Here is a 57671-nt window from a genome sequence, read left to right on the forward strand (position 1 = left end):
GTTTCTGGCTTTGTCTCTGGTTTTGTTTCTGGCTTTTCTACTGGTTTTGTTTCTGGGTTTGTCTCTGGCTTCGTCTCTGGCTTTGTTTCTGGCTTTGTATCTGGTGTTGTTTATGGCATTTCTACTGGGTTTGTTTCTGGTTTTGTCTCCGGCTTCGTCTCTGGCTTTGTTTCTGGTTTATTTCCACCTGTTCCAATGGTTCCATTATCTTTGATATAACTAGATCCATTATTACCAATTTTATCAACTGGGATTGATGGTGTGTTCTTATCTCCTTTATTACCCAAATCCACTAACTTATTAACATTAGCACTATTTCCTTCTACTTTATGGCTTACTGGTTTAGATAGTTTTACAGGCTTCCATTCCCCAAATTGACCTATTTCACTGTTATTTCTTGTAAGGCTAATAACACTTTCTTTCTTAGATGGTGACACGGTAGATACTGTTTTTACTTTAGTATCTTTATTATAATTTGGATTAAATTTGTATTGTCTTCCTTCATTTAAATTTTCACGTTTATATGAAGAACCTACAAGATTAGAATCAATTGAAGCTGTAAATTTAGAGTTATCAACTATAATGTGCTTTTTTGTATTGTGTTTTAAAATTGAATTATTTTCTTTTGGTTCAGCAACAGTTAATGAATCTGTATTTTCGATTACTTGAGATTCTGGTTTTTGTTCTTCATTAACTACTATTGGATCTGTATTTTTATTTTCTTCTTTTTTAACATCATCTTTTTTGGCTTGTTTGTTATCTTTTTTCTGTGTATGACTGGATTTTGCTGAATCCTTAACTTTTTCGTCATTTCCTCCAAACCAACTGCACCCTACTAAACTACCTGCTACTGCGACACTTGCTCCTACTAATGCTACTTTTTTCATGTTTTTCATAATATGTTTCTCCTCTCATTATAAACCGATTAATTTATTCTTCTTCATGTAGTGATTTATTGATGATATATGTATATTTTTTATAATCTAATTTATTAATCTGATTAAAGTATTGTTTTAACGCTTTAATATATTAATTTAATATTAGAACATAAAAATTATATAATATCTTTTATAATTCTATTTGCTTTTAAACTTACCTTGCTATGGAATAATCATAACCTACTTTTTTATTCCTTGCTTTTTTAAATTCCTTCTTTCCTGTTTACACTTTATTTCTGAAATATATCTAACTTTCTTTGCTATGAAATAATCATAACTTACTTTTTTATTCCCTGCTTTTTTAAATTCTTTCTTATCTGTATACACTTTTTACTTGAACATATTTTAACTTTCTTTGATTCCGAATCTATATAAGGATATAACGCAATATATAACATAAGCTATGTATGCATAAATAATATAAACTTCATATTATTTAGAAGTTACATTTTTAGGGGGCAATATGAATATTAAAAAACTTATAGAGGCTTTTGATGCTGTAGTAGATGAAACTTGTAATAACTTAAAAGATAAAATTTTAGCTGATTTTCAAATTCCAAACAATCAAATTGAATTTAAATTATCTGATGATCTTCAATCTAAAAAAAAATTATTGAATAAAATCGGAAATGGAGTAGGGATATATTACTTCGAAATTAATCTTAAAGATTTTTATAAAAATATAATCGTTACTAAAGATTTAAATAGTACACGTAGGGAAACAAGAGAAATATTATTAGGGGAACTAAATAAAATTTGGACCGACAAAACAGTAAGAAAAGAAACGAAATACCCTAAAATAATAATTAAGCGCTTTAATAAACACTATCGATTGAAGCCATATGTAAATAAATTTGAGAGTGATGAGTGGATTCCATTATACATAGGTATTTCTAAAAATGTTAATGCCCGTTTGAATGAGCATTTGCATTGTGAATCAGATAGTACATTTAGTATGAAACTTTCTCATTTAAACAAATATGATTTTCCGATTAGAATCTCCACGTCATTTCTACCAGAAATGGATTTATCCAGAAGGTACATGCTTGTGAAGGAAGTTGAAGGAATAATTCGTAATGAATGTTTACCTATCATAGGAAAACAGTAATAAAACTATTTAATAGTTTTATTACTGTTCTTTCTAATATATTATACTTATTAAAAGATATTCATTTGTTCTTATATAAACTTCAATACTTCCCCAGCCGGTGTTAAAACCTTTATTGATACCGTCCTTTTGGTTCTTGTAGTATGTTTAGTCGTTTTGCTCCCCTTTTCATGATAAAAGACCTCTTCATCAGTAACTTGTTCTACATTCTCCTGTCCTTGCAAAAGATGTAAACTTTCACCTTCACCCAAAATACCATTGACTCCACCAGTAGTAATCATCATTGCTAACATTCCTTCACTTATTGGTAAAATAGGATCTTCTTTAAATGCAGATTCTTGTTTTTTTAGGCCATTTAGTAATTGCTGAAATCCAGTAGACTTATGAAATGCTTCGTAATAGTCTTGTTTATCATCGATTTTTGAATAAAATATTCGTGGTTCATTGTTACTTACTGTAGGAATTGACCACCTTTTATTATTACTTACATATTCCTTAATTGTTGGGACTTTATTTTCTATAAAGCTTTCATCACTCATTTGCTGCAATGAATTATATAAATGTTCGTCTAATGTCTTAGAAGCTGAAGCTCTTTTTCTACCAATAAATACGCATTGTTTAAACCTCTGATAATTTTCGGCACTGAATTTTAAAACCTTTGCATCTCTAAAATTCATACTTAAATATTTGGAAATCTTCCTGTCCGAAAATCTATAACCTGGAATAACAAAAATTAATAGTCCGTTTGGCCTTACATATCTTGTACTTCTTCTTAATTCTATTAACTCTTTTCTTTCTGATTTTCTATCCTCAATACCTTTAATAGTATTATCATATGGAGGATTAGAAAAAACTAGCGAAAAGTAGTTGTTTTCTATTACACAATTTTCAATTGAACTATAGAGGACACGATCCAGTAAAGTTTTCGCTTTGTTACTACGTTCTAGATCTATCTCGCATCCAAATAGTTTAATTGCACTTTTTGATGCTCCTATTATTTCTTTCTTGAGCTGCATTAATATTTCGCCTTCTCCACAAGTTGGATCTAAATATGCTGCTTTTCCTTTTTCCTGCACCAGCAATTTACTTAAATATTCTCCTTCCTTTTCATCAAATGAATAAAAACCACTCATTAATTTATTACCCAAATTAGACATTGTATTCCTCCTAAAGAATATTACCTCAATAAAAAAAGAGAAGTAGGCATAGTCCATACTTCTCTTAAATCTTTATATTAATAATCATAATTTAATCTATTTTTTAGCACGTCTGCTTTTTTGCATAGCTTCAGCAGCTGCAAGATCATAATGAAAATTAAACTTAATTTGCGCTTCGGTGACTTCTATATAATGACTATCCTCAATAAATTGTAACTGATACTTACCTTTACTTGTTCTAGGCACACTGACAATCACAACAGGTATTATCTTTTCATCTAAAACTATATATCCTGTATGTCCAAAAAGGTAATATTTTTCTTTATCTTTTTTTGCCTTATAAGCCTGCTCCCAGATACTCACATCATAGCAATCACTATTGACTTTCTTCAAATCTGTAAATTTATATCTAACATAACACGGAAAACGAACTACATTCACAGTAGCAGTAGTTTTATTTATTTTTAAAACAACTCCAATTCCTACATCCGTTTTTACTACTTTTCCAATCGCTAGTTCTTCTCTTGTCAGAGCATCTCCATCAGAAACACTATATTTAAAGGATCTTGGACCACCTTGATTTGTCATATCCTGAACAAATTTCTCTTTAGCTTTTTGTAGTAATTCCTCATTAGAGATTTTACCCTTTACATTTAAGCGTACAGAAATTGGTTCTAAATAAAATGTTACTAATTTTTCCATATTAAACACTCCCTATAATTTTCTATAAAAAAAGCATGATATAACCATTGTTATCACGCTTTAGCTAATTCTCTTAATTTTATTTTTAAAAGGCATCTCTGAGATAATAACTCTATTTGAGATTTCTTTTTTATACTTACTAACTAACTTTGTATATAGTTCATAGTCTTCAAAATCAATCGCTTCATACAAACTATATATTTTTTCTATAATTTCTTTTTCCGAAAATGTAGAAAATGCTACCAGTCGCTCTGTCTGATTACTCATTAAATGAACCAACCAGGTATACAGTACTCTTCTATATAGTTTATCTACATAAGCGTTAACTCCATATTTTTCTATTAAATCTGAAGGAACCCTTAATGGGTGAATACCAAATCCTTCTTTAATATCTCTCATGGATAAATTTATATGCTCATGTACTTTTACACTTCCGTTAAAGTGAACTCCCCACCATATAGTATTTTTTGTTTTACTTGTGTTTTCAAAAATACTTTTTATATCTTTTTTAGAGGGAATTACAGGTTTATCAATTCTTTTCAATAGCTCAATCCTAACCCGATGTAATGTCCCACTAACAAGTTGACCATTTGGTTGTATTATTTTAATTAATTCTCCATTATCAAAGTGTTTATTTTGTATCAACCAATGCTTCGCTTGTAAATAAGTATTAAACTCCCTTGCAGAAACAGAAATGCCATTATTATTTTCACTCGTATTGATTTGTATCCATAAATAATCATTCTTCAAAATACATTTTTCTCCATTTTTCAAATACCCCACTATACCAAATTTCATAAAAATGATTCCCTCCTTAATTATTTGAACGCAAAAAAGCCAGTCCCTCAAATTATTAGAAATTTCTCTAATGATCCAAAAGACCGGCATTGATATTCTCAAAACATAATATACAAAAATTAATTATGCATATATAATAACAAAATTCTTTAACAATATAAACAGTTTTTTATTTATTACATACTATTCACGCAAACTATATCTAGATTTTTAAAAGTACGTTTTTTAGTTATACGATATAATAATTTCATAATTTATATACGAAAGGAGTAATACAATTGCTCAATTTTAAATTAGTAATTGCAATGTTACTTTTACTTGCAGGTTTTTACATATTATTTAGAGGTATCATGTATAAAATTAAAACGAAGTTAATTAAAGATGATGCTATAAGTAGAAGAAACGATTATGAAGAAAGCGAAGAAGAAGATGAAGAAGAAATCAAAGATGAATTATCCTTTATCAAGAATTTAAGAGAGCCTAACAAAAATAATGAAAGAATTATGATTCATTCAAAACAGAAGAGCAGCACTACGATAACACCTAGCAATAGCGATTTTCTTTTTGATGCTAATTACGAAGTAATTAGCATCGTTAATGATACCAATAATGATTCAGGCTCCCATAAACATGCTCATCACCAAACTAATCATCATGGAAATCATGGAAGTCATCATGGAGATCACGATTCTAATGGTAGTGGAGATAGTGGTGGTGATGGCGGCGGTGAATAAATGTTTGATCAAAAATATGTTACCAATATAAAACGTTCTATTATCTTTGGATGGTTTATTTATAGTTTCTTTATCATATTTTTAGGTTATTTACTTGGTGGGTATTACATCTTTTTAGGTCTTCTTATTCTAACCATAAGATACCTTGCATTACCAATATATATCCCACATGATTTTAAACTAGATCCTTCATTCATAATTTCTTATTTTCATTCGTTAATACATCGCCATAGTTTTTTTGGATTAGTTAAGTATGGGGTAAATATACTTATTATATTGGCAGGAATTGTTTCATTAATTATCTCAAGTTTTACAGCAACTACAATTCTATTAGTATATGAAACTTTTTATTTATTTCATGTTTTAAAAACTAATAGAAAAAATATATAAGATGCTAAATTTCATGGTACTAAAAAATGCGAACAAACTTGTTCGCATTTTTTTATTAATCGTTACGTTACTTTTAAGTTTAACCCATCCGCGTGCTTATTTATTATTACAAAGAATATCTTCTCTCAGAGAGCATAAACACTACAATTAAATCAATATTTAGTTATCTACTACATCTTTTCTAATATTCCTTGTCTCTCATACCACTTAGACATTTTTTCAACCGCATTTGCAGATAGCCGTTTGGTTTGTCTGTTACAAAATCGGGATAATGTAGGTGCCGATATTTTTATTTCTTTTGCTAGTTCCCGTATAGTAATTTTATCAACATTATGTCGCTTAAGTATTTTCTCTCGAACGGCCTCTTCATCAAATACATTAAGCTCTTCATTATTTTTTATCTGAGGCATATCAATAACATTATTAGCCTTTTCAAAATACTCTTCAGCTGCTTCAGTATTATTTTCTAACCCTAATGTTTTTTTCTTAGGTAAATTATACATAGACTTAATTAATTCTTCCGGCGGAAGTATAGTAATATTTAAATTCATCCAATAATCTTTAAACCAATTCTTCTTATTGAAACGTTCTTCATCTAAGGAGACAGTATACTCCCACTTAGAAATTACGTTCTCTTTTTCTAAGTCAGTCAGAACATTCTCTAGGTGTTCTCTAATCCGACTCGGTTTCCAAGTGAGCGGGATTGCCATTACAGCTAATAAGCCTTTATCTCCCCCAATGGAGTATGGTCGCTTCAAAGTTGAATATATTTGTCGTATTCTCCATTGCCATGTTAGATAACGAATTAAGCGTTTATGATATTTATGACGATAACTATTATACTCGAGTGCCTTTTTAGATAATAATGCTGTAGTATTATTTGAACCATATAAATAGCTTGTTAAAAAGCTCCCTGGTTTAATACGACAGGATTCAATCCCCATATATTCATTGGTTGTATTGTGTCTCCATAATACAACTGAATCCAACACAAATAATCGTTTGACAACTTCTCTCTTCACTTTATATTCTTCATCATTTTCATTTTCTTCATTCAAGACCACTACTTCATTATCATCATTTAAATAAATGAAGATACTTGCTAACGCCGCAATACGCTTAGCAACCTTAATTTTATCTTCAGGTCTGTAGTACTCTCCTTTACTTACTTTCTTTTTTGGTACATTGCACATATCCAATACTTGCTCATATGAAAATTCTATAAATTCATCTGGGGATTTTGCTTGTGCTAGCCACTGTATGGTAATGGAGTCCAATACATCAGCTGTCAGATCATCCATATTGCTCATTACATCGTTCACCAAAGTATTCCAACGAGATGCTTCATCATCTTTAATAAGCTTTAAATCTTCATCTCTGTGAGAAGATAGCTGAGCTATTGCATTACTTTCCTTTGTTTCAATGGGATAAGATTTCACACCCATACCTGAGTCTTCTTCAAAGTGATTTTTAGAGATTCCATCACGTAATTTAAAATAAACCGCGGAATTATTAACTTCAAAATATTCTTTATCAATTGGTTCATCCGTTTCATCCTCATTTACGTCTCCATGAATAATTGTTCCATCGTTAAATTTATTAATATTCTTAAACTCGTCTTCTAATACTTTTTCAATAGCTGCATGAATTTCATCTTTATATTCTTTTAACTTAATACCAATTTGTAATGAGGTAATTCCTTCTTCATTCTTTTTACTTAACCATGATACTAATGCCGAAAAAGATGGTGAAACATATTGAGAAGTTACAACTTTTGTATTATCTTTTTCTACATCTGAACTAAAGGCAGTCCATTTTTCCCAAACTACTTTATTGTTTCCGTATAAAGGCTCAGATATTAATAATGCATCCGTAAACAGTTGTGTTAATCTCTCCACATTATCACTCCTTCCGTTATTTCATTTCAAACAAACATTTAATCTATTGCATATATGTAAATACTTATTGTTTTTCAGTTTTGGTTATATTCAAACAATAATGAAACAAATTTCCTTATTTACAACGTAAAATAACATTAATTATACATTAGTCCTCAATAGGTCTTCAATCACTCTAATAAATTAAGATATGAAACACTTTTTACCATATAGTGAACCTTCCCTATATATATGAAACATTTTTATTTAATCGTTCTCATATTCTCATAAGATGTTCATATGAATAGAATTAATACCGCATATACAATAGTTACTTTAATGTTTATTTGAAATAAATTTGCCACATCCTTAACCTAAAACCAAAAACATGAAACACCAATTAATATTTTTAAATTTAAATCATCAACACAAATTTTTTACTAACCTCTTAGAAACCCATAGGGATCAACGTTTTACCTTTATTTTAATACATACAAATTTTGAATTACAACGAACTGTTTTTGCCATATCCTTGACCTTAACATGTATACGCAACAGTCATAACCCCTCATGTACCAACGGTTCACCTTATTTTTTTAAAAAATTTCATTATATATTAAACATGAAACACTTTTGCCATATCCTTGACCTTCTGGAATTCAAAACATGAAACGTTCTTTACCATATCCTCGACCTTAAAGTTATCACATTTTCTCCTATAACCCTTTATATAAATAGATTTATCATACCTTCCCCTAATGAACGACCTATGATTGAAACATGAAACACTTTTGCCATATCCTTGACCTAAAATTATGAATAATTCCCCTTAAACCTTTATATATCAACAATTTTCCCGTGTTTCATTATTGTATTTATACAATTAGAACATGAAACGTTTTTTACCGTATCCTTAACACAAATTTTTTCCCAAAGATTCTCCGATCCCTTGTAATCATTGGGTTTATAACGTGTTTCATATTTTGAAAATTTCCCTTAAAGGGGCACCTTTCAACATATTTCATTTTGCTATAATCAAAATTGGTATATTTTATAGTATTTTGGCATATATTTCTGAATTTGTAGAACGGAGGTGAAAAAGATGGGGAAATCATTTGTATTACGAAATCAACGTAGCTTAAATGGGGAAACAACCAATGCTGTACTAGTAACACTAAAGTCCTGGCAAAAGCTTGTGGAAGCATTTGAAGAAAAGTACTACAGCTATAAAGATACATATTTAGAAGATATTCTGCAGCACATGACATACGAAGAACGTATTGCTGACGTAGAAGGCTTTGTCGAAAAAGCCAAACCATCTTTTTCACGTCGTACAATGTCTGCACTTGCAGAAAAAGCGGGAAGGAAGCATAAATTATACGGAATTACAAATGCTGATCTCGAAGTGTTCTTATATCTACATAAGAAATGCTTTACTAATGGTGTTATTCCAAATGTAACAATACATATGATGTGGGAAGATTACAAGCAATACAAAGAAGAATTTGCTTATATCCAACACTCTCAATTCTATATTGCATTAAAAAAATTAAACTTACATAACATTATCTCCATTGAAAACGGAGTAGATGGCCGATATACAATCAAGCTGACTCATTTTATGAATGAGGAAACAGAAAAAGCAAATCCATACGTATATATTAGTCCTGTTGTATTTACAAAGGCTTTCTTTAGGCTATCTGTAGCGTCTAAGAAATTATTCTTAGACATCGCCATGCAACAACATACAGAAACAACATTAAAGCGTTCATTGGACAAGCAGGACGAAAGAGGCAACAAAACTCACTTCGGTGGGATGTATCGTTTCTTACATAAAAAATATCCGCATCAAATCCGTGCCGTTATCGACGAATTAACAACGGCATTACCATGTACGGGGAATCCCCTGTTCAAAATTTGCAAAATGCAAAAAGGTGTAAAGCATACAAAACGATATACGACATTATATCTGTCTATCCATTCAGACTTCTTATGTTCGAAAGAAGCTGGAGAAGAACAACATAGGGATCCATTTACACCAAAAACTACCTATGCTCGTAAAGCGAAATTTATCGAAGCAGTTCTACAAGAAATGAATATCGGTGAACTGTCTGCAGACATGAATAAATTCATTCATGTATTAAAACATACTTGTCATCGTCAAATCCGCAGTGTAATTCGCGGACTTCGTGACATGATTGATCGAAAAGAAGGATATCCAACGAAAATTGTATATACATTGAAAAAACTATTGCATCAAACATCTCAATATCAAATTCTTGATACAGCGGCGAAAGAAGGCATTTATCCTCTTATTGCGCAGCACATACCAAAAGAGAGAAATAGTGACCGTGAGCAAGCTATCTTTAATTTTGGTTTACATTATTCTATGTACTCTCTTCACAACATTAAGAAGATGTTTAAGAATGTGCATGCACTACTGAAGCAGAAGTTTGCGGTACCAGTGACGGAAGAGTCTTATCACCGTAATTATCTAAAATACCAGGAAGAAACGTTATTTAGGAAATATGCATATGATCAGGGTGTTAATCTCCATGCATATATCGCTTTAGAAATTGAAATGCGTGAAAAACTAAAAGTTCGTGGTCATAAAGAACGCACGATTCCAAGTGATGTACGTGAATGGTTGATCGAGGCAATTGATAAGCTGCCACAAGAAAAACTTCGTGTTATTGAACTACCAAAGCAGTTTAATTTACTAGAGTTTATGCGTACCTTCGAACGTTTAGTACGTGCTGGAGTAACAATAACAGCTCCAGATCAGGTGCTAAACGAAATGGAAATAAAATAATAGTAATGAGCTCTCTATTTTTGAAAAAATCGAAAGTGGAGGGCTATTCGTGTTTGTTTCATTAACACCCCTTTTCTACTACTCTACTTATAAATACCAAATCGACAGGACTTCATATAAAATGGAGTCTTTTTTTATGCAATTCTATACAAATTCAATTCTAGCAATATATAACTCTCCACATAACACCAGGGATTATTCTTCTAATCTATTAAAACCTATCTTATAATACCTACAAAAAATCAAAAGGAAAATTATAAAAATAGTGGATATGCGGACAAATATGGTTCAATGTGAATATAATCTTTCTATAATCATTGTAATTACTAATGTTGTTGTATTTATCTAATAAAAATCATCAATAATAATGTGAGTTATGTGCAAATACTGTGTAATGTTAACAAATAACTACATTTTCTGAACAAAATGTGGATAATTGAATGCTAGATACTGCTGTATTTTACAAAATAAAGAAAATATAGCCTATTTCTATAGTTGGATAAATATAAAGTGATTTGTATCAATTTCTTTCCGATTTCATGTAGAAACATGTGATTCCCTTTATGCTTTTTTGTAGAATTGATAGTCTAATAAACATTGAATTTCCGGATACATTTTCTACTATTTATGATTTTTTCCGTTCCGACATCAAATTTTTCCTTGTGGGAGTAGATCTTTCCCCTATTTTTGATAACCTATAATAGTTTTATCTTTATTTCTTTTTAATATATAAGATATATATTTATAAAAGATTTTTAATACTGCTAGTATGCTTGTTAATAAAATGTTATACGTGGTTGAAAATATTTATAAATTAAGTTATAATAATAACCACTAAACACTTTATTACCCTACATTAAAAAGACAAACCTTGTCCTTATATGGATAAATAGGTTTGTCTTTTTTTAGCATAAATTTTATTTTTATCTATGATTAATCATAATTCATTTTGAAAATTCAAAGGGTTGTTTTTCCGTTTGAGTTTTCAAAATGCCACCAACCGAGCATAGCAAGGGCGGTAGTATCTTTTACATTGGTTTTAATAAAGTGGGTATAAGGAAAACAGGATATATTTTAGCCTTTAATTAACTTATATAACGATTTTATTTTGAAATAAGTAATTTCCCTCCCGCTTTTTTTTAAAACGCTTATAGGGGCAAATATGATCCGTATACTGTTTTTTAAAATGGTAGTTCATCATCTTTAAAGTCTACTTCCGTACCAATTGATAATATAACTTTGTCGATTATTTTATTATCATCTTTTTTAGAATTGGTATTGGATGTTGCGGCAATAATAAGTTCTATTTTTTCGCACTCTACATAATAGCTTCCGTATTTTATATCTTTATTATTAATTTTATAAGCTCCATCATTTATTGTGCCTACTACCTCAACGAAATCGCCCTTTTTTAATGAATTACTTACATAGTCAGCTCTAGGTCCCAAAACCGTAACAGGAATAAAGTCTACATCTTTGGCGTCATTCTTTTTTACCTTTTCTTTTTTTACAGCCAATTTTATTTTAGCAACCTGATTTTTATACCAAATATCTTTTATAATGCGGCCTGAAATCATTACCTTATTCACTTTGCATTCTCACCCTTCTAAATTTCCTTTTATAACTAAAATAAGTACTTAAATAGTAAAAAGCCCAGTTGTGGTTTAAGAAACAATTAATTGTCCTTAAACCCAAAGGGCTTTTTTTATTACAAATGTATTTAATAGATTACACATACTAATATTAGTATATATTTTACCTTTATTTTTATCTAGCATTATCTAAGTTTCTTTCTAAATAGCTACAAATAAATTGTAATAGCGGTTATCCCGTAAATCGACTTCTAACTTCTCCTTTAAAACCCCTTTTCTTTCAAGAGATAATTCCAAGAATTGATCATCTAATCCAGCTGTATATACCTGGTCTATTACTTCTTGTTCCCCATATTTGAATTCTCTTATGTCACCGTTTTTTCCATATAAAATCCATTTTGACTCATTTAAAAATTTATATACAAATTCCCTAACACCTAGTAAATTAATCAATTCATCTTGAACATCTAAAATACAATCCAGAATTGAAACTCCTGAATCCAGATGACGTCTATCCTGAATATGAATAGTGAATTGGCCAGCTGCAAACCTAGTTTTTACAAACACATAAGCATACTTTTTATTTTCTTGATTAACATTTAATCGTAAGCCTACTATTTTATTAGTTGCCTTTAATTTATCCTCTACAGCACTTACCTTTGTTTTATTATTATTCATAATTAAACCTCCCCTTAATTACTACTTATATTCCCTCTTAATTTATAAAGTTGCTATTATTATTTGTTCTTAAGTATATCAAAGCTTAATTTTGCCTGCTTTTAAAAAAAGAGAGTCTCCATGTAAAGTAGAAACCCTCTTAGTTTAATCAATCTGTTTGTTATATACCTTTATTTTTAGCTTCCCTAGTATCTATACCCACTTCTTCTAATAGATGATAAATTTCTTTTCTATATCTGGGTATAATTTTAAAAATTTCATCATCTCGTAATTCAAACAATGTATTATTGTTGCAATCTTGGGCTACTATATATATATTTTTATGTTGTTCGATAAACTGTTTAAAATATTTTACTGGTACCTCAGAGGGGATTAAAGCAATATTCCCTTCTGAATCGACGAAATATATATATAAATTCTTATCATCGTTAAATACCTTTCTCTTTACACCTTTTGTTACATTCGGATCTTTATCATTTTTGTTTTTTTCTCTATTTTTTTTGTTTTTTTCTCTATTTTTTTTGTTTTGTACTCTCTCTTTTATCATTGTTTCGTCCACCTCCTCAATTTGTGCATAACAAAAAGAGCCTCCCGGAATATTCGTAAAAGAAAACGAAAACCCGAAAGGCTCTGTGTTATTGGTTCATAATAAAAATTAAAATAATGTTTTGTTAATTCCATTATAAAATACTTCTAATTGTTGATTCAATACTAAATTAATAAAAAAAGCACTAATAAGGTATCCTTCAGTGCTTTTTTTAATAAATACTAACGGTAATTTTCATCAATCATACCTTAGTATTTCTTATTACTTAATACTTTTTACTTTTTACTGATTCAATTCTAAAGATTCATTATTAAGTATAATATTAGAATCAAACAAGGATAGATTATTTGACTGAATATAATTATATTCATTTTGAGACATTTCAAATGAGGTATAGTTATTATTCTTAAATCTATCTAATTCTACTGTATATACTTTTTTCTCTGCATCCGAAACTATTTGTTCAACAGTTTCTTCATCGTTATTGTGTTGCTTTTTAATTCTTTTTTCTAGAGAACGAAGTTCCCAAATTTCTTTTTTTCCAATCTGGAGAAAGGAAACGTGTACAAAGTACTGTTCTTTCATTTATGTTTTCCCTCCGACATAAATACAAAGTGTTTATGACGCTCTATAACAACCATCTCCTCTCAACGCTGTTTAAGCCCCTTTTTTATTTCATCCTTTTCACATACATTGTACTAAAAATTATCTAAAATAACACTTGAATATTGTAAGGTAAACCTTAAAGTTAAATAAAAACAATTAAATTACATACAAAACACACATAAAACACATATTTGATTCGTAAAATTAAAAGGACTGAATATCAGATATTTTATAATCGCAATATTCAGTCCTTAGTATTTAATGTAATTTATATAAAAGTTTTTCAAATTCTCTTTTCATTAGTTTTGATTGTAATGTATAAAGAGGTTTCCCTTTTAAAGATGCCTCAGCTTGTGATTCGAAGTATGGTAAAGCTATTTCTGGACTAAGTACATCATCAAATTTTTTGTTCCACTTGTTCCCAATTGTTATGATTTTTTCATCTTTAGCTAATTGTTCAAACCCTTTTAATATTTTATGTTGATGACCAGCAGCAGCTAAACTTTGATAATTAGGCTCCATAATCAACCAAATTTGATTACATAATGCTAAGGTCTCTGTAGCTAATTTATTACTCCAATTATGTGAGAGGTCTACAAAGGAAATTCCAGAAGACCTAGAGTGAAAAATTAATTCCTTTGCTTCTAAGGGAGTGAAGTCCCTATTCTTATTTGGATCTTTAGAGTTTAAATCCAGTGTGCTACTTTGACAAGGAAAAACGTTAATATTGTCTATCGACCATCTTGGGATATATCCAAACGTTTCGGGCCTTGTTTTAATAGCTTGATGTACTTCTTCCCAATATTCATGATGTTCTTGTTCTGCATTAAGTAAGTGATACCAAATTGGGAATTCTGATGGGGTATCTAACACGGATGAACTAATTCCATGTTCTAAAGATAAAAATCTAGTGAAATTATGAAGGAAGAATGTTGAACCTGCCCCCGGTGTTAAACTAACTACAGCGATTAAGTTTTGCTTTACACTACCTACATTTCGATGGTCGGAATACCCATAATCCTTTGTATCCACGGATGTATCTTTTTTAAAAATATTAAAAAATACATTTCTTCCTTTTCCTTTATATTTATCTGCTCTTAATGCAGAACTATCAGTCCCCTTATTTACATCCTCTTGACTGACCTCTTCCCCTATATCTATGTCTTTTTTTAATTCCTCTTTATTATTATCGGATACTTGTTCTTCAACCTCTTCAATTAAATCTTTAGGGGGAATATTAATATTTTGAGGAATATCTTGATTTAATGGCTCTTCTTCCTTTACTAATTCAATTTCAGACAAATTTCCCTCGCAGTTATTTTCTTCAAGTTTAGGATCTTCATCTGAATTATTTATTACAACAGTATTATCTTCAGAGTCATTTTTATCTTTACCGAATAGTTTTGAGAATAGACCAGGTTTCCTCTTATCGTTATGTACTAAAGAATTAGTTTCTTCGGTTTCTTCTTCAATTGCGGTTTTCAAGACATCTTCAGTTTCTACTAATTCTGTTAACTGCTCGTCTTCTTTAAATTCAAATAACGAATTCTTTCCAAATAAGTGTGATTTATATTTCGTATTTGAATTATCAACTTTCAAATGAGCTACATTATTATATTGAGGTGGATTTACTAGTTGTTTCACTAAAGCATCCAGAGCAAATTGATTCGTATAAAAAATATCTAATACATTATTATTTACTAATTCGCTTAAAAATGGATCGCCTTGAGGACGCTCACATACAAAAACAACTCTTATACTATCATTATAAGTCTGACGAATATATTCAATAATCTCTAAAAATTTTATTTCCTTATACAAATTCTCTTCTACTTGATTTTCTTGTTCAGGATCGTAAGGAATTTCTAAATGTTTATCGTGAAAAATTATTATGTCAGGGTGGTCTTCTTCAATAACGTCAAATAAATAATTAGAACTAAATACATCATTCATACAAACAATAAATTTACTTTTTAAAAACTTGCGAAATATACCATGTAAATCTTCATGCCCCATTGAAAGAACTATTCTTTTCATACTTTCACCTGCTTTCAAATAATATAAACTTTTATTCTAATTAATTGGTTCTGTAGTACCATAAAATACAACATTATCTTTATTTGCACGTTTTTTAATTGTTGCTTAATCCGATTCATATCAATTTCAGGTGTGTAGAATATATCTGTAATCCCTACATCCTTTAATTGATCAAAAAATGGGTCATCTATATTTCTAATGCACATATAACAAACCCTTACGTTTTTTGAGATACTATTTATAAGTTCGAATATTTTCTCATCCTTATTATCTTCATCTTCAAATTCTAAGAATTGTTCAGCAAAAATTAAGACCTCCGGGTTATATTGAGCTACATAAATACTTACATCCTCGAATTTATTAATGTTTGTTTCACAAATATCAAAGTCTCCCTGAAAATGGTCTTGGAAAAACTTATAAAAAGGCTCATATTTCATACCTAGTACGACTTTTTGCATGTTGTTTTCCACCTTTGTAGATTCTATATTTATTTAAAAACTGCATTTGATAAAAAGAAGAACACCTTTATATGCATAATGCACATATATATTTTGGTGTTCTTCAAGTGCCATATTATTTAAAGAAAGGCATATCAACTTGTAATAATTCTGCTTTATTTTTTGAGGCATCCGGTTTTTTTACGTAGAATGATTTAGTAAAACTATCAGACTCTACCTTTTCTTCAATGCAGAAAATGCAAGGTAGTTTATATAATTCTAAGTTTAATTTTGTAATTATCTCTTCTGCTAATGAGAAGCAGGATACGCTTATAATTAAAGAGGTTTTATGTTGACTCATCCCTTGAATTGGAAGCAGGTTATATTGTTGGTAGACTTGGTCCCATTTCATTAATCTTTCAGACAAATATGCAATATAATCCTTAGATTGCTGAACTCTTTCTAATACAAAATTCAAGTTCCCTACTTCGGTTAGCGCTTCTATAGCTGCAAAGCTATTAATCAGTTGTGGATTGTTAAGAATACATCCCTGCCATTTAAATCCACGTAACCCCTGTGTTTCATAAATTTGGCATTTTATTTCATTAATAGCTACATAACGTTGAATAGCACTTAATCCTAGTGTCTGCCAACGAGTTGGTTCCATAAAGAACTCTTTATTATAAAAGTGTTTTAAGAATATATAACCGGCTAATCCTAAAGTAAATGGAGATGGCGGCTTTAAATCCGGATCATCTAATGAATTAAGGTCCCATCTTTCAACAAACCCATATCTTCTAAACTTCTTTAAGCGTAATGATACTTGCGAACGACTCATGACTGTACTCATTAATCTCTTAAGCTGATCTTCATTTGCAGCTATACATTCGCCAACCATTTTTAGTAAAGTAACATCCTTTTGTTCCATGTAATTGTAACTGTTCGCTTTACCTAATACTGATCCAAGATTTGTTAGAGGTTGATAATTATCGATTAGGGCAATCCCTCCTTTAATACTCGGATCGTCCCAAATTGAGATGCTACCATCCCTCTTCCGAAAATACGGATATTCGAAATTTAAAGGCACAACTTGTGGTTTCATATGCTATACCAATTCCAATTAGTTATATAAGAAACTAGTTAAATTTTTTGGTTGTTTTTTCCCTTGAGGGTATGAAAAAATCACACCTCTAGCAGAACGTTTTTCAATATTAATATCAACAATGCGAACAGCTACGATATCACCAATAACAGGTTCCTGAACTTCACGTGGCTTAGATGCCTTGATAGTAAAGCCTTTTCCTAACTTAACAAATATACCATCACGCTCTGATACATTTGTAACTAGACCTGTTGCAGTATAATTATGTGGTTCTTTATCACGCAATTCTTCAAATGGATCTTCTACAGCATCTTTACGACTTACTTGAATCTGTTTTGTATCTTCTTTAAAACGTTTTACTTTCACTGGAATTGTTGCATTTCTAGGAGCAATAGAATCAATATCAAATACTCGTTCATGATCTAAATCTGCAAGTTTCATAAAACAAGGCGTACCCTCAACTTTTAAGAAAATTGTACGTGTATTTTCATTTCTTCCAGTAACAATTCCTTCAAAAACCTTTTCATTAAGAGTATTTTCTTCTTCTAATTTATAGATTTCTTTTAAGAATTTCTCTTTTTTAATATCGTCTGCTTGTTTAACACTTACAGCTGCTAGATTATTTTCTTTATCAATACCTAATACGATAAATTCTTGAATAGTACCAGTGAAACTGTTCAATGATTTATGTTCATATTCTGAGAACTCATTAGCTGGACACATACCTAAAGCTCCACCTTCTAGAGCAAAGTATACGCATTCTACATCTCTTAGTTCTAATTTACCGTCTGTTCCTGGCATATTCATTTTTTGTACATTTACGTTACGAACCATGGCAGTAAAAAATTCTTTATTTCTTTTTGCTGCCGCTAAACTATCATATACCTCTTGTTTCATTTCTTTCATAAATGGTCACTCCTTATTTGTATCTATTTTTATATATTTTTCTTTTTTGTTGTAAACAACAGTTTCCTGTTCTATTTGCGTATTATATTCATAATGACTCTATATTCTAAGAGTAAAATTAAAAAAAATTAAATTTTTCTTTTTTAAAATTTTAAAATGCAAAGAAAGTCATAGTAGGTTACAATAGATATACTTAATAAATTAATAAATGAATTTAATCATTCTAATTATTTTTATATATGGTTATATTGAAGGAGGAAATTTTTATGAAAAGTAAACTAATTAAAACTTGTGCTGCATTATCTATTGGTACTCTATCTTTACTTGGAGCAGGTAATTCTTTAACTCAAGCTGAAGAAAGATTTGTAGATGTACCTCAAAATCACTGGTCATTCACTGCTATTCAAGATTTAAAAGAACAGAAAATTGTAATTGGTTATGGGAATGGGATTTTTGGATTTGGAGATAATGTGACTCGCGAACAAGTAGCTATTCTGATGTACAATTACCTTCAACCAGAAGATAGAGGGACGCTTAAGAATCCTTATCCAGATGTTAATTCTCAAACTACTAATTACTCAAAACAAATTTTATCTTTAACAGCTTTAGGGATTGTTAAAGGGGACGAAAATGGAAATTACCGACCTAAGGATACTTTAACTCGTGCTGAAATGGCCGCTATACTTACAAGAGCATTTAATTTAAAAATAGCTGGTGAACTTACATTTAAGGATGTTCCTAAAGATCATTGGGCAAAAGATGCAATTACTGCAGTACAAACTAATAACGTTGCTGATGGAACAGGTTATAATGAATATAGCCCTAGTTTGAATGTAACTAGAGAGCAATATGCTCAGTTCGTTTATAAAGCTATGAATAGAAATAATAAACCAGGTGGTAATGATGGTTCAACATCTCTACCTGTTGAAGACATCAGTGGTAATGGAACTGGAGAGTCTCACGTTACTGACGGTGGGACACTTATTAAATAGCATCCAATCTCATACTAAAGTATTATAATTAACTAAAAAAACGAGATTCCACTAAAGGAATTTCGTTTTTTTAGTTTTTTGCATATAATTAATTCGTTTACTCCACACTAGGGTCTGAGTCCCTATCCACAAAATCAGGATATTGTTTACCGACTATGCTATATAGGTTTTTTATTGCGTCTCTATAGGTATCAATAGCTTTATTGGCTTCTTCTATATCAGGCCATAGCTTTTCTTGAGCGTCATTACTATGAGTATAATAATTTCTATTTCTTCGTTCATCTAGAACATCTTTCCATAATCCACTATTCCAATTTATAGGGTTACATCCTTTTTTCTGAATTTCGGTATCGATGCTATTTTGATAACTTCTTCCACTTAATTTTTTTACACCCAGAGCATCACAACTATATGATTCTAACGCCATACATGCAGTCACAATTGACCATCTAACATACGTACCTTTCATCCATTCATCCGTCGTTTTTCTTGCTAAATCTCTTGCATGTAAAGCATCATTCCATAGGTGATTATAAGGTTTTGTAATTAATGTTATTTCGAAATATGCACTCATTTTACCCCTCCTATTTTGAATACTATTAATAATATTCAAAACATAGACCGTAATACCCTTTTATAAATATATAACTTAATTTTTATATTTATAAAATATAGAGCAGTCCTCCAATAAAAAAAGTCCAAATAGGCAACACCAACAAAAATCCGTTTATGAGTCCTCTGAAAAAAACTAGTCCATCATCTTTAGTAAACTCATTCGCTGCTTCTCCACTCATAATGATATTCATCCCTAACTCCCCTTTTTAATTCGGTTATTTAGATAACAGTATGTAAATACTTTCTATAGTTTTTGATTGCAATAAATCCTTAAATGACTTGTTCGAAATTATATCCGAGTCCATTATTAAATTTTTATCATTAAACGCAATACCTATACAATTTACTAGACGCTTAGTTGGTCGGAGCGTTTGTTCTGCAGCTAGATCCACTCTCATGTAATCTTGAAGTTGGTACAACTCATTAATAGCAAGAGTAAGGGCGCTAACTCCATTTAAGTATGCCTTTCCAACTTCTAATACTTTCATTAATTCTTTTTTGTTAACTTTTAAACAAACATTATCACTATCTTCATATGGATATATGAGCGAAGGTAAATCTACCAAATAACTTGTTGCAACAAAAACATCTTCTGTATCAATTTCATGTATTAGATCTACAATTGGCTCTTGTTTTAGCATAGCACTCACCTTAACGTTTTTTTCCAGTTGTACATCATTATACTCATTGTTCAAATGAATTTTAACAATAAAATAAACAATTTATTTTACACCTTTTAAAAATAATAAAGGCGACCACATATTATTAAATGTGTTCGCCTTTATGTTTAATATAATTAATAGAATAACATCTATTATTTTTTTTCGAAGTATTCAAACGTTCTATATTTGATATCGTATTTTATTCTAAATTCTTGTGTTATTCCAAAACTACCTTTCTTTCTTACTAGAAACCAAACATGCCCATCACCTATACTATCTAATTGCAAATCATTATGTCCTTTTTTTTGTTTTAATTGTTCTCTTGCTTTATTTAAGGACCTTCTCCATGAATATCTATTTAATCTAGACAACGTTTTCTTTTTCATTAAGCTCACCCTATCATTGTTTATTCTTATTTTCTCTTAATCATTTATAATTAAAAATTAATTTATATTTATCATATACCAAGTCTTAGTATTTCTCTTTTATAAATTCACATAACTAAAACTGTATTATTTTTTTAGAAACAAACTATAAAGTAACAGAATTGTGTTAAGGGGTCAATTATATTCTATATTAAAAACATATATACTATTTCCTCTTAGTATTTACCTGTCTTCTTAATTATTTTATTTTAATTTTTTAAAGAATTAAGAGTTTAATAATGCTCTATATTTCTTTTTTTAGCTATACATATCTTTTAAGGATTAGATCTAACGGGTACCTCTAAAATAAGAGATGGAGCATCATGCCTAAATCTAACAACTTGATATGCCTTTGGATATTTATTAATCAATCACTAAACCATAATTAATTAAATCCTGTACCTGATTATTATCAAAGTATTTTATATGGGACATTATCCAATCCATTTGTTTATATGTTAAATAACCACATATTATACTCACAAAGGAGCTTTCCCCTTGGCTTCCAGCATCAATTCTTAAATATTGATCCCTCTTTTTATCCTCATAAGCAGCTGCACATGTATAATGTTCACTCAAATTGCAGTGAAGAAACTCTCCCGTAGGGCTTAGCCATCCATTTATAACTGGTTCATTTTTACTTGTAAGTATCATATAATCGCATACTCCTCTTTTTTCTATTGGTTATATGGATATCATTATAAGGTACTATTTATTTTTTCTCTTTTTAGAATTTAATTATTAAAATAAAAAAACACCTAACTGTAGGTAATTTACCTAGGTAGGTGTTTTTTATAACTTTAAAACTTTCTTTTTATACGTATCGCTTATACTATTTATATTTTATTAATAGCTGAAAAGTATTACGGAGCGTCATTTAAGTGAGCTTGTCATGTAACTCAGGAATATAAAATGCAAATGAATTATCCTGTATAACATACCCCTTAATTAAGGATGAAAGGGACTCTTCGTAGCATTGATTGAAACTACTAATAAAATTTAAGAAATACTCGATTTCTACATGCTCAGTTTCATTAGTTTTCTTATTTACTCGTATTATATTTTTCATTAGTAACTACTCCCTCACTATTACTCTTCCTTTGAAAAAACAAAATACCCAAAAATATTTGCTGCAACCCAAAGAAAGACTAAAATCTCTATAAAATCAAAAATGTTGCGCATATATAATCCCCTTTATTTTTTGTTTTATATATAAATCTATATAAATTGTAAACATGCAAAAAAGCCCTCAAAGAGATTGTTAAGGTAAAAATACCATTCACAGATCCCCAAGAGGGCTTGATTATTATTTGTGATAATAAAAAGAAAAAATACTTGTAATGCTTATAGTATATCAAATAATTTTAGAGTTTTGTAACCTTTTATATGAATTCAGAATCCGAAGTATAGGTAACGTATAAACGTAACTTATATACGTTACCTAATTAAATTGAATTTGATTTATCTTGTTACGTTTACTAATAATAGGATTTAGATACGTTACCTATTCCCAATTCTATTATTAATTAGTCTTATTTTTTATACTAGAATGTTACACTAGCATGGATAAAAAAAAAGCCTAGCTATAATTAGCTAGGGATGTAAGGGTTTCACCTCATAATTGTAATTATGATTAATGTTGAAACGAAACAATAATAAATAGTCTCATGACTATTTAAAAAGAGAGTAGTTAAATTGTAATATAATTCTACAAATTTGTAAATATATCTATTTATATTTTTGTTATATTACGATATATTGTAAAATACTTCTATTTCCCCCTATTTACTGCCAAATGCTAATTATATATATATATATTTTTATATAAGTGAGCTATTTCTTCTCTGATAATTCATACCAGGATATTTTCCAACCTTTTTCAGTATCTTTAATATGGTAGTCAATATCTATGGTCTTATCTAATTTTTCATCACCGTTACTTTCAGTCATACCTATTATCTTTTGTTTAGTTCTTACTATCCAAGTAGACTTATCTTGCTTTTTAGTATTCAGAGTTATTATTTCAAACTTAGCCTTTGCATTGCTCATGAATAGTGCTGCTGCGGGGCCTACAGAAGTATTATCTTGGACAGTAGCAGTAAGTGTACTTGTATATTTGTGATGATCTTGTTCATTTAATGCATTAATATTTTCCTTAACTACTTTTTCTACTGGCCATTGATCCCATTTGAAAAAACATAGGACTGCAATAATCAAGAATATAATACCTAAAATAAATGTAATTTTTTTCATTTCCTCACCTCGTTCATAATTTTATCATTATATTGGCATGCTATCTTATTTATTTTTTACATATCTAATGTATTACGAGCTACTATGTTTACTAATATATATCTAATTTGCCATTTTATAATATCGTCTGTTAATATATCTACATAAATCATTACTTTTTATTCTATATAACATTAACAAAACAGACCTTTTGGGTTCGTGAAATCTAATTAATAAATTAGTAGCGAATCAAAGAGGTCTTTTTTTGTTGGCTTTTTTTAATAAAGGAAATTTAAACGAAACAATATTTAGGGGGCAATCTTATGGATTTAATAGTAGGAAGTATAGTGAAGATAATTAATAAAGCTAAATGGGAAGGACATGCTGGTAGGATCGTTTCTATTGATGACTCAGGAGTTAAACCATATAGGGTTGCTTTAAATAATGGTCAGCGTAATAACTATGGAGCAGGACAGTTAAAAGTCTCTAATGAGAAACCTAAAATACATATAAATGCTAATGATATTAGGGGTAATTCTCTAAGGATAGATTTTTATACGGCTTCTATAATTAATACGGATGATGGTACATCAATAATTATGCCTGTTAAAGAAGACGATTTTGAGATAGTAACTGTAAAAACTAATTCAATCTATTTTGAAACAAGCCTAGTTTAAAAATTGTACTACTAATAGACAAGAAATTAATAATCTAATGTGAAATTTAATAAATTGTGAGAATAAACCTTTAAGGGACGAAAAAAAATACTTTCGTGATCTTGAGGTTTTTTTGTTTAAATGTTGGGGTGAAATAATGAATGATTCTAAATGCAATATATGCATATACAAAAAATTGAATATAACAAAAATATTATCTCCAATGATTTTTGGACATATTCATGTGTGAAAAACAATAAATGTATTAGCGAAATATGTTCTTCATGCGTAGAATTTGAGGAAATAATAAAACAATGTACAATATGTAATGCAGCTGTTCCAATAAGGAAAAGAATTAAAGGCTGTTATTGTTCACATAGTTGTTTAGAAAAGGATGTAGAAATAATTAAAGGTGCATTAACGCGACTGCATGGGCAATTGGCACTTGAAAAAAATAAATTAAAGAATGAAAAATGTTCACCAATTAAACATAGCTTTATTAATAACAATATACAAGCACTCTATAGATATATTGAACATAATGAAAGATTGTTGGAGATTATAAAAATAGAATGAAATATATAGTTAAAATTAGAAGAGTCCATTTTGTAAATAACAAAATGGACTCTTTTTCTAATACACTATATTTTCAAATATGACTTTTATTAATAATATTCTCCCCTGAAGGTTCTGGCATAAATCTATATATTCTCTGTTTCTTCCTTCCATAACTCTTCGTTTTGTTTTGCCTCTACCATTGCACGTAAAAATATAACTGCTTTTTCTGTATCCTTAGCATTATAAAAATCCGTTAAATATCGCTCTTTTCGGCCATTTGTTAGGTACTTAGATTCTTTTATAGATTCTATTTCTTTTGTAGTTATCAGTTCCATTACGGTTATGTGGTAGTATACGTTTTGCTTTCTATAATAAAGTGCTATAAAAAATATTATGGTTGCTAGTAATATTAATAAAACATCAACATACAGATTGTGAATATTTAATATCACGGTTAATATCGCTACTAAAAGGATTATAAAAAGTACTGACAATGTCTTCTTAACCTTTTTACCATACTTTATTTGCTTAGCTAACAAAAGATCAATCTGTTCTTGGTGTTTAAATTCTTCATTTACTATCATTATCTAAAGCTCCTTAATCCTTATTCACCTATCAAAATTTTTACTATCAATTTCCATAAAGACTGATCTTATTATTTTTCTCTGCATTTCCTATAACTTTTAAGAGCTGGATTCTTTGCTTTACGTCCTTATTATTATATTCAGTAATGTAGCTCTCTTTTTGATTGTTAGATAAATATAAAGACTCTTGGATAGATTTTTTTGCATTTTGATTCAAAACTTTCTCTATTTCATTAATATAGTACATATGCTTTTTAAACGAATATATATGAACGCAAAAATTTACTAATAATGCAATAATGATACCTCCAAAAGGAACAGCATTATTATAGCCTTGAGATAATAAGATTGCCATAATGATTGCTGCAATAGCATTTATATCACTACAAATGGTTCTTAAGTCTTTTGATTTATTTTCTTTTATTTTTAATTGTTCAATGATTTTATTTAATAATTGTAGCTCCATACTTGTCCCCTCTTTATGTTACTTAACTGTAAAACAGAAACCAACTAGCTTATTAATAGTTGGTTTCTGTTCAATATGATAAAACGTTAACTACTTAGTAAATTTTTTCAATCGTATCAATATCCTTAAGTCTCCCTGTATCATCATATAAAAGTGTAAGCTTATACATTCCTTTATCCGATGTTACCTTTTTGTAATCCTCTATATCTTCTATAATAATTTTATCCACTTGTGTTTGTAGTTTATCGGATACTAATTTGTATTGTTCTACTTGATTATATTCCTGTATTTTAGCTTCCTGCTTATATGACTCTATAATAGCGGTATCAGCAGAGCGTCCTTTACTATAAACAAAATAACAGGATACACTACCGAGCATCACACATAATGCAATTAAAGTTCCTTTTATCCAAGGTTCCCTATCCATCTTGGTTACTATGCTGTGTATTACTAAGTAAATCAAAATAATTAATGTAAACATAATCCACAAACTAATTAATGCATACATATCATCACTCCTTACAATTAATTTATATATATCACTTTAATGTTTTTATTCCTAATGAAAAAGCAGTTTAATAGAAATCTGCTACTTTTTCACATTGTATCTTTAACAATATTTTATATTCTTATAAGCACGTTCTTGTGTCCCTTTACTAGCTACAAAAATTAGAAGACCTTTCTTACATAAATATTCAAGATACATACATACAAAAGGATATACCTTAGACTTTCCAGTAGAAAAATACAATTTTGGTGTGCTGCATTTTTCGATTAGTTCGTTTACCGCATCAGTGGCTCTAATTTCTAATTCATTTTCTGCATACCAATTTAACTGATCCATTTCTATGTATGTTAGTCCATTAATCCTTTTATCTGTTCTATAATTATCTATTAAATGTATTGGAACCCCCACTACTTTTTCATTATTACTAGAATACTGCTTAGGTTGTTCTGGTGGGGTTTGAATCGATTCATCATCAAATAAAGATAATTGATTCATTTAATAACCTCTTTTCTAATTAATTGATAATAAATTTAAAATCCTTATACATATTAATGGATAAAATATTAATCAATAGTTAAAACTTGATATTCATTAACAGTAATAATAGTTGTATCATCGTGAATGTTATATATTAGCGGTGAACCTGTATGGCCATGTAAAAATAACTTAGGTCTATCCCTTAATAGGTAATTCGAATATTCTTCAAACCCTCTATATAAATCTAATTCATCCTCTGGTTTTGCCCAACGTGGATTAGCATGAGCTACAAAAATATCGACTGGACCAATTTTATCTAAGAAGGTACTTAATTCTTGCTCGGTAAATTGATTAGCAATTTTATGGCTATCTGTATAAATTGGTACTCCACTAAATCCTGCAATAGTATATCCTTTAACATTTACTACATTACGATGTAAAGATTTGATATTTGTATCATGAAAAGCATCTTTACTATCATTTTCACCTAAAACCCCATATATAGGAATATCTTTGAAGAAATGTTCAATAGAATATAATGCCCTTTTATGTATATCACCTAATAAAAGTATGAGATCCGGTTTTACTGCTAATAACTCATTTTGTTCAACTAGTTCTTTTATGCCTCCAGTTGTATTTGAAAACACAATAATTTTCATGTTATTCCTCCTACTAATTTATATTATTGTTATGTAGATATATTATATTTTCGTAAATCTACTGGAATTATAACATAGTGTAAATTTATCTGCTTTCTGAATAAATTGGGGAGCAGCTGAACATAATAATACTAAGAATAATAATATAAATAATAAAGACAATAATAAAATACATTAGTTACTGTAATGGAGAAGAAATAACTAGTTACAAATGCAGACAGTTCAATAGGTATAACACTATATCTATTTATTGGATAATATAACAGTTCGATCCTAGTGAACTATTTATTAATAAGAGAAAGAAATAATTGATAAAGAGAAAGATTTTAAGAATAAAATAATTAATATCTGCTATAACAAATTTTTTTCATATACAAAAAAAGTTAAATAGGTGTCTGATTTCACAAGTTACGATAAATTTCTCAATTATTTGCAGTAGATTGCTGTCAAATAGGATGTTTTTATAAAGAATATATATATTGATAAATGACAAATAAGCGTTTAAATAGTAGTTTTTTAAACGCTTAAAAAAGACAATAGTAAATAACCCTCTAATATGAGCCAATTTTTTAAAAAAACTTTACTTAATTAATTTTTAACAATACTATTAAACATTGCTTTTACATCAATAGTTTTTTTATTATCCGGCTGTATAGAAGTAGTAGCTACTTTTTCATTCTTTTCAGTTTTTAAATTTCTTCGCGGTAATCTTTGTTCAAATTCACGTTCAAAATTAGGATTACTTAACTTGTATTCTTTAGCAAGTTGGTGAATGTAATCTTGCTTCAACCCTTTTTGAATATTTTCATCATAAATAGTATCTAAACGACTAAAATAGATGTTCCAAGCTTTACTTTTTGAAATAGTTGCTGTTAATTCAGTATATGTAGAGATTTCTGATGCAATATTAATAACCTCATCATCAATACCTGCAGTTGTAATAAAGTTAATATACGGTTCACTTTCTTCTACTAAAGAAAGGATATCCATAGATTGTAGATAATCTACTTTCATTTTTTCTAATTTCTGAGATAAAGTCATACGAATAACAGGCATTACATAGAAGTTTAGAATGTAATTTCCGAATTTACCTTCACGCATTAATCTCGGGAATATAAAAGATTGTTCCTGGAAAAAGCGTTGTAAGCTGTCTCTATATAACTGTACGCCATATTTCCCAAAATTATCGTATAGTTTTTTCTTCGCCATATGTATCTTTTCTAAAGACGATTGTTCAAATTGCTCTAGATCATGACCGTATCTTATTGCTATGTCACGTAAATCACGTAATGTAGCAAGACGTTCCGGTTCATATATAGAAGTTACATTTTCTCTTTTTACATGTTTTTTAGCAATACGAACACGTATTACATGGGATTTTTTTTCATCACATGTACGTTTTTTACGATTTAATTCATTTAATTCACAATACACCTCAAGTAACTCACGTACATTCTCTATATCACTTGTTAGCAGGTGTTTCTTTCCATCATGAGTGAACTCGATTTCGATAAGTCCATTTTCAATTAATAGCACTAGTACATTTAATAAATCCTTAAAATTATAGAAATATTTAAGAATAGGATTATTAGTTGCTGTTACATAACCACGTTCAATAGCAAATCTATGCCATTCACCAGGTAGTTGTGAAGTTAGAATGTAATATAAAAATTGTAAAGGTCTTTTGTATAATTTCTTGAAATGCTTGTCTTGGAAAAACTTATATAGACTAATATAAGTAAAGCGTGTAGGCCTATGATCAATGTGAATTGCCATATTATTATAGTAGACTCCATCTTCTTTATATATACAATTGGCCTCTTCTAAATCTTTAAAAGCAGTAGGAATACAACGGGTAGACATTAGCTCTTGTTTACGGATATCTTCTTTATCTACATATATTCTTCCGTCGATATCAGTAACCATAGCTAGAGGTGCTATTAATCTTGTAGCAATAGTTGAGAGGTTATTTTTCAAAGCATGCTCACGTAGTTTGCTTCTATTTAACATATAGGTTGTACTTCCCTTCTAATAAAGCGAAAGGACCAGCAAAACTTAACTTTGAAAAGTAAAAAATTGGTCTGAAAAATATACAAATAATCATAATCTGCACATCAAATAAACAACAAATAAATGTTGAAAAGGCACAACAAATAGATTATAATTTAGGTATCGAAAATTTTTTCAAGTTAAAAGTTTGGTCGCTTTTAGCTTTATTTTTTATTTTGGTCTTGCCTCCATGTGAGGCTCTTTTTTTTGGTCTTTTTTACTAAATGGTCAATTTTCTCTATATATACGACAAAAACACACCTTCAATTGAAAGATGTGTTGGATATGTACGATAGTTATTAATGTTATGTTTATATTAGGTACATTATCCTACATCTTTACGCATACACAAATAAGCAAAGATCTCGTACTTTCAATTTATACTCACAACAAAATTAATTTGGTCGATTTGTTGAAAAGCATAAATTAGTCCAAAATCTTTTTAAATAGGCTAATCATAAGTTTAATCTAGTTTTATCCTTTTTTCAAGAAGTTATTTCAAGTATTCTAGTCAACTATGTAAAATGCTTTTTAGTATAAATAAGAGAATTTATCTATTAAACATACCTTACAATAACAACTATTTAATGTAAATGCTAATTTTATAATATATAAATCAAAAAGTTTTTTTGATTATTAATAAATGAGTTTTAATTCATTAATAATATAAGTAGAAATCCCGCGTTATAAAAATATAGAATTTAAAAAATAGAAATCACCAGCTAATTGCATAAATAGTGATGCATCATCAGCGACAACTCCCCTACCAATAAAGCATCACTAGTGAATCATCAACCATTAAAAGTCCCTCATTCAATGTTTTGGTGTGTTATATAGTGTTGAATCCGTACATAATCTTAAAAAATTAATATAAAACACTTGAATTAGTGGTAATTTTAATTAATGATTATTATTGTAGGGGTGCACATGTAAGGGTGTGTGATTCACCAACGGAACGATTCGTGATAAAGGAGGTAAAAATAATGGATGGAATGCATGGTCAAACGGATCATAAAGAAAAAATATCCGATAACGTTTGGCAAATTAATGAGTTTTCAAGGAAAGTTGATGTTCACTATAACACAATAGATAGATGGTTTGTAAGATTAGAAAAGAACGGAATACATTACGTTAACCGTGTACAACCTAGTGATAAAAAGGTATATGACCATTTAGACTATGAAATAGCTCTATATATAAAAGAATATAGAGATAAAGGTTGGATGCTTGATCCTATTTTTGAAACTCTTCCGAATGAATTTGATTTAAGACCTTTTCCTGAAGGTGAGGAAGTAAGTAATACGAATGTATTTGATTCTTCTGCAGCTTTTAAGGAAATGGAAGAGAATATTATAGCTAAACTTAAAGATGAAATAGAAGATCAAGCAAGACAACAAGTGAAACAAGAATTCGAACAGTCATTAAATGAGTTAATTGAAATGAAAGAGCAGATTTTAAAAAGTCTACCGCAACCAGAAGATAAAGCTGCTGTAAGAGAAAAGAGATTTGTAGAAGCGGTTACTTTTCATAGAGTACGCGCAGAATTAGAAAAAGAAGCAGCAGCAGAATGGGCAAAAAAGAGTGAAAATGAACGTACTAAAAGGGTTGGTATATTCTTTAAAACGGAAGATACAGCTAAACGAGCGGATTATATTAAGGACTACGTTAATGAAAAATATGAAGAACGATTAAAAGAAAAATTTGATCTGTAATTCTATGAAAATATATTGACCACACTTTAATTAAGTGCTAACATGAACGTATTGAATATAGTAAGTACATTATCTAATATAATAAATAGGCTAAGAAAACCCCCACTAACTCGGTTAGCGGGGGTTTTCTATTTGCGTTAATTGTTTTACTTTAATTACTATGCTTTCTAAATTACTGCATTTAGTTTTTAAAGCCTCATAATCCTCTTTAAATTGATTTATACTTCTAACTAGCTCTCTGTTCTCGTTCTGCAAAGATTGAATTTGAACATCTTTATCTTCAAAGTTTATCAAGTAACTATTAAGTTCATTTATATTAAGTTCCATTTGTTTAAGAATTGGAGCGATTATATGTTTTGGTTCAGTAAATTGTATATCTGCAGGTGTTTTATTCTGACTCTCTAGATCCCGCTTGGGATTTTTATCTATTCTTGATTTATAAATCTTTGCTTTGGATAATTCAGCTGTATACTGTTTGCGTAATTTCGAATTCCATCGAAACCGTGCAGCGCCACTACTTTTGTTTATTTGTTTTGCAATATAATCACATGCAGCTATTTGTGTGTCACCCCTTTCAACATATGATAGAACTGTAGTGGCTAATAATAAGTCATCGGCTTTAGTCCAACTGTTTTTCTTTGTCATAGTATTCAAAGTAATAATTCACCGCCTATATATTCTTTTAAAGTGGCATCATTTAAAAAAAGATACTTTAAATTTATGAAATAATTCAATGAAATATACCTATTAAAGGTGCATCACTATCAATAAAACAATGCTAATGGTGAATCACCACTGAACAACTAACCATTAGTGATTCACCATTAGCGAATGTATGAGTCATTACGAAAAGAATAAGTGTAATTTCATAAGACTATAAGCTACTTGGACGGGTTATTTAAAGAAATTAATATTTTTTATAAGAGTAGTTAAAATAAAATATGGTATCTTATTGTTAAGTGAAATTGAAATGAAACTGAATAATGACAGAAATCTAATACTAATAGAGTGTTACTTATTCTTATTAAAGTTATAAAGGAGTATTTATATGAGTATGAAATTAGGAGAAATGGATATACCTAATTATATAGAAGCAGAAAAAGTTGTAATTGGGTCAATGGTATTAGATCCAGATACAATTGAAAAAGTATTACAGAAGTTAGTTGTAAATGATCTTTATAGTAGTAATAACCGGATAGTATTTGAATGTATATTAAGCTTACATCAAGAGAATAGTCCTATAGAGTTAGTTTCGGTTACTACTAAACTACAAGAAATGAATCAATTAGGTAATGTATCTGTAGGGTATTTGGCTGATTTGGCAGAAGGTGTTTCTTCTACTGCAGGAATTGATTACTATATAGATCTTATCAAAGATAGTGCTGGGAAAAGAAAACTACATAAAATCGGTCAAAAGTTAGCTCAAGAATCGTATAACTATGAGAAAGATACAGAAGAGTTAATTAGTGAAGCAGAACAACTCTTGACTGATATAAGTAATCAGCAAACTAAAGATGACAGAATGCGTTCATCTTTAGATATAGTAACAAGTACATATGAAAACATTGAAATAATGGTTAATCATAAAGGGGATTTAACTGGAATACCAACGGGTTACACTGAGTTAGATCGAATGTTGAGTGGTTTGAACTCTAGTGACCTCATAATTGTTGCAGCAAGACCATCAGTTGGTAAAACAGCATTTGGTTTAAATATCGCTCAGAATGTCGCTACAATTGCTAGAGAGCCAGTTGCTATATTCAGCTTAGAAATGGAAAGTGAACAACTAATGAAACGTATGCTTTGTGCAGAGGGAAATATTGATGCTCAAGCATTACGTAATGGTAATTTAAGTGGAACAGATTGGAGTAAACTAATGATGGCCATGGGGGTTATCTCGAATGCTCCCTTATTTATAGATGATACTCCTGGAATATCAGTTGAAGAAATACGCCGCAAGTGTAGAAAGTTAAAAAGAGAGCATGGATTATCACTAATATTAATAGATTACTTACAACTAGTTACCCTTCTCCACTCAAAAAATGGAGAAAACAGACAGCAAGAGGTATCTACTATATCGCGGTTGCTTAAGAGCCTAGCTAGGGAACTTAAAGTACCTGTGATTGCATTATCTCAACTTTCTAGGGGTGTAGAAGCTCGGCAGGATAAGCGTCCAATGATGTCTGATATAAGAGAATCAGGTAGTATTGAGCAAGATGCTGATGTTATAGCATTTCTATATAGAGATGATTACTATAATGCTGATACAGAGAATAAAAACACAATTGAAATAATTTTAGCTAAACAACGTAATGGTCCTGTTGGTGTCGTAGAACTAGCCTTTCTTAAGGAGTATAATAAATTTGTTAATTTAGAAAGACGATTTTCTTAATTGAGAGTCGTTTTTCTGTTTTTAGTGGTGAATCATTAAGGGGTAATGGGACACTAGTGATGCATTATTAATAGGTACATGAGTCATTGGTGATGCACACTCAAATAATAAAAAAGACCTGGCTACATTTTGTAAACGTATCAGGTCTTTTTTATTAGGTTTTATTTTAAGCTGTCTTCCCACTCTTTTAATAGTTCATTATTTAATACAGAAGAATCTTCAATAACTCCTACTACAGAATTTGAAGCAGTTGTAACGGTTAACTCGTCTGATTTTAGTGATTCATTATTATCCTGTTGGTTTGGTGGATCACCAAATAAGGACTCGAAAGAAACTACTGTGTTGTTTTCCTCTGGGTTTATAGCAGGGAGTTCTCCAATAGATTGCACTGAACTTTCTACTAGTGGTCCATCATTAATGAATGGTGTATCACTAGTGATTTGCTTGTGTGTCACCAGTGGTGCATCTTCAACGGTGTTTGCTTCTTTCTTTTGTTTTGTAATTGCCGATTGATCAATAATATATGGTTCGTTTGCTACATTATCTTCAGGTTCTGCCTCGTTCCATACAATATCTTTTTGAGGAGAAATCTGTTGATGTATATATCGATTTCTTTTTTTCTTTTTAGGTGATTCAAAATCAATATTCATAGATTCCAAAGGTTTTTGTTGGATATTTGCCATTACTTTAGATAATTCTTCGTTATTATGATCTGTTTGAATAGAAGGAGTAGGTTTATCATTCAATTCACTCAAGTTTTCTTTTATTATTTCTTCTGATTCAGTCTTTATTTTAAAGTTTTTACGAGTTGGCGCTTCCTTACGGATTTTCATCCAGTATTGTGCTGCTTCTTTATCAACTTTCACAGTTGCTTCTTCAAATTCATGTTTGGGTACAAAATTAGCTTTAATAATCTGGCCGGAAATAGGTACATTATGTTTAACTATTTTAACAGCACATTCGAATGCATCTTGATAGATAATATCAGAAGTAGATAGAACTTCTGTTTCAGTTTTTTTATAACTTAAGCCAGTACGGTTATTAGGGCTATCCATCATTGCTGAAACTTCTTGTGTGCTTTCGCTTTCCTCAAATTTATCTTTTGCTCCAAAAATGGTACTGAAATCAGTTGCATCTTTTTTAGTCGCATCACCATATAACATTTTATTACGTAATGCAGCAAGTAGTGTTTCTTTCCACGGTTCACCATATTCTAATTCAAGTTGTGCAGTTGTTTGACAGATTACATTGACAATTGATTTATATTTTCTGCTTTGTGCAGGGAACTTTGCAAAATCTTCATAAATATAATCAGGGAATTCATCGCAATATAATGCATTATATGATGAAGTCATTGGTGGACGACGGAATACTGCATTTTGGTAACAAAGTAATGAAAATTTACCTAGAACATTGCTTAAATTACTTAGCTGACCTTTAGCTGTATTAATGAGGAGAATGCCACCGTACTCTAGGAACTTATCAAAATCAAAATCAGATTTATCAAATAGAACACGTCGCATAAGTATATTTTTCCCTATATCATCTAAAATATTCCTTAATCCTACAACATGTTCAGTTTTGGTATCAATAATTTTATATTCTCCTTGATATTTTCCTGATTGTACATATTCTATAGTCATATTTTTCCCAAAACCAGAAGTAGCAATAACATAAGCTTTATCAAACCACTCTTTAACAGACTGCATTATTTTCCAGTAATTTTTTGAGTCTCTATCTTCTATACTGTCAATATCTTTTGGAATTCTATCTTCTAATTTTTGCATCATTCTCCATACAAGTTGAGCATCATTATACATATCTATTAAATCTGATAAGTCTACATTATTTTCTGGATTATGTTCCATTAGCAAGTATATATGGTTTTTAAGATGTGTACGCTGAGATTGATCAAAAAAGAAATCAGCATCTTTTGAAAGACCACTAATAACCATTGTAAACATTTCTGCTACTTTATCTACTGGTCCGTTTAAAATGTTCAAAGATGGAGTATCGGGATTAGTTGGATCTATGTAAGTAATGGCTTCATCAGGGATACCGTGCGCTTTAGCTAGTCTAAGTACTTTCTGACAAAGGTCGTTACTTGGTTCGATTACTGTAATACCATTTAATAATTTCCCACGGATTTCTTCAGAAACATAATTTTTGTCATTATAGAACTTCTTGAAATTGTTAATCATGAAAGTCAAGTAATGTAAGTCTTGGTTAATAAGAGGTAATCCCAGAGCAGCTGTTTTACCAGTACCAATAGCACCAATAATAATCATATTTAATGTTCTATCTAAACCAGGTATAACAACCATTACATTCTTTTTATTCGGACCTAATTCTACATCAGGTTCTGGTATAAGTATTTTACTTTTGTCTTTAAATTGTTCACTGATCTCGGACGCTATTTTTCTCTGCTTATCATTGGATAGGAATACTTTAGCTATGGATGGTAGTGAAATATTATATTCCCATGTTTTAAATAATTGTATTATTTCTTCCCAATGTGCGTTTACCAACTTAAATAGCCAATAATAAGTAAGTAACAGAAAAATTAATGGGAACGAAAGTATGAATAGCATTAAGTTATCAAAATTTTGGACAACAGCAGCTTGTACTTCATAATTTGGAACAAATAACATTTCCTTTTTAAAATATAAATAAGGAATTAAGGTTCTTACAACTGGTGTACTACACGTCCATAAATATTGAAAGGTCATACCTAAAAAGGTGATTCCAAAAACAATATAACGGTATTTTATCTCTTGCAGCTTCTTAATTTTTGTCGATAGTATCCAGGTGACAATAAATAAAGAAAACGCAAAAATTGGCTCTATAAAATATGGAATGCTTAATGGATCGCCAATTAAAATAGGTATTGAGAAATTGGGTAATCCCAATTGAATACACCATAGTAGAATGTATTTTATAAACCCGCGAAAAGAAAAAAGTGCGGATAGTGAGACTAGTACCATAACTGCCCAGTAAATTTTCTGATAATCAATTTTAAACTTAGAAAAATTCTTCAAATAACTTCATCTCCCTCTGCTGTATATCAAAGAAACAAGGATTAAATTGCCTTATATCATTTTCGCGAATTAATATGACATTTTGTTTAGAAGCAGAAGAGTGAAAAATATCGTGTATTACAGATGTTTCAGTTCCGTCTAATTCCTTAGGATAGATTGCTATTATTTTTGTATCTCTTGGCATCACCAACTTTCCTCTTTCTGAATCGCTTTGTACAAGTAGTTGTGCAACTTCAGATAAATCTTTATAACTATTAACGTTCCCTTCCTGCATTTTAATCACAATAGCATCAAATTCTAATAGTCCTTTTGCATTTTGTTCATCTTTTTTTTGAAAATGATATACTGGTAACTTTTTAGAAAGGAAACCCTGATGGTAAAAGCCTAATTTTTTTAATGATTCTTCAGTATTTACTAGTGTTGCTGTATACGGGAAGGTAATTACATTATTAAGGCGTGAAATTATTTCATTGTGAAATTCTTGTTCTTGTTTTCTTTGAACTCTGGTTTTCTCTAAAATTTGATACATTACAGCCTGAATTCTTCGCATTGGTGTAACATAAACTTTTAAATTTGAAGCAGCTAATTCAGGAATGTTTTTTATTAATTCTTTTAAATTAGCAGTTCTCTGTTTTTTTGTACCATGGTCAGAAACAGTAGGATATGAATTATCTACTATTGAGAATATAACGTGATGATTGATTGTTGGCATAAGTTTAGAAAGTGTAATGTATTTTTTAATTTTGCTTTCTATTACGTTATTTCGTTCTGTTCCAGTGTCCACTTCTATACTCAAGAAATGCTTATTAATTCGAAATATCCAGTCTGGTTTAAGGTTGTTATCTTCCTCTTTAATATCCTTGAATAAAGGAAAAGGTTGTATTGAGTACAGTACATCATCCTTTTGAGTACGCTTATCTCTAACACTCTGCCCTAGATTTTTATGGAATCCCCATTCATCAGATTCATATATAAAATGTGGGTGATTTGGCCATAAAGTGAATGGATATAAATTATTAATACCGTATTCTTTTATGAAATTTTTAAAAACATACGTAAGATCACCGTTTAGACCTAATATCCATCCTTTCCGGTTAGCTTCGAGTTCTATTGTTTGTAAGACAACCTCTTTAATACCAAGAGTATGCTCATATTGTTTTCTGCTAATATAAAAGTTTTCCTTAGCATTTTTTATAAAACCAGCCTGCTCCAAGATAAATAAACCCTTATCTTCGATAGTAAACATATTCATTTCATACCCGTAGCGCTTTTTTAAATAGTAGTTTTCTTTTTTTAGTAATTTAAGATTACTCATTTTGTTAAGCCTATTGCGGAAAGCATTATAATTCATTGGTTCATTATGAAAGTACGAATTAAAGGTATAAAGTTGTTTAACGGTTAATAAACGTTGTTCATATAAAAATAGCAAAGTATAGATATCACTAATTGTTAAATATATTCCAGAATGATTTTTTCCGTTTATATATTTTAGAATCCACGTATCTTTTCTCATCGGTCACCTCTTATGTTCTTTTATAAAATTGCAATTGTTCAAGATAATGATAGTTATACTAATAAAATATTTTTGATGGTTGCTTTTCGATATTCTGGTAACAGACTAGCACCATATAATATAAAAAAAGAAAGAGAAATATGGTGTTAAAACATCGAAATATATGTCTGTCCATAGTGTCATATTATACTCACTTTAATTTTATATTTTAATACCATTTTATTAGTATTTAGTTGCGGTTCTGAGGAGTGTATTAGTTATCAAATAAAACGCCTATCACCATACTAGAAACGTGACTATACTTAGCTTTATTAACGTATTAGGTATATGTGCATATATCTAACGTTCAAAAATAGGTTTAAGCACACATATCTGAGGTATGTGTGCTTAAACCTATTTGTCTAACTTTATGAACAAAACTTTGTATAGAGTTCCGGGACTATGTTTTAATAAAATTTTTTATAGTAAAGGTATTAAGTGAAACTTATATTCTTAAAATATTCGCGGTTATTCATGAGCTGATTGGAAACTATAAATTAAGGTTGTTTTTACAATAATAAATAAGATGCAATATAAAACTTTTATCAAATGTTTATATATTATCAAGGAGTTTAATTTACTCCATTCCAATAGGTGACTATTATACGTTACCTATTGGAATGTATTTATATCAATGTTTAGGCGTACAGGCGATGTTTTCTTTTATATATTTTGAAAAAAAGTGATGAAATTCGGCTTAAAAAATGTAAATTTCAATTTTATATATTAATACGTAACCTTTATGGTAACTTATATAGGTTACGTATTATAAAGGCTTTTTATTAAAGGTTTTTTGGATTGACAAATAGAATATAAAAGGTTATATTTATTACAGTTATCTTATAGGTAACGTATATGGTGTATAATATACGTTACCTATAAAAACGTACATAATAATTATTTTTGAAATATCTAAAGAGGGGGGATAGGAGTGGATGAAGCTTTACACCGCGAATTTGAGGATTTAACATTCCCTAATGATATAACTGATTTATATGCGAAGATAATTGTAGCTGATCCTTGGTTGGGAAATGTACTGTTTTTCATTGCTCGTAGATTAGAGCTTAATAAACAGGCTGGTATTGAGATGTATGGTGTGACTGTTACAGATATCGTAGATAATTTATCTGTAACAAGACCAGTGCAGCATAAAGGAGAAAACAACCAATTAGAGTACAAAAAAGAAAAAACCAATATTGATCGAAAACATGCTGAGCGAATAATTACAAATTTAAGAAATATGTCTTTATGTTTTTATTCAAGGCCTGCTGGTAGAACGAATTTTTACTTTGTTACAGTTAGAGGTCTGCAAGTTTTAGAAAGAGCTACACAATTAATAAAAAATAATGAAAAAATAAGTGAAGAATAGAGGAGGAAATACAATGTTTGAACAGCAAAAACCTTCAATTCGTTTTTCAATGGTGGGATTTGGTCAAGCAGGATCCAGAATTGCAAATGAATTTGGCAAATTTAAATTTAATGGAGAAACTGCATACAACGTTTTTGCATTTAACTCAACTTCAAGGGATTTTAGCGGCTTAAATAATATTCCAAATTCGAACCAAGTTAGTATGGATTTAGATGGGTTCGGCAAAGAGCCATCCAAAGCTTATCAGCTTTTAAGAAGTACGCCAGAACACTATAATCATGTAGAAACGATGGTGGACAAAGCATACGAAACAGCAGAGGAATTGTTGATCTTTAACAGTGGCTTAGGTGGAGGTACTGGAACGTCAACTATATTACTAGCTATTCAAATATTTATAAAAAAATATGTTAACGATGTTATTGAAAAATACACTAAGTTATTATTAGAAGCCCAAGGATTTGAATATGATTCATTTATGAATGAATATGGGGAGAATGAGCAAGTAATTTCTGGTTTATATGAAAAAGCTGCTCATAATGCTGAGAGATCAGGTGAACTAAAAAAATTAGGATTAATTCTAGCATATCCTAAGAGAAGTGATGGACCAGGTGTCTTGAAAGAAGTTAACAGATTTATTAAGGAAATATGGGATTTACAGTTAGATCCGCAGAATAGAATTAGCTTCATTTTACCTGTTGATAATCAGAAAGCAGCAGATATATTTAGTGAAAAGAAATCTAAATTAGACTTTAACACTTACAGAGATTACATAAATTATACCGTTGCATCTATGTTCCATGAAATTAACTGTGCTACAAACATTGGTGGTTCAGATGTTACTTTTGATGCACAAGACTTTAGAAAATGTATTTTAGAACACCAAGGAACCCTTGTTATTGGTAAAAAAGTATTACCAGCGTTAGATATTAGTAACTCTGATAGTTTGTTTGAAGCGCTAAGTGATGCATGGGAGAATGGTCATACTCTTCATGATAAAATTGAGTGGGAAGTTCAACAAAATGGTTCTATTGCATACAACGAAGTTTATAATGTTGGTGTGTTAACTATTGTACAACCTGATGTTGTAAATGATAGAAAAATTAATACTTCTTACTTAGATGAAGCACAAGATTATCTATCAAAGCTAAGATTAGTAGGTGATTGTAAAGTATTCACTGGACAAATTGAAACTAAAGAAGTAGACAACAATGTCTATGCTTATATTTTTGCAAAGACAACTGCTTTGCCTGAAAGATTATCTACTGGTTTAGTAGAAGAATTCTTACAGTATAAAGAACGTACCCAGAAAGATGTATTTGTACAAGGTAAAATCGAACAACTTAACGATTTCACGGATCCAGAGCCGAAGAAGACATTCAAACCTAAAGATCCGTTTGCAAATACTATGAATGATGATTTTAGTGACTTATTAAAGTCAGTTCCAAATAATTCAGTAGATAAAGAGAAGAAAGAAATGAAAAAGAAAGAAGATTTCCTTAAAAGTTTAGTTAGTACAGATGATAATCCATTTAATTTTTAATTAAATATAATTTTATACTTTATCAAAAGCTCATTAATTGATGATACATCGATTAATGAGCTTTTTTATTTTCTTCTTAAAAATTGTCTTGCTGATGAGTATAATACGCAACATATTAATTTGAAGGAGGAATTTCATGTTTTTACATTTGTTACCTTTTTGTATATTCCTTATATATCACGTCTTTAATGTGTATATGGATGTCAGCTATCGCATAACAAAAAACTATTGGCATTTAACATTTTTAATAATTGGAATGGGATATTCCTATATTTTCTTAGAAGGGATAGCATGGTATAAGCCACTAGCAATTATAGGCTTGACGCTATGTGTTGGGTTATTGCTAGAGTACTTTAAACAGTCATCCCCAGGAGATACGAAAATGATGATAGTTACTGCATTACTATTATCTTTAAATCTTCCAGAACAAGGCCATATAACTATTGCGGCGGCTGTAATTGTATTTCACTTATCGTTAGTTGCACTTTTTGCTTATGGAAAATTATTTAAGATGAATGGAGTCATAAAAACCTTTAAATATCAAATAAGTGATATTAAAGCTTTTTTCACACCAGGTGTGCCTATTAGTAAAGTGAAAATATTTGACTATTTTCCCGGTGCGATAACTATATCTTTAGGTTCAATAATCTATATCTTTTTAAGTCTGACTCTAGAGTTAAGGTAGTGATTTAATGATTAAAAATAGTAGACAACTACATTTAATGCAAAAGTCAGGGCGGTATTTACTTGCTCTATCTTTTTTGTCACTTAATATATATTTCTTAATTGAAGCGTTAGTACCGGAATATATTTCAGTGCAAATAATAGTTTTGTTGTTATTTTCAGTATGTTTTTTAGTTGGAGTAATTATTAAATTGATGACTATGATTCTTGTGAGAAATTGGTATAAAGAGGGTGTAAAACTAAGTGAATCTATTAAATTAGAGTCCTTACTTCTTATCCCAAGTGTATTAAACGGTGAAAAAGTAATTGAGCTGCATCTAATACCATTCGAATTTACTGACGGATTCTATAAATTGAAAAGAAAAAAGAAAGAACTGATTGAAGAATTAAGTAAGAAATTCGAAGAAGACTTTAGGAAAATTGCCTTATGGAATAATGATGCACCACTAGTGACTACAACCCATACAAGTATGTTTACTTTATGGAAAAGAACATCCCAAGAGAATTATCAAGTCGTTCCAATCCAACTTCTAGATCAATACGCGAAGATGAGCCATTTAGAATGGTTTTTTGCTTCTTTTGCAATAACAGGAAAAATGTCATTTTCTAGGCCGAAAAAATGGGGTTCATATCAATTCTTAAAAAAAGGGGTAATAGAATGAAAAAAAATTTGTTAATAGCAGGTGTATGTATTGTTTCATGTTTAGTTTTAAAGTGGTTAGTCTGTAATTTTGATATAGGTACTAAACCGATGGCTCCTGCTCAAAATTTTATTACAGAACAAGTTGAAATTTGATAAATATTAATTTTTTTAAAAAAGCTCTTAGAATCTATGGGGATTATGAGTAAAATACGCAATAGGAATTTTATGTATACGAAAATATGAAAAGGAGGTCAAATATGAAAAGATGGAATCTTAGTTTGCGGAGTGATAGTAATTCAAAGACAAAACTTAAGCGGGTTGTTTTAATAACAAGCAGTATAACAATAGTTATTGGAATTGTTTTAGGTGGAACTTATATCTATAAACAAGGACAAATAAATAAAAAAAGAAATGAGGCTTTAATTAATCAGCCTGTAGAAAGCGACGAGAAAAAAGAAGAAGTAGAAAATAAGGAAACTCCAACACCAGATGAAAAAGTTGATGAAACATTAACTAGCACTGATGAATCACCAGTTGATGATGGTCCACCAGTGAAGGAAGAAAAGCATGAAATAAATAAAGAAAGTACAAAAAAAGAAATTAAAGAAGACAAAAGTTCAATGAATAAATCTGATGATACACAAAAAGGTAAAACAAATCAGCCTGATAATAATCAAATTCAAAAGAATGAAAATGATTACTCTATATCTGAAAAAAAACCTGAAACTAAACCCAATGCACATGAGGAAAAAGATATTCATGAAGGTTCTAATGATAAATCATCAGTGAAGGATGAGCCAAATACTCAACCTGTTCCAAATGAAAAAAAACCTGAGACAAATAAACCAAAAGAAAAAGAGAATTCAAAAGAACAAGAGAAACCAAAAGAAAAACCAAAAGAAAAACCAAAAGAAAAAGAACCGACAGGACCTTTAATTAAAATTGAGTCTATAGGTAAGATAGGCGAAAGTGAAGTTACTGATGGAGGTACTCTGTTTAAAGGTGAGTAGGTGCCAAGTTAGGATGTGAAATCATGAGAATTAAGAAAAAAATATACTCTATTTTTGGGATAGGTTGTATAGCCTTGACTAGTATATTTAGTTTAGATCTCCATACGGTAAAGGCTGATGTTGATTGGCCAATGTATGGCAAAGATGAAGTAAGAACAAGACAAATATATGATCCCGAATTAAAGCCTCCAATTAAGTTTAAAGCCAAAATGGATTTGGGATGGTCTGTATCCCAAACAATTACTGTTGGTGATTACTTTTATCATGTGGCTGCTGTACCAGATTCAAATAATTTGTTTAATTTACCGAGAGGAACTTATTTATACAAGATTCCTGTTAAATTTAAGTATTTTAGTCCGTATTCGCCTAAAGCAGAAGTAGCTGCTGACTTAATTAAAAACGGTGCTAGAGCAATTAAGTTAGGAGACTATGTTAAGTCGTATTCTCACCCAACTTGGTCGGAGGAAAATCAGGCATTTTATATTGGTTATGATACTAAAGTATTAGCATTTAACAGCAATTTAAATTACTTAGGAGGTTATGAAGTAGGAGCCAGAATAGTAGGGCCACCTACTGCATACCCTGGTGATAATGTTGTAATTGGTGCAGCAAATGGTACCCAAAAAGGTGCAATTCATGGGGTACATGGAATAAAAGATAATCATACAGTAGGACGTTCTTATAACTTAAGTGACTACGATAATGCTGAAATATCAGGTGCGGTTACTAAAATAGGAAATAATACAGCTATATTTGGTGTTAACCATAGGGCTAGTGTTCGAAAAAGTCCGTTAGCAAGAGTTAATGTTTCAAACCTCATTTATGGTGGACAACCAATTGTATGGACAAAATATGCTCAAACTGGAATACCATCAAACGCTATTTTAGAGGGAGAATTTTTATACCATACCGATAAGTATGGAGGAGTGTATAAAGTAAGGGCGTCAAATGGTGAAGTGATTTGGCGTACGGAAATACCAAATGTAACACTTATAAATAACTCTTTAACAATAGATGATAAACATATTTACATTCCTGTTCGAAAACCAGGTAAGGTAGTTGCCATAGATAAGAATTGGGGTTCAATATCTTGGTCAGCTGAGACAGGTAGAGATCGTAATGCTAACTTTTTAGATCCAGCAATAGGTTATGGATATGATGTTGGAAATGATATGACCGCATGGACTACGCCTGCAGGTCAGAAAATAGTGTTTTATGGTGATACCTTAGGACAATTAATATTTTTAGATCAAAATGGAAATCGAGTGAATATTGCTAAAGACTATGGTTCAGGGCGTGAAATGCCATTTATACGAGCAACCTATAACCAAGATATCCCGGAAGATTGGCAATATCAGGGTGCTGGGTTAGCCACTGAAACCAATATTTCCAAAAAGCATTTAGTTTTTGGGGTCAACCATTCAAATAATAGTATGGGTGAACTTTGGTTTTATTCTGTTGGATTAACAAATGATATGATTCTTGAAAATATTAAGGGTGGGGTGTTTGGTAAAAATCAGACAGTTGTAACACCTGTTACTGTTGGGAGTGCAGCAACCTCATCTGGAGCGAGGGTCGCTAAAGTTAGATTTTATGTTGATGATAGGCTGGTTGAAGAAAGAAGTGTTAGATTAGAACCACGTCAACAAAGAACACTTTATTTTAAATGGACTACACCTAACGCTATTAAAACAGGGGAATTAAAAGCCACTATCAATGATCCAGCAGAATTTGAAGAAGTTGATATGACTAATAATATGAAAAAAACAACATATCGTACTGATGATACCATTCCTGAAGGGGTAAATAGTTGTGGTCCTCAGGAAAATATAAATGTTGGGTTAGTAGATACAAGAGAAGTTACTGACGAAGATGGTCGTGTATTTTATGTTGATTACTATGAATTTTTAACAACTCACATAACTAAAGTGGACCCTAAACGCCTAAGAGCAGGTTACGGTTTTTCTTTTGAAGTAGAAACTGAATATATTAATGAGGCACGTAATGCAAGTGGACCTAAGAAAACGGAAGTGTTTTATGACGAGAATGTAAGTTTCGCAGGAAACAAGTCCGTTATGGAAGTAGGTTCTAGGGCTTTTGGACAAAATCGTTATCAAGAATATACAACTTGGAAACTGCCATCTATTTATGTGGAAAATTACTCAGGAAATGTATTTTATGATCCGTTCCATTTAAAACGTGATAAAAATGATAATTTTGTTAAGCCAAGTGGTGAAGCAAAATGGTACACCAATTTCAATCGCAAAGATGGTAAATATCCATTTAAAGTAGTAGCATCACAGGCTGGCAAAAACAATTTAACGAGTTGTATCACCACTGATGAAGTAGAAGTAAAAGGTTCACCATTTAATGACTATGTAAATAGATTTGTAGATCCTAATAACCCATTCCCTAGTGGTGAGAAAGGTTATAACTGGAAGGATAATGAATCTAAAATTTTAAAAGAAAAGAATTATTACAATGATAAAGAAAGTGGTGACCATGCTATTAGTTCAAAGTATCTTGATCGTGATGAGATAGAAAATATAAGAAAAATGGCACCAAAAGAAGTAACTAAATCTGCAGTATTTGATTTTATCAGACAAGGACAATAAATAATTAAGAGATTGGGGTGATTATAAATTACATCCCAATCTCTTTTAAAAAAAATGCAATTTACTCTTAGAATATGGAGAAAGAATAAGTAAAATGCGTAATGTCAGGATATTTGAAGGAGGGAGGCATAATGAGTAATATAACTGGGTTTGGATTAGGATTACTAATTATTGTGTTGTTAGTCTTTTTTCAAGTGGATTTATCAAGTGTAGATAATATGTATCATGAAAATCAACAGTCTATTGATATAGCAACAAACGATTCTATGTCACTAGCAATTAATAAAGGAAACTTACGTGTAAATGAAGCGATGACAATTGATTTTGAAGTTGCTAACACTATGCTAATCAAAAGTTATGCAAAGAATACAAGTTTCAATTTAAGTAATTCTGCTAGAAGAATAGAAGTACATGGTATGAATTCAGCAACGCCAATGTTATCAGTAGGTGCTAGGACGAAACAGGGGAGTTTTACTAAGAGATATTTTGAAAACTGGGGTTCATTCAAGAATGACGGTTATATCAATTCTGTAGACAAAGAATTACTTATCATTGAAGCGAAACATACTGAAAAGCCTCCAAAGGGCGGTGTCTATGATAATGAAAGATAAGATGATTAACAACAGAGGAATCGGAATATTGAATAAAATTAAAAATTGTTAGTAACTAAAGGAGGTTAAAAAATTGAATCTTGCAAGTAAAAAAGTAATTGCAGGAACTGCAGCAATTGCAGTAGTTGCTGGCGTATGGGGATACTCCTATATGCAAACTGAATCGAAAATTAAACCTGTAAAGGTAGTTGTAACAAAACAGGATATTGCACCTCATACTAAAATTACTGCTGATATGATCGCAGAAAAAGAGTTCCCGGTATCAGGTATTCCACCAAAGACAGCTTTAAAGAAAGAGGATGTTTTGGGTAAGTGGACAAAAGATGGATATGGGATTGCAGCTAATAGCTATATGAACTCCACAAAACTAGCTAAAGAAGAAGAGTTAACAGATGCTGGGGTTATTTCATTAAAAGAAGGTGAATATGCCTTTACCTTACCTGTTGACATTGAGACTAGTAATGGTAATGCAATTGTGCCTAATACATATGTTGACTTATATTTAGCAGCTAATCTTGATGCAGAAAAGTTAGGACAAGCTGTTGGTATTCAAAATTTAGAAAAGAAATTTATAAGTCCAACGGTTAAATATTTTGGTCTAGCTGCAAAAAAAGTAAGAGTTATTAGTGTAAAGGATGGGAATACAACAGACGTATTTAATGCATTACCAAATACAGAAAACGCAGATGGTTCCAAGCCAAGTAATATTGATCGACGTCAGGCTCGTTTATATACAATCGCTGTGAACAAAGAAACGTTACAAACACTTAATAAAGCAAAACTAATAGGTAATGTAATTCCTGTTACTAATGGACAATCATATGAAGATTTAATTAAGGATAAAAAGGTATCAAAGTATACTGATGAATCTACACCAAATTCTATGAATAGTGAACCTTTAACAAAAGATCTTATTGAGAAATTGTCTTATGATCCTAATCTATATTTTAAAGTAGATGAAAAAGGTAAATTAATTAAAAAATAGTGGTTTATGAATTTTATTGGTTGAGCTAGAAAGTAAAACACTTTTTAGCCAACCATATCTGATAAATTAATTAGACATTAGAAAGGGGTATTAATAAGTAATGACTACAATAAAAACATTAGCTTTTTGGAGTAACCATATTAATGAAGGAAAGAGAACTATTTCTCAATCTGTGGCAACAGCTTTGGCGGAAAATGGTTATAAAGTTCTATATGTAGAATTAGATTACATGCATCCATCTTTAGCAATTTCAACAGGACTAACACACCCTAAAAAGAACATTTTTAAATTGATTGAATCAAGGGAGAATTTCTCGATTTCTGATTATATAGCAAAAAAATCTGATGTAGAAGTTCCTAATGATGAACTTCGAAAAATCGTTAGTAAGGTACCAAACAACTTGAGTTTTCTATCATTTCCAATTACATATGAATTTGATGAATTCCCTGTTATTGAGGATCAATCATTTATTAATACATTTTTGACTGCTGTACAGGATTGCAACTATGATGTTGTGATTTATAATCTTCCAAATAATTTAGATGACTTATTTACATATCAAGTAATGTTGGAAGCAGATAAGGTATTTCATATTATATCTCCAAATGTACTACGAATGAGAGATTATAAAAAGACTAAGAAAGTCTTAGAGACTATTGGTTTTGATTTAAATAAATGGCATACCATTTTAAATAAATCAAATTTAGGGGTTCAAGTACAAGCTTATGAGAATGTATTAAATGAAAAGATTTATTTTGAAATTGGAATAGATCATAAAAGAAATAATGCAGAATTAAATATGGAAATTGGTTCAGAAGCAATTAATAGTGATGTAACAAGATTAATTGAAGCAATTGGTTATACAGTTGAAAAACAAGCAATTCTTCAAGAAAAAAAACGTTGGCCGTTTATGAAGTAATCAAAGTTCGAAAATTATTTGAAGGAGGAATACCTAGTGGGAGCTGCAGTAGCAATAAAGGAACAGGAAGAAAGACTTGTAACTAGTGTACCAAACAATATACCACCTGAAGAAATAATGCAGATTTTAAGTAAATTGAAACCTAAATCAATTAACAAAATTAATTTAGGAGTTACAACTTATTCCAGTGTTCTAAAAGATAATAAAAAATATGGGAAAATGACACAAGTACCTATTGATGTAGTAAATTCATTGCGTGAATATCTAATTGCTAATCATAGAAACGTGTTAGAACAATCATTTATGAATCCCAAAAAACGAAAAGAATTAACAGATATTATTTCGTTATATATAAAAGATAATGCATTAAATTTCCCTGGTATTTCAGCAGGAGAATTAATTAATCAACTTGTAGATGCTATTGCAGGTTTAGGTCAAATACAACCGTTAATTGATGATCCAGCAGTAACAGATGTATATATAAATGCAATTAACGATGTTGAGATTGATAAGGTAGATGGAAGAACCTATCGAACAAATGTGAAGTTCAATTCTTTAGAAGAGGCCATGGAAATTGTCTATAAAATAATAAATTCTACTAGTCAAACATTAAACACTAACAAACCGTTGGCTGATGCGGCATTAGGGAAATTACGTGTCAATATAGCTAATGAAGCGGTATCTTATGAGACTGGTCTTACAGTTGCTATTCGTAAACCACAAACTAGTATAAAAGTCACAAAACAGACCTTAATTGAATCTGGACAAGCTAGCTCAGAAATGATGAAGGCAGTTAAGGCTTTTGTTGAAGCAGGATTAAATATTTTAGTGGTTGGTCCAACAGGTACCGGTAAAACTCAATCAATGAGGGTGCTAAGTGGTGATATTCCAAATGGTGATCGTACGTTTGTATTAGAAGATAATCCAGAAATGTTTTTAAAAAGTACATATCCGGAAAAACGTTTTGTTTCATGGAGATGTCGCCAAAATGATCAAGGGGAATTCGTTGTAGATTATGGAAGGTTGTTATTCAATACATTACGACAAAATCCATCGAGAATTATAGTTGGGGAAGCTCGTGATAAAAGTGCATTAAATATGTTGAAAATATTCAATTCAGGGCATCCTGGCATGAGTTCTATACATGCAAATAGTGCTGAAGAAGCTGTAGGTCGTTTGATTTATATGATTGAAGAAGGCGATACAAAATTAACATATGAGGCTATAGGAAGACTTATTGCTTCAACGATTGATATTATAATTTTCCAAGATAAATTAAGAGATCGCTCTAGAAAGTGGAGTGAAATAATTGAACTAGTAGGTTTTAAGGATGGAGAGGCATCCTTTAATACGCTATTTAATTTTGAGGTAGAAAACGTGGTTAAAGATAAAGAAGAGATTGTTCGAATTGAAGGCCGTCATAAACAGTCTGGATATTTATCGAAAAAGACTATCAAGAAAATACGGAATAAAGCAGTAGATATGTCGCTAATAGACAATTTAATTTCACCTGAAATACAGGAGGGGAATTAGGTTGAATATTATTTCTTCTATCATCCTAGCTCTTATAGGAGTATGTATTTTTATAATAATAGCTACATTTTTCGTTAAAGATAAACGAAAAAAATACACTGCTGAAAGTATTTTAAAAGACTTAGAAAACCAAAAAGCTTTAATGGAGAAGAGGTCAAAAGAGGAACAAGATATAGATATACCATATACGTTTCTTGACAGCTTTTTCAATAATTTTAGTTTTACTGAAAAATTAGCACCATTTAACGTTATAGCTGAAGCAAGACGTTATGAATGGTTTATTGGAGCAAAAGAGTATTGGACTATTTATATTGTGGGAAGTACATTGTTGACGGGTTCTATATTCTTAATGTTAAACGGTCATATTGGATGTGTGATTGGATACGCATTAGGGTTTTATATCCACCGTTTTATGTTACATGTACATCGTAGAAAATATAAATTTGTTGAAAATGATCGTATAAGTATTTATATGAAAACCATGACAAATTCCCTACATATACTAGGAACTGTTATTGATGCTATTGAAGAGGTAAAACCTCTAGTTCACCCATCAATTAGAGAAGAGCTGGATAAGGCAACATTTAAATTGAAACAAGGTAAGTCAGTAGCAGAAGCATTGTCATCTTTAGATAAGAAATATCCATATAAGGAATTAATATTTTATCATGAAATGTTGGATGTAGCTGATAAAAATGGTGGGAGAAATACAGAAGCTCTAGAATCGATAGCTTTGGACTTTGAAGACCGTAAAGTAAAGCAAATGCAATTATATGCTGAAACTACTCAAGGTGTGAAATCTTTTAGAAATACCGCTTCAATTGTAATTGCGTTACCTTTTATATTTAAATTTTTTATGCCTCAAGCATATAGTATTTTGATGAGGACACCATTAGGTTCAATAGTATTCGTTTTAACTTCTTTAATAATTCTGTATTGTTATACACGCCTTCAAAAGTTGGCTGATTGGAATCCAGAAGAATAAATTTTAAAAAAGATTCATTTTGCTCTTAAAAATAAAGGAGAGAATTCTTATAATGTGCAACATGGATTAAAAAGGAAGGAGGGATTATTATTCAAATACCATTGTTTGTTTATATTTTACTATTCGCGATAGTTTTCTTTGCTGTACTTACCCTCACAAGTAAAAAGGGTAGTCAAAATAATAATTATTTAAAATTTGTGGAAGAAATCGAAAAAGAAAAATCTCAAGCATCACAACAGACACAATTAGAAAAGTACTTAACACCGCTATTAAAATTAACAAATAGTAAAATTAAGATTTCTGCCTCTAAAGAGGAAGAATTAAGAAGAAAATTTAAAGAAGCCAATATGAGTATGGATCCTGCTAGTTTTTATATGTATAAAATACTCTATCCAGTAATATGTTTTATATTTTTACTCTTTATTGGAATGGCATATGACAATACGATTATTTTAATTATGGCAGCTGGTTCAATTCTTACCTATTTCTATCCAGACTATAATCTTAAAAAGAGATTGAAATTAGCAAAGGAAAGAAGGAAATTTGAACTTCCTAGTTATTTAATGCCACTTGGAGTACGGTTACAAGCTTTCACTACATATGATGCTGTGAAAGGTTCAAAAGAAATGGCAGGACCGTATCTTAGACCTTTTGTTGAGGAATTAATAATCGAAATGGAAACATTTCAAGGGTCTAATAAGCCATTCAAAAATTTCGCTGAGAAGCTGGACATACCAGAAGCTCATACCTTTGTAATAGCACTACAACAAGCGATTAATGTTGACCCAGTAAAAGGTAGAGAAATTATTCAACAACAAATTGATGTTTCTAGAAAATTACGGGATCAAAACTATAACGCTCTAATTTCAGCTAGACCACTATTAATGAATAAGTACAATGTAGTAACTGTAGGTTGTATTTTAATCGTACCATTTACAATAGTTGGAGTTACATTAGTATCAGCATTTAGTTCAATCTAATTTGCGGAGATGTGCATATTCAAGGAGGTGTTGCTCAAATTTAAATTGGCCCATATTAAATTTCAATATTAATTCTATACGAAAAATACAATCTAGCTAATTAAAGGGAGCATATGAAATGAAAAATAAAATGTTAAAAGCAAAAGCATGGTTACAAAATGAAAAATCACAAGTTTCAAACGAGTCAGGAATGCATAATTTATTCGTAGTATTATTGGTAATTGGTTTAGGAGCATTAATCTTCCCACAAATTAAAATTGCATTTACAAATATTATGAGTAAATTTACAACAGCAGCAACAAGTGGTTCTTCTGACGTAAAGGTTAATGATCCAATGGGTAAAGCATCAGGCTGGAGTTTATAAACGTCATTTAGTTAAGAAGTAAATCTACTATTAAAAACCTTAGGGGGAATACCTAGAATGAAAAGTAAAATGTTAAAAGCAAAAGCATGGTTACAAAATGAGAAATCACAAGTTTCAAACGAATCAGGAATGCATAATTTGTTCGTAGTGTTATTGGTAATTGGTTTAGGGGCATTAATCTTCCCACAAATTAAGATTGCATTTACAAATATTATGAGTAAATTTACTACAGCAGCAACAAGTGGTTCTTCCGATGTTAAAGTTAGCGATCCACTAGGAAAAGCTTCAGGTTGGAGTTTGTAATTATGTATAATACTGCGTTAAAAGCAAAAGCATGGTTAAAAAATGAAAAATCACAAGTTTCAAATGAATCAGGAATGCATAATTTGTTTGTTGTGTTGTTAGTAATTGGTCTTGGGGCATTAATTTTCCCACAAATTAAAATTGCATTTTCAAATATTATGAAGAAATTTACTACCGCGGCAACAAGTGGTTCATCTGATGTTAAAGTGGACAACCCATTAGGTCCAGCTAGTGGCTGGGGTGGAAAGAACTAAATAAGGCCTGGAATTCTTAAAACAGCCTTTTGAAGTTAAAAAAGCGATCTCTATACTTCTTTAGGGATTGCTTTTTTTTCTATCGAGCTAAAAGGAGATGAGTATATAATGTCAGAAACGCTAGCCAAGGGGCTTACCATGATAATGTGGTTGTTCTTTATTCTAATAATTGCTGAATTTATTATGTATGGTGCATATTATGTTAAAGCTCAAAATACAGCTTCAAGCACGCTTAAAATCGCAGAACGTATGGGTGGATTTCAATACTCTTATAATCAGCAAAAAGTAGATGTAGAACCATATTTGAAAAGCCAACTAAACGAAAATCATATGTATCCTGATCATTGGTCTTATCAATTTACAAAAGGAAAAGTAGAACATAATACTCCAATGGAGATTGCTATTAAAGGGAGTTATGAATTTCAAGTATTTAAATTACTTCCTATTGATTGGGGATTTGATGCTAAGATTCCTATTAACGTTAAAAGGACAGGGATTGGGCAAGTATTCTTTAGATAAAGGAATGATTAGAGTGAAATTAAAGGTACTCCTTACATCGTTTGCTGTTATATCAGTTGTTTTTGCTAGTGGTTGTTCATCTTCACGCCTAGATTCTAGTGTTGATGAAGCTAAAAAGGAAGCTAAGCAGGAAAAAGCAAAAGACAAAAATTTAACTTATGATGAACAAATTCAAGAATGGAAAAATAAATATGAAAAACAGGCGGTGGATGTAGATAAGGTCCTAAAGGAAAATCCATATAAAGAGGTACGTAAATATGGGAAGTTAGATTTCGAAGTAAGAGATGCATATAAAGATCCTCAAGAATTTGCGAATTTTGCAGCTCGAACGCAATATAGGTACTACAGAGGAGAAATTAAACCGGAAGACTATCTAAATTTTGTATATGATTATGGTTCTAGTTATTTAAAGAAAAATCTTGGTACAGGTAATGTAGATGATGATTTGGAAGCTGTAAAAAACCTTCAAAAATTAATAAATCCTACTGCTTTAGATTACGCAGATTTTGAGTTATCTGAAGTGAGCTATTCAGAAGAAGACCCTAATATTGCTTATGTTTATCGTAAAGTTTATACAGTAACAGGAGCCGAAAAATATTTTAAAATTACATTACATAAAAGTAAAGACGATACCTGGTTATTGGGTGACGAAGAAGCAAGTCCACCAATTAAATTTAATTAAGGACAATATAATAAGGAAGAAAAGAGGTTGTTTTTTATGAATCGAGGTATAAATGAACAAATTTTAATTGAAAATACCGTGTTAGAAGGAACAGGAACTTCAGAAGTATACAATGAAGAACTTACTGAAAAGGAAAAGAATCTTTTAAAAGAATGCAACATTCAATTAAAACATCTATGGGAGCAAGATGAATTCAAGAATGGGTTTTTAGATTATTTTCAATTCTACTATTATAAGCTAGAAAATAAGGTGAAGGATCCTTCAATTAAACACCTATTAAAAGATTACTTCTATGAGTACCTATCATCGGTATTGTATCAAGGGTACTTTATAGGTAAACAATTTGTAACTTCTGAGGACATTCTTGTAAAGGATGACCATTTTGTGCAGCCAGATGGTATTATTCTTCAACAAATCCCAAGTATGATTGAAAGGGCTACAGATGGATTAATAAAATCATTAGAAGATCACAATACTAAGAAGTTTGAAGAATGGATCTTAAAAGAGAATAAAAATATACTAGGCAGTCTTGAACAAATCAAGGTTGATATTGCTTGTTTAGGAGCGTTTTATGCATTTAAAAACGAAAGAAAAAGTAGATCTGTTGAAATTAGAGAAGAAGGCAAATATGGTATTCTTCATCGTGTAGATGATGTTTTGTTTTTAAATCCACAGATGTATGCAATTTGTTTAATTGGAAATGATAACTCTGAATTGTGGGAAATCCATAAATGGTCGAGCTTTAAAGTAAGGGATACTAAAATGGGTGAAATCCAGATAATGAAGTATTCTAGTGAAGAAACTAATTATGCTCATTCAAATTTTGTTATGTATGAAGGTGTGGAGAATATAAGTTCTCTCTATGATAATTACCATATTAATATTAAACTAAGTGAATTTGTACCTGATAAAGAAATTTTTCCAATACAGGCACTTGTACACGAGCAAATGGTTAAACAAACTAACACCTTATATGAGAACATCATCATGACGCTCACAATATACACTTCAAATACACTAATTCAATATAACCCTAATAAATTTGAATAAAAAAGATAGGTCACTCATATTATCATAGATAATATATGACCTATCTTTTTATTTATGTTTGTATTTAGTATTGTTAAATCAATCTTTTTATAGGTAACAAATATAAGTAACTTATATAAGTAACGTAAATTAGTTACGCATTGTTTCTTCCTGGATAGCTTTAAAAATCTCTAAGTCTTCTTCAGTAGGTAGTGGAGATGGAGAGCTTGAATTATCTCTACTATTGAATACTGTGTAATGATTTCTAATGGTGTCTGTAGAAAACAGTTCGTTTATATAGCCTGCAATAACTAGTGCAGCATATCGGTTTGTAATAAGACGTTGTGGTTCGCTTTGTAATAAAGAACTACAGGATTCACTTGGTTTTAACTCATCTGCAGCTTCTATTAATAAATTTGGAAAGACTTCGCAAACAGGTGGAAGAATTGTTTTACCATTTGCTCTAACACCTACACAAACCTGTCCAACATATCCGCTTTCTAAGTATCTTTCTTTTTCTTCAACAGTCCATGTAGACATATCTGCTAAAGTTTTACCTTGAGGAATGGTTCCTCCTTCTACACCAGCATCTATATATATTATATTTTCAACTTGATTAAAATATTGGTTAATTAATCTACGTGTAAAGTTATTGTCTACACATCCTATAATTACATTAAAGGTTATCTTATATCTATAGTTATCAGTTGGTATATAATTTGTACATTTAACTATTTCATTTAGTTGTTCTAGAGTCTCAATATAATGTGCATCGTGAATACTAATTCTCATATTATACGCAACTGTATAACGTTCTTTTAACACAGATGCCTTTGTTTTTCCTATATCTCTTTCGACAAATAATTGATTATTTAAATTCTTGCGTTCTACGATGTCTGGATCAATTAAAAATATTTCGGATTTAGGGCTAATAAGTTTGCGTATTTGCGCAACGTGTTGAGCCACATAGCCTCCAGTACCTCCACATCCAAGGATAAATAGTCGATAGTTTACATCTGTTTTAGAGGGGTCAAAATCTGTTAAATGTTCTAGGACATGATAAATTTTTTTCATTTATCTTTCCTCTCCTATAACAACTTGTGGCGTCATTGATGAAGCTATTGTTTCTCTACTAATAATTTCTATTGGATCCAAATATTCATAATCCCCACTGTCACTATTTAATATACGTACCGTGATACTAGGGAATAGATTTTGTATATCACCAATAATTGCATAATATAGCCCTCTAGATCGGTCATGTTCATTATCTATTTTAGATGGAATAGGCGAATAAATATGATGGGAATGAATCTCCATAACTTTTATCATTTCACAAAAAAGTAAGGCCTCTTTTGGAGTTAACTCATTTACTTCAATAAGTGTATGAGTAACTCTCTGACGAGGAATAAATAGTTTATAACTATTAGATGATAAGTCATAATATATTTCACCTTTTACTTCCACACTGAATTCATTGCTAAAACTTCTAGACAATTTAATAAAATCATATATTAATCTCTCAGGTATAGTAACTTGTTTTTTATTTTTTTCATTACATAAATATAGTCTATTTCTTAATATTTTTAATTGAAAAACACCTTCTGACTCGTTAGGAGCAGAAGGTTGTTTATTATTCAATCCATTTTTTTTCCCTGGTATATGTGGGATTAAAAGATTTTTCTTTTGGATATAAATTATTTTAGCTATTGAAGGGTCTAATTCAGGATGCTCTTTTTCTAAGGCTTTAATGACATCCTTTTCGGTTATTGGAGAGATACATCCTTTTTTGGTTAAGCCTTCTGTAATTTCTTTAACTGTGAATAAAGAGACAAGATCTGTATTTTTACCTTGATAACGAATAGTTGTTTTTACATCTATTACAAATGAATCTTTCTTTTTGGTAGATGCACTATCTTTCTTCTTGTCGGGGATATTCTCTTTAGTATCCTTTATTGTTGTTAAAACAACAGTACTTGATTCTTCCTGTATTTCTCCGGTTTGTAATTCTAAAGTATTAGATGATTCATTAGGTTTATGGGATTCATTTTTAGTTTCAAGTGGCGATTCTAATTTGTTGTCCTCTAATTGTTCTTCTTGAGAAATAGATGAAATATTAGTAGATTTTACATCTTCAGTATTATTTTTAGTCTCCTCTTTTTCCATCCAATCAAATAGGTTCATTATATTTCCTCCTAGATTATATCTTTTAATTTTAAATTTCTTTCATAAAGCCATTCTTCCGGGAAGGGTTTCCCTTGTAAATTCTCCAATAACTTATCTAGTGAATAACTACTTACATTACTGCCGTTATAGTAGTCATTAGTAAATACAGTCTGAAAAAGAAACGTATTGTGTAAATTCTCTATTTCTATAAAATTTTTAAATATATATGTACTATTAGTACCGGTACACATTTTTCCATTACTATCAACATTTGAAAGCGGGAATTTATATAATGTAGTATTTTGTTCTACGCTAGAAGTACCTTTAAGTGAATATAGGTGAATTCTATTTAGTGTAAATTTATTCTCTTCTATTTCTTGTATTTCATACTTAATTAATAGTCTTGGAAGACCAACTTCTATATAGGCTGTATCATCATTAAATGCTTTTATATCATAATAGTCGGCCGGAATATCACAAAT

General features: G+C 30.3%; 59 protein-coding genes (1 of these 59 running past the window's edge). 28 read left to right on the plus strand and 31 right to left on the minus strand.

The features are described from left to right. Nucleotides 1-110: 110 nt before the first annotated feature. The gene (locus MR169_RS07110; protein ID WP_277999129.1) at nucleotides 111-896 is read right to left on the minus strand and encodes a hypothetical protein; all 786 of its coding nucleotides are present in this window, start codon (nucleotides 894-896) and stop codon (nucleotides 111-113) included. 505 nt (nucleotides 897-1401) lie between these two features. Here MR169_RS07110 and MR169_RS07115 point away from each other — a divergent pair. Continuing rightward, nucleotides 1402-2046 (plus strand): hypothetical protein, encoded by a 645-nt coding sequence (locus MR169_RS07115; RefSeq protein ID WP_001022147.1) that lies wholly within the window; start codon nucleotides 1402-1404, stop codon nucleotides 2044-2046. 71 nt (nucleotides 2047-2117) lie between these two features. Here the strand turns inward: MR169_RS07115 and MR169_RS07120 are convergent, their stop codons facing one another. From MR169_RS07120 to MR169_RS07130, 3 genes are all read right to left on the minus strand, one after another. Next, on the minus strand, nucleotides 2118-3203 hold the full coding sequence (locus tag MR169_RS07120; protein ID WP_000067234.1) for a DUF6094 domain-containing protein: 1086 nt from the start codon (nucleotides 3201-3203) through the stop codon (nucleotides 2118-2120). 96 nt (nucleotides 3204-3299) lie between these two features. After that, nucleotides 3300-3905, minus strand: coding sequence for a hypothetical protein (locus MR169_RS07125; protein ID WP_000413829.1), 606 nt, complete (start codon nucleotides 3903-3905; stop codon nucleotides 3300-3302). Nucleotides 3906-3965: 60 nt separating this feature from the next. Beyond that, nucleotides 3966-4703, minus strand: coding sequence for a hypothetical protein (locus tag MR169_RS07130; protein ID WP_000668243.1), 738 nt, complete (start codon nucleotides 4701-4703; stop codon nucleotides 3966-3968). 278 nt (nucleotides 4704-4981) lie between these two features. On the opposite strand from MR169_RS07130, the gene MR169_RS07135 reads away from it, so the two are divergent. Next, nucleotides 4982-5437 (plus strand): hypothetical protein, encoded by a 456-nt coding sequence (locus tag MR169_RS07135; RefSeq protein ID WP_242319166.1) that lies wholly within the window; start codon nucleotides 4982-4984, stop codon nucleotides 5435-5437. After that, nucleotides 5438-5827, plus strand: coding sequence for a hypothetical protein (locus MR169_RS07140; protein WP_000460238.1), 390 nt, complete (start codon nucleotides 5438-5440; stop codon nucleotides 5825-5827). A gap of 170 nt (nucleotides 5828-5997) precedes the next feature. Here the strand turns inward: MR169_RS07140 and MR169_RS07145 are convergent, their stop codons facing one another. Beyond that, on the minus strand, nucleotides 5998-7725 hold the full coding sequence (locus MR169_RS07145) for a helix-turn-helix domain-containing protein (RefSeq protein WP_000440572.1): 1728 nt from the start codon (nucleotides 7723-7725) through the stop codon (nucleotides 5998-6000). Between the two features lie 1081 nt (nucleotides 7726-8806). Here MR169_RS07145 and MR169_RS07150 point away from each other — a divergent pair. Beyond that, nucleotides 8807-10516 carry a hypothetical protein gene (locus MR169_RS07150; protein ID WP_242319167.1) on the plus strand — a complete coding sequence of 570 codons (1710 nt, stop codon included), beginning with the start codon at nucleotides 8807-8809 and terminating at the stop codon, nucleotides 10514-10516. 1181 nt (nucleotides 10517-11697) lie between these two features. Here MR169_RS07150 and MR169_RS07155 read toward each other — a convergent pair. From MR169_RS07155 to MR169_RS07190, 8 genes are all read right to left on the minus strand, one after another. Further along, a complete protein-coding gene (locus MR169_RS07155; protein WP_001045318.1) occupies nucleotides 11698-12105 on the minus strand; it encodes a single-stranded DNA-binding protein in 408 nt (135 codons plus the stop codon). 204 nt (nucleotides 12106-12309) lie between these two features. Next, nucleotides 12310-12786 (minus strand): hypothetical protein, encoded by a 477-nt coding sequence (locus MR169_RS07160; protein WP_001063582.1) that lies wholly within the window; start codon nucleotides 12784-12786, stop codon nucleotides 12310-12312. Between the two features lie 160 nt (nucleotides 12787-12946). Further along, entirely contained in the window at nucleotides 12947-13333 is a 387-nt protein-coding gene (locus tag MR169_RS07165) for a hypothetical protein (protein WP_242319168.1), read from the minus strand. Between the two features lie 282 nt (nucleotides 13334-13615). Next, nucleotides 13616-13918: a hypothetical protein gene (locus MR169_RS07170; RefSeq protein WP_000664240.1), complete on the minus strand. Its 303-nt coding sequence runs from the start codon at nucleotides 13916-13918 to the stop codon at nucleotides 13616-13618. Between the two features lie 279 nt (nucleotides 13919-14197). After that, complete coding sequence (locus tag MR169_RS07175; RefSeq protein WP_242319169.1) at nucleotides 14198-15976, minus strand: P-loop NTPase family protein; 1779 nt, start codon at nucleotides 15974-15976, stop codon at nucleotides 14198-14200. Between the two features lie 14 nt (nucleotides 15977-15990). Beyond that, on the minus strand, nucleotides 15991-16434 hold the full coding sequence (locus MR169_RS07180) for a hypothetical protein (protein WP_242319170.1): 444 nt from the start codon (nucleotides 16432-16434) through the stop codon (nucleotides 15991-15993). A gap of 115 nt (nucleotides 16435-16549) precedes the next feature. Further along, on the minus strand, nucleotides 16550-17500 hold the full coding sequence (locus MR169_RS07185; protein WP_232305191.1) for a hypothetical protein: 951 nt from the start codon (nucleotides 17498-17500) through the stop codon (nucleotides 16550-16552). Nucleotides 17501-17533: 33 nt separating this feature from the next. Then, nucleotides 17534-18421 (minus strand): RNA-binding protein, encoded by an 888-nt coding sequence (locus MR169_RS07190; RefSeq protein ID WP_242319171.1) that lies wholly within the window; start codon nucleotides 18419-18421, stop codon nucleotides 17534-17536. Between the two features lie 266 nt (nucleotides 18422-18687). Here MR169_RS07190 and MR169_RS07195 point away from each other — a divergent pair, with 266 nt between their 5' ends. Next, a complete protein-coding gene (locus MR169_RS07195) occupies nucleotides 18688-19413 on the plus strand; it encodes an S-layer homology domain-containing protein (RefSeq protein ID WP_242319172.1) in 726 nt (241 codons plus the stop codon). Between the two features lie 97 nt (nucleotides 19414-19510). Here the strand turns inward: MR169_RS07195 and MR169_RS07200 are convergent, their stop codons facing one another. From MR169_RS07200 to MR169_RS07225, 6 genes are all read right to left on the minus strand, one after another. After that, a complete protein-coding gene (locus MR169_RS07200) occupies nucleotides 19511-19987 on the minus strand; it encodes a hypothetical protein (protein ID WP_001277272.1) in 477 nt (158 codons plus the stop codon). Nucleotides 19988-20075: 88 nt separating this feature from the next. Then, the gene (locus MR169_RS07205; RefSeq protein ID WP_242319173.1) at nucleotides 20076-20219 is read right to left on the minus strand and encodes a hypothetical protein; all 144 of its coding nucleotides are present in this window, start codon (nucleotides 20217-20219) and stop codon (nucleotides 20076-20078) included. Nucleotides 20220-20243: 24 nt separating this feature from the next. Then, nucleotides 20244-20669, minus strand: coding sequence for a hypothetical protein (locus MR169_RS07210; RefSeq protein ID WP_000917612.1), 426 nt, complete (start codon nucleotides 20667-20669; stop codon nucleotides 20244-20246). A 173-nt stretch (nucleotides 20670-20842) separates the two neighbouring features. Continuing rightward, a complete protein-coding gene (locus MR169_RS07215; protein WP_000730712.1) occupies nucleotides 20843-21076 on the minus strand; it encodes a hypothetical protein in 234 nt (77 codons plus the stop codon). 402 nt (nucleotides 21077-21478) lie between these two features. Continuing rightward, nucleotides 21479-21769: a hypothetical protein gene (locus MR169_RS07220; RefSeq protein WP_000604175.1), complete on the minus strand. Its 291-nt coding sequence runs from the start codon at nucleotides 21767-21769 to the stop codon at nucleotides 21479-21481. 1179 nt (nucleotides 21770-22948) lie between these two features. Then, nucleotides 22949-23368: a hypothetical protein gene (locus tag MR169_RS07225; protein ID WP_242319174.1), complete on the minus strand. Its 420-nt coding sequence runs from the start codon at nucleotides 23366-23368 to the stop codon at nucleotides 22949-22951. Nucleotides 23369-23670: 302 nt separating this feature from the next. Between MR169_RS07225 and MR169_RS07230 the strand changes: the two genes are divergently transcribed. Continuing rightward, nucleotides 23671-24024 (plus strand): hypothetical protein, encoded by a 354-nt coding sequence (locus MR169_RS07230; RefSeq protein WP_242319175.1) that lies wholly within the window; start codon nucleotides 23671-23673, stop codon nucleotides 24022-24024. A 225-nt stretch (nucleotides 24025-24249) separates the two neighbouring features. Further along, nucleotides 24250-24579 (plus strand): hypothetical protein, encoded by a 330-nt coding sequence (locus tag MR169_RS07235; RefSeq protein WP_242319176.1) that lies wholly within the window; start codon nucleotides 24250-24252, stop codon nucleotides 24577-24579. Nucleotides 24580-24704: 125 nt separating this feature from the next. On the opposite strand, the gene MR169_RS07240 is transcribed toward MR169_RS07235, so the two are convergent. The 6 genes from MR169_RS07240 to MR169_RS07265 form a co-directional block, all read right to left on the minus strand. After that, a complete protein-coding gene (locus MR169_RS07240) occupies nucleotides 24705-25145 on the minus strand; it encodes a hypothetical protein (protein ID WP_242319177.1) in 441 nt (146 codons plus the stop codon). Between the two features lie 46 nt (nucleotides 25146-25191). Next, on the minus strand, nucleotides 25192-25611 hold the full coding sequence (locus MR169_RS07245) for a hypothetical protein (RefSeq protein WP_000422876.1): 420 nt from the start codon (nucleotides 25609-25611) through the stop codon (nucleotides 25192-25194). Nucleotides 25612-25705: 94 nt separating this feature from the next. Continuing rightward, on the minus strand, nucleotides 25706-26119 hold the full coding sequence (locus MR169_RS07250; RefSeq protein ID WP_242300914.1) for a hypothetical protein: 414 nt from the start codon (nucleotides 26117-26119) through the stop codon (nucleotides 25706-25708). A gap of 102 nt (nucleotides 26120-26221) precedes the next feature. Further along, entirely contained in the window at nucleotides 26222-26614 is a 393-nt protein-coding gene (locus tag MR169_RS07255; protein WP_242319178.1) for a DUF3895 domain-containing protein, read from the minus strand. A 68-nt stretch (nucleotides 26615-26682) separates the two neighbouring features. Then, a complete protein-coding gene (locus MR169_RS07260) occupies nucleotides 26683-27255 on the minus strand; it encodes a metallophosphoesterase family protein (RefSeq protein WP_242319179.1) in 573 nt (190 codons plus the stop codon). 588 nt (nucleotides 27256-27843) lie between these two features. Continuing rightward, nucleotides 27844-29265 (minus strand): hypothetical protein, encoded by a 1422-nt coding sequence (locus MR169_RS07265; RefSeq protein WP_242319180.1) that lies wholly within the window; start codon nucleotides 29263-29265, stop codon nucleotides 27844-27846. 1022 nt (nucleotides 29266-30287) lie between these two features. Here MR169_RS07265 and MR169_RS07270 point away from each other — a divergent pair. Then, nucleotides 30288-31016, plus strand: coding sequence for a hypothetical protein (locus tag MR169_RS07270; protein ID WP_000348904.1), 729 nt, complete (start codon nucleotides 30288-30290; stop codon nucleotides 31014-31016). A 114-nt stretch (nucleotides 31017-31130) separates the two neighbouring features. On the opposite strand, the gene MR169_RS07275 is transcribed toward MR169_RS07270, so the two are convergent. Then, nucleotides 31131-31661 carry a transcriptional regulator gene (locus MR169_RS07275; protein ID WP_137073264.1) on the minus strand — a complete coding sequence of 177 codons (531 nt, stop codon included), beginning with the start codon at nucleotides 31659-31661 and terminating at the stop codon, nucleotides 31131-31133. A gap of 403 nt (nucleotides 31662-32064) precedes the next feature. On the opposite strand from MR169_RS07275, the gene dnaB reads away from it, so the two are divergent. Beyond that, complete coding sequence (gene dnaB, locus MR169_RS07280) at nucleotides 32065-33408, plus strand: replicative DNA helicase (RefSeq protein ID WP_242319181.1); 1344 nt, start codon at nucleotides 32065-32067, stop codon at nucleotides 33406-33408. A 161-nt stretch (nucleotides 33409-33569) separates the two neighbouring features. Here the strand turns inward: dnaB and MR169_RS07285 are convergent, their stop codons facing one another. Further along, nucleotides 33570-36446 (minus strand): type IV secretory system conjugative DNA transfer family protein, encoded by a 2877-nt coding sequence (locus MR169_RS07285; RefSeq protein WP_242319182.1) that lies wholly within the window; start codon nucleotides 36444-36446, stop codon nucleotides 33570-33572. After that, nucleotides 36430-37959 (minus strand): replication-relaxation family protein, encoded by a 1530-nt coding sequence (locus tag MR169_RS07290; RefSeq protein WP_242319183.1) that lies wholly within the window; start codon nucleotides 37957-37959, stop codon nucleotides 36430-36432. The genes MR169_RS07285 and MR169_RS07290 overlap by 17 nt, the downstream gene beginning before the upstream one ends. A gap of 970 nt (nucleotides 37960-38929) precedes the next feature. Here MR169_RS07290 and MR169_RS07295 point away from each other — a divergent pair. From MR169_RS07295 to MR169_RS07385, 19 genes are all read left to right on the plus strand, one after another. Continuing rightward, a complete protein-coding gene (locus MR169_RS07295; protein ID WP_000343006.1) occupies nucleotides 38930-39367 on the plus strand; it encodes a hypothetical protein in 438 nt (145 codons plus the stop codon). A 13-nt stretch (nucleotides 39368-39380) separates the two neighbouring features. Then, nucleotides 39381-40907, plus strand: a complete 1527-nt coding sequence (locus tag MR169_RS07300) for a cell division protein FtsZ (RefSeq protein WP_000462890.1) — start codon at nucleotides 39381-39383, stop codon at nucleotides 40905-40907. 136 nt (nucleotides 40908-41043) lie between these two features. Next, complete coding sequence (locus tag MR169_RS07305; RefSeq protein WP_000478446.1) at nucleotides 41044-41592, plus strand: hypothetical protein; 549 nt, start codon at nucleotides 41044-41046, stop codon at nucleotides 41590-41592. A gap of 7 nt (nucleotides 41593-41599) precedes the next feature. Next, nucleotides 41600-42253, plus strand: coding sequence for a hypothetical protein (locus MR169_RS07310; RefSeq protein WP_242319184.1), 654 nt, complete (start codon nucleotides 41600-41602; stop codon nucleotides 42251-42253). After that, the gene (locus MR169_RS07315) at nucleotides 42250-42387 is read left to right on the plus strand and encodes a hypothetical protein (RefSeq protein WP_000739891.1); all 138 of its coding nucleotides are present in this window, start codon (nucleotides 42250-42252) and stop codon (nucleotides 42385-42387) included. The genes MR169_RS07310 and MR169_RS07315 overlap by 4 nt, the downstream gene beginning before the upstream one ends. Nucleotides 42388-42491: 104 nt before the next feature. Further along, nucleotides 42492-43244 (plus strand): hypothetical protein, encoded by a 753-nt coding sequence (locus MR169_RS07320; RefSeq protein WP_242319185.1) that lies wholly within the window; start codon nucleotides 42492-42494, stop codon nucleotides 43242-43244. Nucleotides 43245-43267: 23 nt separating this feature from the next. Further along, a complete protein-coding gene (locus MR169_RS07325) occupies nucleotides 43268-45859 on the plus strand; it encodes an outer membrane protein assembly factor BamB family protein (protein ID WP_001220557.1) in 2592 nt (863 codons plus the stop codon). 131 nt (nucleotides 45860-45990) lie between these two features. Then, nucleotides 45991-46470 carry a hypothetical protein gene (locus MR169_RS07330; protein WP_000065739.1) on the plus strand — a complete coding sequence of 160 codons (480 nt, stop codon included), beginning with the start codon at nucleotides 45991-45993 and terminating at the stop codon, nucleotides 46468-46470. Nucleotides 46471-46543: 73 nt separating this feature from the next. After that, the gene (gene cpaB, locus MR169_RS07335) at nucleotides 46544-47455 is read left to right on the plus strand and encodes a Flp pilus assembly protein CpaB (protein ID WP_001046735.1); all 912 of its coding nucleotides are present in this window, start codon (nucleotides 46544-46546) and stop codon (nucleotides 47453-47455) included. A 100-nt stretch (nucleotides 47456-47555) separates the two neighbouring features. After that, nucleotides 47556-48374: a CpaE/TadZ family protein gene (locus MR169_RS07340; protein ID WP_000207605.1), complete on the plus strand. Its 819-nt coding sequence runs from the start codon at nucleotides 47556-47558 to the stop codon at nucleotides 48372-48374. Nucleotides 48375-48410: 36 nt separating this feature from the next. Continuing rightward, a complete protein-coding gene (locus MR169_RS07345) occupies nucleotides 48411-49907 on the plus strand; it encodes a TadA family conjugal transfer-associated ATPase (RefSeq protein ID WP_137073270.1) in 1497 nt (498 codons plus the stop codon). A 1-nt stretch (nucleotide 49908) separates the two neighbouring features. After that, complete coding sequence (locus tag MR169_RS07350) at nucleotides 49909-50892, plus strand: type II secretion system F family protein (RefSeq protein WP_001021609.1); 984 nt, start codon at nucleotides 49909-49911, stop codon at nucleotides 50890-50892. Nucleotides 50893-51089: 197 nt separating this feature from the next. After that, nucleotides 51090-51872, plus strand: coding sequence for a hypothetical protein (locus MR169_RS07355; protein WP_232305192.1), 783 nt, complete (start codon nucleotides 51090-51092; stop codon nucleotides 51870-51872). A gap of 118 nt (nucleotides 51873-51990) precedes the next feature. Continuing rightward, nucleotides 51991-52236: a hypothetical protein gene (locus tag MR169_RS07360; RefSeq protein WP_000791819.1), complete on the plus strand. Its 246-nt coding sequence runs from the start codon at nucleotides 51991-51993 to the stop codon at nucleotides 52234-52236. 57 nt (nucleotides 52237-52293) lie between these two features. Next, the gene (locus MR169_RS07365) at nucleotides 52294-52539 is read left to right on the plus strand and encodes a hypothetical protein (RefSeq protein ID WP_000837603.1); all 246 of its coding nucleotides are present in this window, start codon (nucleotides 52294-52296) and stop codon (nucleotides 52537-52539) included. A 2-nt stretch (nucleotides 52540-52541) separates the two neighbouring features. Continuing rightward, complete coding sequence (locus tag MR169_RS07370; protein ID WP_000282847.1) at nucleotides 52542-52793, plus strand: hypothetical protein; 252 nt, start codon at nucleotides 52542-52544, stop codon at nucleotides 52791-52793. A 108-nt stretch (nucleotides 52794-52901) separates the two neighbouring features. Next, on the plus strand, nucleotides 52902-53312 hold the full coding sequence (locus MR169_RS07375; RefSeq protein WP_000005089.1) for a DUF4320 family protein: 411 nt from the start codon (nucleotides 52902-52904) through the stop codon (nucleotides 53310-53312). Between the two features lie 4 nt (nucleotides 53313-53316). Next, on the plus strand, nucleotides 53317-53994 hold the full coding sequence (locus MR169_RS07380) for a hypothetical protein (RefSeq protein WP_232305195.1): 678 nt from the start codon (nucleotides 53317-53319) through the stop codon (nucleotides 53992-53994). A gap of 36 nt (nucleotides 53995-54030) precedes the next feature. Beyond that, nucleotides 54031-55044 carry a hypothetical protein gene (locus MR169_RS07385; protein WP_242319186.1) on the plus strand — a complete coding sequence of 338 codons (1014 nt, stop codon included), beginning with the start codon at nucleotides 54031-54033 and terminating at the stop codon, nucleotides 55042-55044. Between the two features lie 129 nt (nucleotides 55045-55173). On the opposite strand, the gene MR169_RS07390 is transcribed toward MR169_RS07385, so the two are convergent. The 3 genes in view from MR169_RS07390 to MR169_RS07400 are tightly spaced (at most 11 nt apart) and all read right to left on the minus strand, a layout consistent with a single transcriptional unit that may run on beyond the window. After that, nucleotides 55174-56097, minus strand: coding sequence for a ThiF family adenylyltransferase (locus tag MR169_RS07390; protein ID WP_098985337.1), 924 nt, complete (start codon nucleotides 56095-56097; stop codon nucleotides 55174-55176). Continuing rightward, nucleotides 56098-57207 carry a hypothetical protein gene (locus MR169_RS07395; protein WP_242319187.1) on the minus strand — a complete coding sequence of 370 codons (1110 nt, stop codon included), beginning with the start codon at nucleotides 57205-57207 and terminating at the stop codon, nucleotides 56098-56100. Between the two features lie 11 nt (nucleotides 57208-57218). Next, nucleotides 57219-57671 carry the 3' portion of a hypothetical protein gene (locus MR169_RS07400; RefSeq protein WP_000668946.1) on the minus strand. It continues 231 nt past the right edge of the window, so the window shows 453 of its 684 coding nt (coding positions 232-684); its start codon lies off the right edge, out of view; it ends in the stop codon at nucleotides 57219-57221.

The sequence above is a fragment of the Bacillus cereus group sp. BfR-BA-01349 genome (assembly GCF_022663795.1).
Classification (GTDB): Bacteria; Bacillota; Bacilli; order Bacillales; family Bacillaceae_G; genus Bacillus_A; species Bacillus_A cereus.

Bases quoted from the DNA above. Each gene is read 5' to 3' on its own strand.
- MR169_RS07110 (WP_277999129.1), bottom strand. From the start codon at position 896: ATGAAAAACATGAAAAAAGTAGCATTAGTAGGAGCAAGTGTCGCAGTA.
- MR169_RS07115 (WP_001022147.1), top strand. From the start codon at position 1,402: ATGAATATTAAAAAACTTATAGAGGCTTTTGATGCTGTAGTAGATGAA.
- MR169_RS07120 (WP_000067234.1), bottom strand. From the start codon at position 3,203: ATGTCTAATTTGGGTAATAAATTAATGAGTGGTTTTTATTCATTTGAT.
- MR169_RS07125 (WP_000413829.1), bottom strand. From the start codon at position 3,905: ATGGAAAAATTAGTAACATTTTATTTAGAACCAATTTCTGTACGCTTA.
- MR169_RS07130 (WP_000668243.1), bottom strand. From the start codon at position 4,703: ATGAAATTTGGTATAGTGGGGTATTTGAAAAATGGAGAAAAATGTATT.
- MR169_RS07140 (WP_000460238.1), top strand. From the start codon at position 5,438: ATGTTTGATCAAAAATATGTTACCAATATAAAACGTTCTATTATCTTT.
- MR169_RS07150 (WP_242319167.1), top strand. From the start codon at position 8,807: ATGGGGAAATCATTTGTATTACGAAATCAACGTAGCTTAAATGGGGAA.
- MR169_RS07160 (WP_001063582.1), bottom strand. From the start codon at position 12,786: ATGAATAATAATAAAACAAAGGTAAGTGCTGTAGAGGATAAATTAAAG.
- MR169_RS07165 (WP_242319168.1), bottom strand. From the start codon at position 13,333: ATGATAAAAGAGAGAGTACAAAACAAAAAAAATAGAGAAAAAAACAAA.
- MR169_RS07170 (WP_000664240.1), bottom strand. From the start codon at position 13,918: ATGAAAGAACAGTACTTTGTACACGTTTCCTTTCTCCAGATTGGAAAA.
- MR169_RS07175 (WP_242319169.1), bottom strand. From the start codon at position 15,976: ATGAAAAGAATAGTTCTTTCAATGGGGCATGAAGATTTACATGGTATA.
- MR169_RS07180 (WP_242319170.1), bottom strand. From the start codon at position 16,434: ATGCAAAAAGTCGTACTAGGTATGAAATATGAGCCTTTTTATAAGTTT.
- MR169_RS07190 (WP_242319171.1), bottom strand. From the start codon at position 18,421: ATGAAAGAAATGAAACAAGAGGTATATGATAGTTTAGCGGCAGCAAAA.
- MR169_RS07195 (WP_242319172.1), top strand. From the start codon at position 18,688: ATGAAAAGTAAACTAATTAAAACTTGTGCTGCATTATCTATTGGTACT.
- MR169_RS07200 (WP_001277272.1), bottom strand. From the start codon at position 19,987: ATGAGTGCATATTTCGAAATAACATTAATTACAAAACCTTATAATCAC.
- MR169_RS07205 (WP_242319173.1), bottom strand. From the start codon at position 20,219: ATGAATATCATTATGAGTGGAGAAGCAGCGAATGAGTTTACTAAAGAT.
- MR169_RS07210 (WP_000917612.1), bottom strand. From the start codon at position 20,669: ATGCTAAAACAAGAGCCAATTGTAGATCTAATACATGAAATTGATACA.
- MR169_RS07215 (WP_000730712.1), bottom strand. From the start codon at position 21,076: ATGAAAAAGAAAACGTTGTCTAGATTAAATAGATATTCATGGAGAAGG.
- MR169_RS07220 (WP_000604175.1), bottom strand. From the start codon at position 21,769: ATGATACTTACAAGTAAAAATGAACCAGTTATAAATGGATGGCTAAGC.
- MR169_RS07225 (WP_242319174.1), bottom strand. From the start codon at position 23,368: ATGAAAAAAATTACATTTATTTTAGGTATTATATTCTTGATTATTGCA.
- MR169_RS07230 (WP_242319175.1), top strand. From the start codon at position 23,671: ATGGATTTAATAGTAGGAAGTATAGTGAAGATAATTAATAAAGCTAAA.
- MR169_RS07240 (WP_242319177.1), bottom strand. From the start codon at position 25,145: ATGATAGTAAATGAAGAATTTAAACACCAAGAACAGATTGATCTTTTG.
- MR169_RS07245 (WP_000422876.1), bottom strand. From the start codon at position 25,611: ATGGAGCTACAATTATTAAATAAAATCATTGAACAATTAAAAATAAAA.
- MR169_RS07250 (WP_242300914.1), bottom strand. From the start codon at position 26,119: ATGTATGCATTAATTAGTTTGTGGATTATGTTTACATTAATTATTTTG.
- MR169_RS07255 (WP_242319178.1), bottom strand. From the start codon at position 26,614: ATGAATCAATTATCTTTATTTGATGATGAATCGATTCAAACCCCACCA.
- MR169_RS07260 (WP_242319179.1), bottom strand. From the start codon at position 27,255: ATGAAAATTATTGTGTTTTCAAATACAACTGGAGGCATAAAAGAACTA.
- MR169_RS07265 (WP_242319180.1), bottom strand. From the start codon at position 29,265: ATGTTAAATAGAAGCAAACTACGTGAGCATGCTTTGAAAAATAACCTC.
- MR169_RS07270 (WP_000348904.1), top strand. From the start codon at position 30,288: ATGGATGGAATGCATGGTCAAACGGATCATAAAGAAAAAATATCCGAT.
- MR169_RS07275 (WP_137073264.1), bottom strand. From the start codon at position 31,661: ATGACAAAGAAAAACAGTTGGACTAAAGCCGATGACTTATTATTAGCC.
- dnaB (WP_242319181.1), top strand. From the start codon at position 32,065: ATGAGTATGAAATTAGGAGAAATGGATATACCTAATTATATAGAAGCA.
- MR169_RS07290 (WP_242319183.1), bottom strand. From the start codon at position 37,959: ATGAGAAAAGATACGTGGATTCTAAAATATATAAACGGAAAAAATCAT.
- MR169_RS07300 (WP_000462890.1), top strand. From the start codon at position 39,381: ATGTTTGAACAGCAAAAACCTTCAATTCGTTTTTCAATGGTGGGATTT.
- MR169_RS07305 (WP_000478446.1), top strand. From the start codon at position 41,044: ATGTTTTTACATTTGTTACCTTTTTGTATATTCCTTATATATCACGTC.
- MR169_RS07310 (WP_242319184.1), top strand. From the start codon at position 41,600: ATGATTAAAAATAGTAGACAACTACATTTAATGCAAAAGTCAGGGCGG.
- MR169_RS07315 (WP_000739891.1), top strand. From the start codon at position 42,250: ATGAAAAAAAATTTGTTAATAGCAGGTGTATGTATTGTTTCATGTTTA.
- MR169_RS07320 (WP_242319185.1), top strand. From the start codon at position 42,492: ATGAAAAGATGGAATCTTAGTTTGCGGAGTGATAGTAATTCAAAGACA.
- MR169_RS07325 (WP_001220557.1), top strand. From the start codon at position 43,268: ATGAGAATTAAGAAAAAAATATACTCTATTTTTGGGATAGGTTGTATA.
- MR169_RS07330 (WP_000065739.1), top strand. From the start codon at position 45,991: ATGAGTAATATAACTGGGTTTGGATTAGGATTACTAATTATTGTGTTG.
- MR169_RS07340 (WP_000207605.1), top strand. From the start codon at position 47,556: ATGACTACAATAAAAACATTAGCTTTTTGGAGTAACCATATTAATGAA.
- MR169_RS07360 (WP_000791819.1), top strand. From the start codon at position 51,991: ATGAAAAATAAAATGTTAAAAGCAAAAGCATGGTTACAAAATGAAAAA.
- MR169_RS07365 (WP_000837603.1), top strand. From the start codon at position 52,294: ATGAAAAGTAAAATGTTAAAAGCAAAAGCATGGTTACAAAATGAGAAA.
- MR169_RS07370 (WP_000282847.1), top strand. From the start codon at position 52,542: ATGTATAATACTGCGTTAAAAGCAAAAGCATGGTTAAAAAATGAAAAA.
- MR169_RS07375 (WP_000005089.1), top strand. From the start codon at position 52,902: ATGTCAGAAACGCTAGCCAAGGGGCTTACCATGATAATGTGGTTGTTC.
- MR169_RS07380 (WP_232305195.1), top strand. From the start codon at position 53,317: ATGATTAGAGTGAAATTAAAGGTACTCCTTACATCGTTTGCTGTTATA.
- MR169_RS07385 (WP_242319186.1), top strand. From the start codon at position 54,031: ATGAATCGAGGTATAAATGAACAAATTTTAATTGAAAATACCGTGTTA.
- MR169_RS07390 (WP_098985337.1), bottom strand. From the start codon at position 56,097: ATGAAAAAAATTTATCATGTCCTAGAACATTTAACAGATTTTGACCCC.
- MR169_RS07395 (WP_242319187.1), bottom strand. From the start codon at position 57,207: ATGAACCTATTTGATTGGATGGAAAAAGAGGAGACTAAAAATAATACT.